At 72.6% G+C, this 56,956-nt stretch carries 50 protein-coding genes and 1 tRNA gene (1 of these 51 cut by a window edge); 22 read left to right on the top strand and 29 right to left on the bottom strand.

All coding sequences use genetic code 11. From position 1 onward, the window contains the following. From AB0D32_RS25070 to argS, 3 genes are all read right to left on the bottom strand, one after another. Positions 1-350, bottom strand: partial view of a homoserine dehydrogenase gene (locus AB0D32_RS25070; protein ID WP_357095051.1) — the beginning only. The gene continues 964 nt to the left of window position 1, outside the view; only the first 350 of its 1,314 coding nucleotides appear in the window; the start codon lies at positions 348-350; its stop codon lies beyond the left edge, outside the window. Between the two features lie 8 nt (positions 351-358). After that, positions 359-1,771: a diaminopimelate decarboxylase gene (lysA, locus tag AB0D32_RS25065; RefSeq protein WP_357094942.1), complete on the bottom strand. Its 1,413-nt coding sequence runs from the start codon at positions 1,769-1,771 to the stop codon at positions 359-361. Between the two features lie 63 nt (positions 1,772-1,834). Beyond that, positions 1,835-3,499, bottom strand: coding sequence for an arginine--tRNA ligase (gene argS / locus AB0D32_RS25060; protein WP_357094939.1), 1,665 nt, complete (start codon positions 3,497-3,499; stop codon positions 1,835-1,837). 100 nt (positions 3,500-3,599) lie between these two features. Here argS and AB0D32_RS25055 point away from each other — a divergent pair, with 100 nt between their 5' ends. Beyond that, entirely contained in the window at positions 3,600-4,424 is an 825-nt protein-coding gene (locus AB0D32_RS25055; RefSeq protein WP_357094937.1) for a DUF3105 domain-containing protein, read from the top strand. Position 4,425: 1 nt separating this feature from the next. Further along, complete coding sequence (locus tag AB0D32_RS25050; protein WP_357094934.1) at positions 4,426-5,079, top strand: DUF305 domain-containing protein; 654 nt, start codon at positions 4,426-4,428, stop codon at positions 5,077-5,079. Positions 5,080-5,171: 92 nt separating this feature from the next. Here AB0D32_RS25050 and AB0D32_RS25045 read toward each other — a convergent pair whose 3' ends face one another. The 5 genes from AB0D32_RS25045 to AB0D32_RS25025 form a co-directional block, all read right to left on the bottom strand. Next, positions 5,172-5,702 (bottom strand): MauE/DoxX family redox-associated membrane protein, encoded by a 531-nt coding sequence (locus AB0D32_RS25045; RefSeq protein ID WP_357094930.1) that lies wholly within the window; start codon positions 5,700-5,702, stop codon positions 5,172-5,174. Beyond that, a complete protein-coding gene (locus AB0D32_RS25040) occupies positions 5,699-6,094 on the bottom strand; it encodes a S26 family signal peptidase (RefSeq protein WP_357095048.1) in 396 nt (131 codons plus the stop codon). Before AB0D32_RS25040 ends, AB0D32_RS25045 begins: the two co-directional genes overlap by 4 nt. Before the next feature lie 98 nt (positions 6,095-6,192). Next, positions 6,193-8,004: an ABC transporter ATP-binding protein gene (locus AB0D32_RS25035; protein WP_357094929.1), complete on the bottom strand. Its 1,812-nt coding sequence runs from the start codon at positions 8,002-8,004 to the stop codon at positions 6,193-6,195. A gap of 41 nt (positions 8,005-8,045) precedes the next feature. Further along, positions 8,046-8,582: a hypothetical protein gene (locus AB0D32_RS25030; RefSeq protein WP_357094925.1), complete on the bottom strand. Its 537-nt coding sequence runs from the start codon at positions 8,580-8,582 to the stop codon at positions 8,046-8,048. A gap of 85 nt (positions 8,583-8,667) precedes the next feature. Further along, a complete protein-coding gene (locus tag AB0D32_RS25025) occupies positions 8,668-8,874 on the bottom strand; it encodes a hypothetical protein (protein ID WP_357094923.1) in 207 nt (68 codons plus the stop codon). 1,093 nt (positions 8,875-9,967) lie between these two features. Here AB0D32_RS25025 and AB0D32_RS25020 point away from each other — a divergent pair. Further along, positions 9,968-10,660 (top strand): winged helix-turn-helix domain-containing protein, encoded by a 693-nt coding sequence (locus tag AB0D32_RS25020; protein WP_357094920.1) that lies wholly within the window; start codon positions 9,968-9,970, stop codon positions 10,658-10,660. A 767-nt stretch (positions 10,661-11,427) separates the two neighbouring features. After that, positions 11,428-11,502, top strand: a tRNA-Arg gene (locus AB0D32_RS25015). A 287-nt stretch (positions 11,503-11,789) separates the two neighbouring features. Here the strand turns inward: AB0D32_RS25015 and AB0D32_RS25010 are convergent. The 3 genes from AB0D32_RS25010 to AB0D32_RS25000 form a co-directional block, all read right to left on the bottom strand. Beyond that, on the bottom strand, positions 11,790-14,015 hold the full coding sequence (locus AB0D32_RS25010; protein ID WP_357094917.1) for a PQQ-binding-like beta-propeller repeat protein: 2,226 nt from the start codon (positions 14,013-14,015) through the stop codon (positions 11,790-11,792). Between the two features lie 421 nt (positions 14,016-14,436). Further along, positions 14,437-15,396 carry a non-homologous end-joining DNA ligase gene (gene ligD / locus AB0D32_RS25005; RefSeq protein WP_357094914.1) on the bottom strand — a complete coding sequence of 320 codons (960 nt, stop codon included), beginning with the start codon at positions 15,394-15,396 and terminating at the stop codon, positions 14,437-14,439. A 102-nt stretch (positions 15,397-15,498) separates the two neighbouring features. After that, on the bottom strand, positions 15,499-16,974 hold the full coding sequence (locus AB0D32_RS25000; RefSeq protein ID WP_357094911.1) for an MFS transporter: 1,476 nt from the start codon (positions 16,972-16,974) through the stop codon (positions 15,499-15,501). Positions 16,975-17,052: 78 nt separating this feature from the next. Here AB0D32_RS25000 and AB0D32_RS24995 point away from each other — a divergent pair, with 78 nt between their 5' ends. The 3 genes from AB0D32_RS24995 (at position 17,053) to AB0D32_RS24985 (ending at position 20,430) form a co-directional block, all read left to right on the top strand. Continuing rightward, entirely contained in the window at positions 17,053-17,487 is a 435-nt protein-coding gene (locus AB0D32_RS24995) for a helix-turn-helix domain-containing protein (protein WP_357094908.1), read from the top strand. Between the two features lie 127 nt (positions 17,488-17,614). Continuing rightward, complete coding sequence (locus AB0D32_RS24990; RefSeq protein ID WP_357094905.1) at positions 17,615-18,160, top strand: helix-turn-helix domain-containing protein; 546 nt, start codon at positions 17,615-17,617, stop codon at positions 18,158-18,160. Between the two features lie 38 nt (positions 18,161-18,198). Then, positions 18,199-20,430, top strand: a complete 2,232-nt coding sequence (locus tag AB0D32_RS24985; RefSeq protein WP_357094901.1) for an MMPL family transporter — start codon at positions 18,199-18,201, stop codon at positions 20,428-20,430. 108 nt (positions 20,431-20,538) lie between these two features. On the opposite strand, the gene AB0D32_RS24980 is transcribed toward AB0D32_RS24985, so the two are convergent. Next, entirely contained in the window at positions 20,539-21,795 is a 1,257-nt protein-coding gene (locus tag AB0D32_RS24980) for an erythromycin esterase family protein (RefSeq protein ID WP_357094898.1), read from the bottom strand. Between the two features lie 167 nt (positions 21,796-21,962). On the opposite strand from AB0D32_RS24980, the gene AB0D32_RS24975 reads away from it, so the two are divergent. Continuing rightward, positions 21,963-22,154, top strand: coding sequence for a DUF2795 domain-containing protein (locus AB0D32_RS24975; protein ID WP_357094895.1), 192 nt, complete (start codon positions 21,963-21,965; stop codon positions 22,152-22,154). 3 nt (positions 22,155-22,157) lie between these two features. On the opposite strand, the gene erm is transcribed toward AB0D32_RS24975, so the two are convergent. Both erm and AB0D32_RS24965 read right to left on the bottom strand, forming a co-directional pair. Beyond that, complete coding sequence (gene erm / locus AB0D32_RS24970; protein ID WP_357094892.1) at positions 22,158-22,955, bottom strand: ErmE/ErmH/ErmO/ErmR family 23S rRNA (adenine(2058)-N(6))-methyltransferase; 798 nt, start codon at positions 22,953-22,955, stop codon at positions 22,158-22,160. Between the two features lie 650 nt (positions 22,956-23,605). Further along, positions 23,606-24,511, bottom strand: a complete 906-nt coding sequence (locus AB0D32_RS24965) for a Gfo/Idh/MocA family oxidoreductase (protein WP_357095045.1) — start codon at positions 24,509-24,511, stop codon at positions 23,606-23,608. Positions 24,512-24,780: 269 nt separating this feature from the next. Between AB0D32_RS24965 and AB0D32_RS24960 the strand changes: the two genes are divergently transcribed. Further along, positions 24,781-25,176: a hypothetical protein gene (locus AB0D32_RS24960; RefSeq protein ID WP_357094889.1), complete on the top strand. Its 396-nt coding sequence runs from the start codon at positions 24,781-24,783 to the stop codon at positions 25,174-25,176. Further along, positions 25,169-25,588 (top strand): hypothetical protein, encoded by a 420-nt coding sequence (locus tag AB0D32_RS24955; RefSeq protein ID WP_357094887.1) that lies wholly within the window; start codon positions 25,169-25,171, stop codon positions 25,586-25,588. Before AB0D32_RS24960 ends, AB0D32_RS24955 begins: the two co-directional genes overlap by 8 nt. Positions 25,589-25,792: 204 nt before the next feature. On the opposite strand, the gene fabG is transcribed toward AB0D32_RS24955, so the two are convergent. Both fabG and AB0D32_RS24945 read right to left on the bottom strand, forming a co-directional pair. Beyond that, the gene (fabG, locus tag AB0D32_RS24950) at positions 25,793-26,551 is read right to left on the bottom strand and encodes a 3-oxoacyl-ACP reductase FabG (RefSeq protein WP_357094884.1); all 759 of its coding nucleotides are present in this window, start codon (positions 26,549-26,551) and stop codon (positions 25,793-25,795) included. Between the two features lie 152 nt (positions 26,552-26,703). Then, the gene (locus AB0D32_RS24945; protein WP_357094881.1) at positions 26,704-29,673 is read right to left on the bottom strand and encodes a S8 family serine peptidase; all 2,970 of its coding nucleotides are present in this window, start codon (positions 29,671-29,673) and stop codon (positions 26,704-26,706) included. 177 nt (positions 29,674-29,850) lie between these two features. On the opposite strand from AB0D32_RS24945, the gene AB0D32_RS24940 reads away from it, so the two are divergent. Continuing rightward, positions 29,851-30,846 carry a hypothetical protein gene (locus AB0D32_RS24940; protein ID WP_357094879.1) on the top strand — a complete coding sequence of 332 codons (996 nt, stop codon included), beginning with the start codon at positions 29,851-29,853 and terminating at the stop codon, positions 30,844-30,846. A gap of 106 nt (positions 30,847-30,952) precedes the next feature. On the opposite strand, the gene AB0D32_RS24935 is transcribed toward AB0D32_RS24940, so the two are convergent. The 5 genes from AB0D32_RS24935 to AB0D32_RS24915 form a co-directional block, all read right to left on the bottom strand. Beyond that, on the bottom strand, positions 30,953-32,605 hold the full coding sequence (locus AB0D32_RS24935; protein WP_357094876.1) for an alpha-amylase family protein: 1,653 nt from the start codon (positions 32,603-32,605) through the stop codon (positions 30,953-30,955). A 118-nt stretch (positions 32,606-32,723) separates the two neighbouring features. Next, positions 32,724-34,064 (bottom strand): M23 family metallopeptidase, encoded by a 1,341-nt coding sequence (locus AB0D32_RS24930; RefSeq protein ID WP_357094873.1) that lies wholly within the window; start codon positions 34,062-34,064, stop codon positions 32,724-32,726. A 68-nt stretch (positions 34,065-34,132) separates the two neighbouring features. Beyond that, positions 34,133-34,267, bottom strand: coding sequence for a hypothetical protein (locus AB0D32_RS24925; protein WP_357094870.1), 135 nt, complete (start codon positions 34,265-34,267; stop codon positions 34,133-34,135). Positions 34,268-34,303: 36 nt separating this feature from the next. Further along, positions 34,304-34,912, bottom strand: a complete 609-nt coding sequence (locus AB0D32_RS24920) for a LysE family translocator (RefSeq protein WP_357094867.1) — start codon at positions 34,910-34,912, stop codon at positions 34,304-34,306. 39 nt (positions 34,913-34,951) lie between these two features. Continuing rightward, on the bottom strand, positions 34,952-35,695 hold the full coding sequence (locus tag AB0D32_RS24915; protein ID WP_357094864.1) for a HEAT repeat domain-containing protein: 744 nt from the start codon (positions 35,693-35,695) through the stop codon (positions 34,952-34,954). Positions 35,696-35,855: 160 nt separating this feature from the next. On the opposite strand from AB0D32_RS24915, the gene AB0D32_RS24910 reads away from it, so the two are divergent. From AB0D32_RS24910 to AB0D32_RS24900, 3 genes are all read left to right on the top strand, one after another. Beyond that, complete coding sequence (locus AB0D32_RS24910) at positions 35,856-36,569, top strand: hypothetical protein (RefSeq protein ID WP_357094861.1); 714 nt, start codon at positions 35,856-35,858, stop codon at positions 36,567-36,569. Positions 36,570-36,696: 127 nt separating this feature from the next. After that, positions 36,697-37,299, top strand: coding sequence for a DUF1349 domain-containing protein (locus tag AB0D32_RS24905; protein WP_357094858.1), 603 nt, complete (start codon positions 36,697-36,699; stop codon positions 37,297-37,299). Between the two features lie 85 nt (positions 37,300-37,384). Beyond that, a complete protein-coding gene (locus AB0D32_RS24900; RefSeq protein ID WP_357094855.1) occupies positions 37,385-38,035 on the top strand; it encodes a DedA family protein in 651 nt (216 codons plus the stop codon). Between the two features lie 53 nt (positions 38,036-38,088). Here AB0D32_RS24900 and AB0D32_RS24895 read toward each other — a convergent pair whose 3' ends face one another. The 3 genes from AB0D32_RS24895 to AB0D32_RS24885 all read right to left on the bottom strand — a co-directional run bounded on the left by AB0D32_RS24895 (position 38,089) and on the right by AB0D32_RS24885 (position 40,706). Then, entirely contained in the window at positions 38,089-39,492 is a 1,404-nt protein-coding gene (locus AB0D32_RS24895) for a cellulose binding domain-containing protein (protein ID WP_357094852.1), read from the bottom strand. Positions 39,493-39,554: 62 nt separating this feature from the next. After that, positions 39,555-40,319: a membrane protein insertase YidC gene (yidC, locus tag AB0D32_RS24890; protein WP_357094848.1), complete on the bottom strand. Its 765-nt coding sequence runs from the start codon at positions 40,317-40,319 to the stop codon at positions 39,555-39,557. Positions 40,320-40,415: 96 nt separating this feature from the next. Then, positions 40,416-40,706, bottom strand: coding sequence for a DUF6412 domain-containing protein (locus AB0D32_RS24885; protein ID WP_357094846.1), 291 nt, complete (start codon positions 40,704-40,706; stop codon positions 40,416-40,418). A gap of 190 nt (positions 40,707-40,896) precedes the next feature. Between AB0D32_RS24885 and AB0D32_RS24880 the strand changes: the two genes are divergently transcribed. The 4 genes from AB0D32_RS24880 (at position 40,897) to AB0D32_RS24865 (ending at position 46,076) form a co-directional block, all read left to right on the top strand. Beyond that, positions 40,897-42,042, top strand: coding sequence for a glutamate--cysteine ligase (locus AB0D32_RS24880; protein ID WP_357094843.1), 1,146 nt, complete (start codon positions 40,897-40,899; stop codon positions 42,040-42,042). Positions 42,043-42,055: 13 nt separating this feature from the next. Further along, positions 42,056-43,435, top strand: coding sequence for an FAD-dependent oxidoreductase (locus AB0D32_RS24875; RefSeq protein WP_357094840.1), 1,380 nt, complete (start codon positions 42,056-42,058; stop codon positions 43,433-43,435). Between the two features lie 185 nt (positions 43,436-43,620). Next, positions 43,621-45,039 (top strand): WGR domain-containing protein, encoded by a 1,419-nt coding sequence (locus AB0D32_RS24870; RefSeq protein WP_357094837.1) that lies wholly within the window; start codon positions 43,621-43,623, stop codon positions 45,037-45,039. A gap of 158 nt (positions 45,040-45,197) precedes the next feature. After that, complete coding sequence (locus tag AB0D32_RS24865; protein ID WP_357094835.1) at positions 45,198-46,076, top strand: aminoglycoside phosphotransferase family protein; 879 nt, start codon at positions 45,198-45,200, stop codon at positions 46,074-46,076. Positions 46,077-46,451: 375 nt separating this feature from the next. Here the strand turns inward: AB0D32_RS24865 and AB0D32_RS24860 are convergent, their stop codons facing one another. Continuing rightward, the gene (locus tag AB0D32_RS24860) at positions 46,452-47,261 is read right to left on the bottom strand and encodes a DNA-formamidopyrimidine glycosylase family protein (RefSeq protein ID WP_357094832.1); all 810 of its coding nucleotides are present in this window, start codon (positions 47,259-47,261) and stop codon (positions 46,452-46,454) included. Positions 47,262-47,428: 167 nt separating this feature from the next. Here AB0D32_RS24860 and AB0D32_RS24855 point away from each other — a divergent pair, with 167 nt between their 5' ends. The 3 genes from AB0D32_RS24855 (at position 47,429) to rocD (ending at position 50,648) form a co-directional block, all read left to right on the top strand. After that, entirely contained in the window at positions 47,429-48,259 is an 831-nt protein-coding gene (locus AB0D32_RS24855; RefSeq protein WP_357094829.1) for a UbiA family prenyltransferase, read from the top strand. A 362-nt stretch (positions 48,260-48,621) separates the two neighbouring features. After that, positions 48,622-49,437 (top strand): dimethylargininase, encoded by an 816-nt coding sequence (gene ddaH, locus AB0D32_RS24850; protein ID WP_357095042.1) that lies wholly within the window; start codon positions 48,622-48,624, stop codon positions 49,435-49,437. Further along, positions 49,434-50,648, top strand: coding sequence for an ornithine--oxo-acid transaminase (rocD, locus tag AB0D32_RS24845; RefSeq protein WP_357094826.1), 1,215 nt, complete (start codon positions 49,434-49,436; stop codon positions 50,646-50,648). Before ddaH ends, rocD begins: the two co-directional genes overlap by 4 nt. A 65-nt stretch (positions 50,649-50,713) precedes the next feature. On the opposite strand, the gene AB0D32_RS24840 is transcribed toward rocD, so the two are convergent. Next, positions 50,714-51,865, bottom strand: a complete 1,152-nt coding sequence (locus tag AB0D32_RS24840) for an FHA domain-containing protein (protein WP_357094823.1) — start codon at positions 51,863-51,865, stop codon at positions 50,714-50,716. Then, the gene (locus tag AB0D32_RS24835) at positions 51,862-51,996 is read right to left on the bottom strand and encodes a hypothetical protein (protein ID WP_357094820.1); all 135 of its coding nucleotides are present in this window, start codon (positions 51,994-51,996) and stop codon (positions 51,862-51,864) included. Before AB0D32_RS24835 ends, AB0D32_RS24840 begins: the two co-directional genes overlap by 4 nt. A gap of 234 nt (positions 51,997-52,230) precedes the next feature. On the opposite strand from AB0D32_RS24835, the gene AB0D32_RS24830 reads away from it, so the two are divergent. After that, a complete protein-coding gene (locus tag AB0D32_RS24830) occupies positions 52,231-53,004 on the top strand; it encodes a hypothetical protein (RefSeq protein ID WP_357094817.1) in 774 nt (257 codons plus the stop codon). A 59-nt stretch (positions 53,005-53,063) separates the two neighbouring features. Here AB0D32_RS24830 and AB0D32_RS24825 read toward each other — a convergent pair whose 3' ends face one another. Both AB0D32_RS24825 and AB0D32_RS24820 read right to left on the bottom strand, forming a co-directional pair. Beyond that, the gene (locus AB0D32_RS24825; protein WP_357094814.1) at positions 53,064-54,113 is read right to left on the bottom strand and encodes an acyl-CoA desaturase; all 1,050 of its coding nucleotides are present in this window, start codon (positions 54,111-54,113) and stop codon (positions 53,064-53,066) included. A 148-nt stretch (positions 54,114-54,261) separates the two neighbouring features. After that, the gene (locus tag AB0D32_RS24820) at positions 54,262-56,862 is read right to left on the bottom strand and encodes a hypothetical protein (protein ID WP_357094810.1); all 2,601 of its coding nucleotides are present in this window, start codon (positions 56,860-56,862) and stop codon (positions 54,262-54,264) included. Positions 56,863-56,956: the final 94 nt, after the last annotated feature.

Genomic DNA, 56,956 nt, shown 5'->3' with positions numbered 1-56,956 from the left:
GCCGCGTCGTGCAGGGCCGCGCCGTCCTCCGCGAGCAGCGCCTTGTTGGCCGTGACCACGCTCTTGCCGGCCCGCAGCGCCTCCACCAGCCAACTGCGCGCCGGCTCGATGCCGCCGACCACCTCGATGACCACGTCCACGTCGTCGCGCTTGACCAGGCCGAGCACGTCGGTGGTGAACAGGGCCTCATCGACGGGCAGGTCGCCCCGGTCGCGGCCGAGACGGCGTACGGCGATGCCGGCGATCTCCAGCGGGGCGCCGATCCGGGCGGCGAGGTCGGCGGCCTGCTCGTGCAGCAGCCGGACCACCTCGCTACCAACCGTGCCGCAGCCGAGCAGTGCCAGGCGCACAGGTGTTGTCATCCCACGTCCAATGCCAGCAGGTCCTCTTCGGTCTCCCGCCGGACGATCAGGCGCGCCCGGCCGTCCCGCACCGCGACCACCGGGGGGCGGGGCACATGGTTGTAGTTGCTGGCCATGCTCCGGCAGTAGGCGCCGGTGCCCGGCACCGCGACAAGATCTCCGGGCCGCACGTCGGCGGGCAGGAATTCATCCTTCACCACGATGTCCCCGGACTCACAGTGCTTTCCCACCACGCGGGCGAGCAGCGGCCCGGCGGCCGACGCGCGGGACGCCAGCGTCGCCGAGTAGGACGCGTCGTAGAGGGCGGTGCGGATGTTGTCGCTCATCCCCCCGTCGACGCTCACGTAGGCACGCCGCCCGTCGGCCGAGTCACCGCCGGCGCCCACCGGCACGGACTTCACCGTGCCCACCTCGTAGAGGGTGAACACGGCCGGTCCCACGATCGCCCGGCCCGGCTCGATCGACAGGTGCGGCACCGCCAGCCGCTCCACGGCGCACTCGGACTCGACGATCCGGCGCAGCCGCTTCGCCAGGTCCTGGGGGGCGGCCGGGTCGTCCTGGGTGGTGTACGCGATGCCGAAGCCGCCGCCGAGGTCCAGCTCGGGCAGCTCCACCCCGCGCGCGTCGCGGATCTGCGCCTGGAGGCCGAGCACCCGGCGGGCGGAGACCTCGAAGCCGCTGGCGTCGAAGATCTGCGAGCCGATGTGCGAGTGCAGCCCGCGCAGCTCCAGCACGCCCTCGTCGAGCACCCGGAAGGCCGCCTCGGCCGCCGCCCCGCCCGCGAGGGAGAAGCCGAACTTCTGGTCCTCGTGGGCGGTGGCGATGAACTCGTGGGTGTGCGCCTCGACGCCGACCGTGACCCGGATCATCACCCGGGGGCGTACGCCCCGCTCGCGGGCGAGCGCGGTGAGCCGGTCGATCTCGTCGAACGAGTCGAGGATGATCCGGCCGACCCCGGCGTCCAACGCCCGGGTCAGCTCGGCCACCGACTTGTTGTTGCCGTGGAAGCCGATCCGCTCGGGCGGCATCCCGGCCGACAACGCGGTGGCCAGTTCGCCCCCGGTGCACACGTCGAGGTGCAGGCCCTCCTCGGCGATCATCCGGACCACCGCGCGGCAGAGGAACGCCTTGCCCGCGTAGTAGACGTCGACGCCGTCGAAGGCGGTGCGGAAGTCGCGGCAACGCGAGCGCAGGTCGTCCTCGTCGAGGACGTACACCGGGGTGCCGAACTCGGCCGCGATGTCGCGGACGCCGAGCCCGGCCACGGCGAGCACGCCGTCACCGCCGCGCGTCACGTTGCGCGGCCACAGCTGCGGCACCAGGGCGTTGACGTCGGCCGGGGTACGCAGCCACGCCGGCCCCCGGCTGCCGATGTCACCGTGCAGCGCACCGGCCTCGTGAGCGCGCATTACCGCTCTTCCCTTCGCGCCTGCGGGGCTCGCAAGCTCACTCCTCGCGCTCGCATGAGCGAGCTACATCCTTTCCGGGGCCGAGACGCCGAGCAGGCGCAGGCCGTTGGCGATCACCGTACGGGTGGCGTCGTTGAGCCAGAGCCGGGCGCGGTGCAGGTCGGTGATCTCCTCGTCGCCGCGCGGCAGGATCCGGCACTCGTCGTAGAACCGGTGGTAGGCCCCGGCCAGCTCCTCCAGGTAGCGCGCCACCCGGTGCGGGCCGCGCAGCTCGGCCGCCGCCGCGACCACGGCGGGGAACTCGGCGAGCGCCTTGAGCAGCTCGTTCTCCTTCTCGTGGCCGAGCAGCTCGGGGCGGAACGCCTCGGCGTCGCCCCGGGTCAGCCCCACCTCGGCGGCGTTGCGGCCCACGCTGGCCGTCCGGGCGGCCACGTACTGCACGTAGTAGACCGGGTTGTCGCGGGTGGCCCGGGTCCACAGCTCGACGTCGATGTCGATCGGGGAGTCGCTGGAGTAGCGGGCCAGCGCGTACCGGGAGGCGTCCACGCCGATCGCGTCGACCATGTCCTCCAGGGTCACCACGGTGCCGGCCCGCTTGCTCATCCGGACCGGGGCGCCGTCGCGGACCAGGTTGACCATCTGGCCGATCAGGATCTCCAGGCTGCGCTCCGGGTCGTCGCCGAAGCAGGCGGCCATCGCCTTCATCCGGCCGATGTAGCCGTGGTGGTCGGCCCCGAGCATGATCACGACCCGGTCGAAGCCGCGCTCCCGCTTGTCGAGGTAGTAGGCGCAGTCGGCGGCGAAGTACGTCCACTCGCCGTTGGACTTGCGCAGCACCCGGTCCTTGTCGTCGGCGAAGTCGGTGGTGCGCAGCCAGGTCGCGCCGTCGGACTCGAACACCCGGCCCTGCTCGCGCAGCCGCTGGAGGGCGAGATCCAGCTCGCCCCGGTCGTGCAGGTCCTTCTCGTTGAAGTAGGTGTCGAACTCCACCCCGAAACCGCGCAGCGAGGACTTGATCTCGGCGAACATGAGCTGCACGCCCTCGACCCGGAAGACCTCCTGGGCGGCGGCCTCGTCCAGCTCCAGCACGTCCGGACGGATGCCCCGGACGGCGTCGGCGATCTCGGTGATGTACGCCCCGGCGTACCCGTCCTCCGGGGCCGGCTCGCCCTTGGCGGCGGCGAGCAGCGAGCGGGCGAACCGGTCGATCTGCGAGCCGGCGTCGTTGAAATAGTATTCCGTGCCGACGTCGGCGCCGGTGGCGCGCAGGAGCCGGCTGAGCGCGTCGCCGACGGCCGCCCACCGGACGCCGCCGATGTGCACCGGGCCGGTCGGGTTCGCCGAGACGAACTCCAGGTTCATCCGCTGGCCGGCGAGCCGGTCGCTGCGGCCGTACGCCTCGCCGGCCTCGACGATCGTCCGGGCGAGCTGGCCGGCGGAGGCCGCGTCGAGCCGGATGTTGAGGAAGCCCGGCCCGGCGATCTCCACCGACTTGACCCCCGGGGCCCGACCGAGCTGCTCGGCGAGGGCCGTGGCCAGCTCGCGCGGCGCGACGCCCACCTTCTTGCTGAGCTGAAGCGCCAGCGTGGAGGCGTAGTCGCCGTGCTCGGGGTTGCGGGGTCGCTCGACCGCCGTCCGCTCCGGCAGAGCGGAACGGTCCAGGCCCCGCTCGGTGAAGACGGCGTGGGCTGCGGAGAGGACGACCTCGGCGAGTTCTGCGGGAGTCACCTATCCATGTTATCGGGGGTAGACTCGGCACCCGCGGCGGCGACCCAGTGTGTGAGACCGGCCCGCCGGATCCCCCGACCGACCGACCTGACGAGGCACCATGAGCATCAGCACACCGGGTGGCGGCCCCGAGCGCCGTCCGTCCGTGGTCAGCACCGGCAAGAAGCCGGCGGCGGGCCGGCCGGCAGCCGGCGGCAAGCCCGGGTCCGGCAGCGCCAAGACCGGGTCCGGCAAGCCGACCGGTCCCCGCCCCGGCGCCGGTGGCAAGGGTCGCAAGCCCATCGCCCCGGTGAAGGTGAGCCAGGGCCGCTCCTGGGGCCCGATCGCGCTCTTCGTCGCCGTGGGCCTGCTCGCCGTGTCGATCATCGGCTACGGCGCCTGGGCGTCGTTCAACGGTGCCAAGCCCTGGGAGGACCGGGCGGCCGACATCGAGGGCATCGTGAATTACCGCGATAAGGACCCTGAGAGTCTCAAGTACGAGTCGCACCAGGCGGGGAAGGTGTCGTACAAGTACACCCCTCCGGCTGGTGGCGGACATAACAACACGTGGCAGCGTTGCCTGGGCGACGTGTACGAGGCACCGATCGCCAGCGAGCACGCCGTGCACAGCCTGGAGCACGGAGCGGTGTGGCTCACCTACCGCCCCGACCTGCCGAAGGAGGACGTGGAGAAGCTGGCTGGCGTGATCCGGGGCAACGACTTCATGCTCATGAGCCCGTTCGAGGGACTCGACAAGCCGATCTCGCTCCAGGCGTGGGGCTACCAGCTCAAGGTCGACAGTGCGAACGACCCGCGGATCAAGGAGTTTGCCACCACGCTCGCGCAGAACGCCTCGATCGAGCCGGGTGTGCCCTGCTCATCCGGCAACTACACCACCGGCACCGGCACCGAGCCACGCGAGTTGGCGCCCCCCACGGGAGGCTGAGATGCCGAACGCGCTGCAGGAGGTCCCGGTCGTGGAGGAAGATCCGGTGACGAAACACCAACCCTCGCGGGTGCTGCGGTACCTGACCCTCGCCGTTGCCGCCCTGCTACTACTCGGGCTGGGCTGGACAGCAGCCATCCTGACCACCGGGCGCACACCGAGCGACACCTCGGTTGAAGCGGGCTTCGCTCGGGACATGTCCCGACACCACGCTCAGGCGGTGGAAATGGCTATGGTCGCGTACGCAAAAGGGGCGGATCCCGCTGTACGGCAGGTCGGCTACGACATGGCCCTGACCCAGCAGGCCCAGATCGGGCAGATGCAGCGCTGGCTGCAGGAATGGGAGTTGCTACCGACCGGCTCACGTCCGGCCATGGCCTGGATGTCGGACGGGGCCCAGGTAGGTCCAGATGGTTTGATGCCCGGAATGGCCACCCGCGAGCAGATCATCGAGCTGCATGAGGCGCGTGGATCCGACGTGGACCGGATCTTCCTGGAGTTGATGATCATGCACCACCTCGGCGGTATCCACATGGCCGACGCAGCCCTGGCCGCGTCCGATCGCCCAGAGGTGATCAAGATGGCCGAGGCGATGAAGCGGTTGCAGCAACAGGAAGTCACCGAGATGCGCCAACTGCAGCAGGCAACGCAATAACCGGCTGGCGAGACGGCAGAGTATCGGCCCGCAGAGTCGTCTGCGGGCCGATACTTTTCTGCTGTCTGCACAGGGTGCGGCGATCGTGATCGTCAGCGGCGCTCGAAGTCCCAGCCGGTCAGGTAGATCAAGTCGTCGAGGCGAACCACGATCGCCGCGAGCACCAGCGCGGCGGCTACAGCGATCGCGATCCCCTGCGTCGCCACGGCGCCAACAGCGAACGACAGGACGAGAGCAGCCAAGGCGACTACCGCCAGGACCACGTTGCGGACCACGTGAAGCGCCGACAGTTCGACGCCGCTCGCGCCGCCGAAGCAGTTGCATCTGACGCGCCTGGCACCACGCACGATGTGGTAGACCCCTGCGGCAAGAACACCGAACAGCGCCGCCGCCATCGCCGACCCGAGGATCACGGTCGACGGGACGAGGAGAAGCGGCGCGGTCACGATCTCGGCGGCCACCAGCGCGACCGCGACCGGGGCACGCAACGGCGCCGGGACGTCCATGGCCGTAAACATCTGCCGGTAGTCCGCGCGCGACGCCCGGCTGTGTAGCTTGCCGACCACGGCCGCCGCCAGCACGAAGACGAGTGTCAGTCGGAGAGCCAGTGCCACCACGGTCATCGCACCCTCACCTGTCCAGTGCCGGTAGCAGCGCTCCGGGGGTCCGGGCCGCTCATCCGCCGCACCACGACCCCGACGACCGCGTCGAGCGGGACGAACCCGTACTGCCGTGAGTCGCCACTGGCCTCAGGGTTGTCACCAAGCAGCACCATCCGATTCGGTGGTACCACGGTGGTCGCAGTGTCGATTGCCGCAGGTACAGGCTCACCGGCCATGGCCACCACGCGTTTGATCACCCTCCGTTGCAGCAACGCCTCGGCCGGGTCGACGCCGGTCGGTACGGGTCGCAACCGTTCCGGCAGGTCCACTACGACAACCTGTCCGGCGCGCACTCGACCTGGGCGCGACCGACGCACCAGCACCCGATCTCCGTGCATGTAGGTTGGAGCCATACTCAGGCCACGCACGGTCACCACGAGATGCTGGCGACGCAACCACGTCGCACCACCTGTCAGCGCGGCGGCCACAGCGCAGGCGAGCAATAACCAGCTCACGGCCGGCCCGCCGCTCCGACGTAGCCGTCAGCCTGCAAATGGAACAGCCGGGCATAGCTGCCGCCGGCGCGGATCAGCCGGTCGTGGTCGCCGCGCTCGGCAATCACTCCCTCGGAGAGGACGGCGATGTCGTCGGCGTCGCGAAGCGTACCCAGGCGGTGAGAGATCAGTAGGCTGGTGCGGCCGCGGCGGTGCTCCCGAAGCTGCCGGTGCATCGCCACCTCCGCCTCGGCGTCGAGCCCGGAACTGGGTTCGTCGAGGATCAACAGGTCGCGGTCACCGCGGAACAGCGCGCGAGCGAACGCGACCCGCTGCCCCTGACCGCCGGAGAGCAGCACCCCGGTATCACTGTCCGAGGAATCGATCCCCTCGATGTACATCCGGGTCAGCAACGTGTCGTAGCCCTTCGGCAGCCTGGTCAGCACGTCGTGCATACCGGCGCGGCGGGCAGCTTCCTCGATGCCAGCTCGGTCGTCGAGACGGGTCAGGTCACCCAAGCCGATGTTCTCGGCGGCGGACAGTTCATACTCCATGTAATCCTGGAACACGGTGCCGATCCGCTCCCGCAGCTCGGCCGGGTCGAACTCCCGCAAGTCGACGCCGTCCCAGCGGATCGACCCCCGGACCGGATCGTAGAGCCGGCAGAGCAGCTTCACAACGGTGCTCTTGCCCGCGCCGTTCAACCCGACCAGCGCCGTCGCGCGGCCGGCCGCAATCAGAAGGTCGACCCCGCGTAGAACCCACGGCTGATCCGGGCCGTACCGGAACCAGACGTCCTGAAAGGTGATCCCCTCCCTGAGCGGTGGCACCGCCCGAGGCCGCTCCGGCACCGGCAGGTCGGTCGGGACAGTGGTCGCGGCGTGGTAGTGATCGAGCATCAGCAGCGCCTCGTGCACGGCGGCGAACCGCGACACGGTGGTCGCCATCGCGCCCTGGACCGCAGCGACAGCGGTCGCGAACACGGTCACGTCACCGATACTCAGCCGGCCCGCGCGAGCCGCCATGATCGCCCACACCAGCCCGCCACCGGCGATCACCGCACCGAGAACGCCCAGGACAGCCTGCACGCCAAGCTCCCGGCGGTCCAGCCGGCGGTTCTCGGCGTTGGCTGACAGCAGTTCAGTGACCATCCGCTGCTGGAAGAACCCGCCCAGCCCGAACAGCCGCACCTCCTTGGCCTCTCGGGGCTCGCTCAGCAGGCTGGCGTAGAAATACTGACGGCGCGCGGCGTAGCCGATGCGCCACATCGCCCCTGCCCGCAGCCGACTCAGGCGCAACTCGGCCCGAAGGGTGGGGATCGCGCTGACCGCGACCGCGATCACCAACCAGGGATTGATCAGGGCGAGGGTGACCGAGAAGCCGGTGAGTGTCACGGCGCTCGTCGCGATCCCGATCACGCCGCTGACGAGATCGCTGGGGCCGGTGCTGCCGGCCTGCTGCGCCAGCCGCAGCCGGGTGTGGAAGGCCGAATCCTCCAGCTTCGCCAAACCGATCAGTCGCTCGCGCATGGCGGTGAACAGTCGCGAGACGGCGGCCACCCGTACCCGGCGGCCAAACTCCGACTCCGTGTAGCGGGTCAGAGCGGGCAGTGCGACGGCAGCGACGCCGGCGGCAGCGAGGATCGCCGCAAGCCCGACCAACCGGTGCGGAGACAGTCCACCAACCAGCCCGTCGAGGGTGAGCTTGGTGAGCCAAGCAACGACCACTGGCGCGCCGCCGGCCACCATGGCCAGCACCAGCATCGCCAGGACATAGCGCGGCGCGGCACGCCAGGCGAGACCGCCGGCCGTCAGGGCGTGCCGCGCCATTGTCCGCGCCGGGAGCGATTCACTCCCGCCGGCATACCTGTTCACGTCACCGCCGGGACGGCGAGGGCCGCCGGCGGCTCGTTGCTCACGAGGGTCCCGTCCGTACCGAACCGACCAACTGAAGGGTATCCCTTGACCTGGAAGCTCGTGACCAACGGCCCGCCCGCCCGCTCGACGACCACCATTGCCACCTCACGCAGTTCGGCAACCAGGTCCGCCCCCTCGGCCGATGTCTCGGCGACCACCACTGCCAGAACCTCACCGCGGCCGCCCGGCAGCGCGGCGGCGGCGTCGACGAACCGGGGTAGCCACTCGGCGCACGCGGGGCAGGTCGGGGAAAAGAATCCGACAAGACCGCCGGAGGCGAACACCGCCTCGGTCACATGCTCACCGTTGACGGTACGGGCAGAGAACGGGTCGGGTCGCGAGCCGACGGCGATCATCGACTCCGGCATGGGCGTGTTACTCATCAAGTGCGCCAACTGCTTGGACTGATCGCGGAGCCGCTTGGTGACCCCGAGCAGCAGGAACAGGTTGAACGCCGTGATCAGGACGCAGACCACTATGACGACGTACATGCTACTGGCTCTCCCTGTCTCTTTTACCTAGTGCGTACGCGAGGCGGTTGCCGCCACCGCGTACGCGGTGGCGGCAACCGGTTGATCACTGCTCCACGCAGGCGTAGCACTGGATGTACGAGGCACTGTCCTTGCAAAGGCACTTCTTCGTGCCGGTCATGCCACAGGGCAGGTAGTAGTAGCACGGCCCGGTGTACGGGTAGGACCCACACGGGCAACTCGCGGATGCCGTCGTGGCGGGCACGAACCTGTTGAGCACCTTTTCGCTGAGCTCTTCCAGCTTCTTGAACATGCTTTTCCCTTCTGTCGGGTGGTACTTGTTCCGGGACTGTACAACACGACAGATTTTCGCGCTGCCCTTAAAGAACATAGACGTGGATTTATTAGTTATCAGTTCGAGTGCGCCACAACCGAACGCCCGCGCGCAAGGCATCGCCAATCCATCTCGGCGGCTTGAGCAGCGCGTATGAAACTCGAGGCAAGGCGGCCCTCCGCACAGAGAAGGGGTCAGTGCCCCCTTCAACTTCAGCCGCCAGAGCCTCGGGAAAACAACCTGGATGGCAGGGGCGAGCACGGCGGCCAGCAGCAGCACAGCCTGACCGGAATCTCGTATACCTCAGGTCGGCGATGGAGCGTCCGGCACAAACGCTGTGCGAGGCCAGCGCTGCACTTCCGCACACCCAACCCAATCTCGTGCCTGAATCTGCTGGAACCCTTCGCGGCATCCGCAATTCGCCATGAGACCGCCCCAGGCAACCAATTCAAGCCACAACGACGCCACACCCGCGGTAGCCGACACCGCTCAAGCCTGAGAAGGCCCAGCGTTCGCCGCTCACTCCCACTCGAAGCGACGGCAAGCCGAGATTCGCAAGGATTTGCGTATACAAGAAACCGCCTTTCCCATCCCCTGCAGGAGCGCAGCCGGCAAGCTGGCCTCGTGGCGCAATACGCGCACAGACGCTTACGCAAGGGAGGGCGGAAATTTGGGCAGCGCACGCACCCTGCCGCCAAACATCCACAGCCCCCGTGACTGTGCATCCCGCCGCCTCTGCAGCGCGACGCCGCAACTATATCGACCACCGACGAGACCACGTCAAGCAAATCATCCCTGCGGAATAGGGCTTGACTGTGCGTGACTTTGCTCGGCAGCGGTTGCGGCGCTGCCGCTGAACACTTCTTCGCACGCCAGGATGCTGCGGCACCAAGCTGCGGCGAACCGAGACCGCGCCCCGCGACACAAAGAGTGACCGAGCCCCCACCGCATGACCCCCCGGGCCCGGGCTCATCGCGGGCCCCGGGTCACCCTCACTCGCACCACATGCCCAGCTAAGGGGGCATTTGGTGGTATTGAGTCACTTGATAGGAAGTGCATCGTTACCCGGAATGTGGGGGTTGCACTGAGAGACGCACGGCGTTCGGTCACCAGCTGGTGCCGGCGCCACACCATCGGCGGTGACGGGGCGGTGGCAGCCGTCCGTCGCGGACAGCGGCAGGGCGAGCCGGGAACGCTCAGCCGCGAACAGGAACTCGAACTCATCGACGTCCTGCGGGGCGTCTACCCCGACGAGCTGGCCCTGGACGAGGAGCTGTGGACGCGGCAGAGCCTGCACACCCTCATCCAACGCCGCTTCGAGCTGCCGATGGACGCCGGGGCGGTCGGGGCGTACCTGCGGGCCTGGGGGTTGGGTCCGCGGGAGCCCCGGGAACGGGCCTGCGGGCTCTGCGTCGGCGCGGTGGAGCGCTGGGTACGCAACGAGTACCCCGCCATCACCCGGGCCGCGCAGGAGCACCTCGCCGAGGTCTACTGGATCGGCCGGGTACGCCTGCGTGGCACGATGCCGGCGGCGGACGTCATCTCCGCCGTCTCCTCCCGTGGCCGGGTACGCTTCATGATCACCACGCCGTCGGTCGACCCGCCCCTCCCCCGCGACTTCGTGCTGCGGCTCAGCGGCGAGGAACAGCGGACCGTGCACCTGATCGTCGACGGCTCCTGGCCCCGCAACGAGTGGCCCCGACGCCTGCCCCGCCGCATCGTGCTGCACCCGCTGCCCAGTTGCGGTCGCGCCGTCGCCGCCTGACCGGCCCACACTCCGCCCGACCACTCCGCTGCCGGCAACCACCCGCGCCGCCCGAAGCCCGGCGCGGAGGCCGAGCAACCACCCGGCGCCGCCCGAAGCCGGGCGTGGGAGGCCAAGGCAGCCACCCCGCGCCGCCCGGGAGCCCGATGTGGGAGCCCGATGTGGGAGCCCGAGTGTGGGAAGCCGAGCGTGGGAGCCCGGCATCGGACGCCGACGTGGGAGCCAAGCATGGGAGCCCGGCATGGGAGGCCGAGCTTGGAGCCTGATGCCTGAAAGCCGATCGTGACAGCCGGAGCCAGTGGGCGCCCCGGTCACGCCGGCGGGCGCGTCGACGAGTGGAACACCAGGGCTGTATCCCATGCCGGGACACAACCCTGATGTTCCACTCGTCTGGTCGCCGCAGTGTTGCAGCTGATCGCCGGCAGCCCCGCGCCGCAGCTATCTCGGGCAGGTCGGCCGGGCCGGGGCGTGCACCCACGTCCTCACTCCCGCCCCGACAGGCGTCAGGCGCAAGGCGGAACAAGACACGGCGACAAGGTCTCGACGGCACGAGGCACAGGACGCGGCGGCAAAGGGCACGACGGCACGGGGCACAAGGCACGACGAACAGGAGCCACGGCGGCACGGGAAACAGGGCTGGCGGCACACGGCACGGCGGGACCGGGCACAGGGCACCAGCAGCACCGGGCATGGGCGACATGAGGGCAGGCACCGGATACCGATTCGGCGTTCCGGGGAGCCGTTTGCTAGTCTTCTCCAGTCGCTGAGCCCCCGTAGCTCAGGGGATAGAGCACCGCCCTCCGGAGGCGGGGGCGCAGGTTCGAATCCTGCCGGGGGCACCACCGATAAGCAACAGAAAGGCCGCTGACCGGGCAATCCGGTTCAGCGGCCTTTCTCGTATCTCCGGCCAGCACCGGTAGCCACCCACCACCGCCGGCCCATCAGCACCCTCACAGATCAGCACCCCCCGGCACCCCGGCCGTCCGGCACGGGCGCACCGTCGGGCACGGGCGCACCGTCCGGCACGAGCGCACCGTCCGGCACGAGCGCACCGTCCGGCACGAGCGCACCGTCCGGCACGGGCTCGACGGACACCCGTGCCGGACAGGCTGGCGGCACCACCGGGTCGTCAGTCCACGGCGATGCCGTGCAGGAAGCCGTCCTGGTCGCCGACCATGAGCATGTCGCCGATGACCACCGGCGGGCTGTAGCAGTAGGCGCTGGTAGTCAGCTGCAACCGGGTCCGGACCGATCCGGTGGCGAGGTCGAGTGCGACCAGCAGGCCGGTGGTGGTGGGGGTCCACGCGACGCCGTCGTGGATCGCCGCGCCGGTGCTGACCGGGCGGGCGCCGAGGCCGGCGGTCCACCGGGCCTGGCCGGTGGCCGGGTCCACCCGGGAGGCGGTACGGCCGCCGTCGTCGAACATCAGCACGTCGCCGTTGTCGAGCAGGAGCTTCGGGGCGTAGATGTAGGAGCCGGCCATCGACCAGCGCAGCTCGCCGGTGGCGGGGTCCAGCGCGAACGCGCTGGTCACGGTGGACACCAGGACCAGGCCGTTGGGCAGCACCTCCAGGTTGTCCGCCCAGGGGCCGTAGATGAGGCGGCTGTAGACGGTCGTGCGGGTGGTCGTGGAGAACGACCACAGCATGGCGCCGGTACGGGCGTCGTGGGCGTAGACGTTTCCGTCGCCGGCGCCGGCGTAGACGCGGGTGCCGTCGCTGGCCGCGCGACCGGCGAACATGCCCTTTCCGGCCACGTTCCACACCGTGTCGCCGGTCCGCGCGTCGATGGCCTGCCGGGTCTGGCCGGCGGAGAGCACGACCACGGTACGACCGTCGACCGTCGTCACCAGTGGGCTGCCGAGCACCGGGGCACCGGCGTCGTGGGTGAACCGGCGCCGGCCGGTGGCCGGGTCAAGGGCGTAGAGGCGGTGGTCGTCGGAGGGGACGTAGACGGTCCTTCCGTCGGGGGCGAACGCCGGCCGGCCGTGCACCGGGCCGATCCGCTCCCGCCAGCGCCGGGACAGTCCCCGGCGGGTGGGCCGGGCGCCGATGACGGTCCCGCCGGTGGTCGCGACGACCAGCAGATCGTCCCGGACGGCCAGGCCGGCCTGCACGGGCGCCCCGAGCTGCTCGCTCCAACGCACGCGGCGGGCGGTGCCGGGGAGGTCGAAGGTGCGGGTCTGCTCGTACCAGGCGCCGTCGGCGTCGGTGACGCGTACCGTCATCCGGTGCTCGCCCGGCGGCAGCGAGGTGATGTCCAGGCCGCCGGTGTAGCGGCGGCCGGCGCCGTCGGAGGTCAGGTTCCGCCACTGGCCGGCGTCCTTGAGCCCGTACGTGTGCTGCGGGTAGAGCTGGGCCTTCACGTTGGCGGCGCGGGCGTGCGGAGCGAGCCGTACCGACACGGCCAGCGCGGCGCCGGCCGGGTCGAGCGAGACCGCCTGGGGCCGCTGCTCGACGGCGGTACGTGGGCCGGAAACCGGAATGTCCAGCACCGGGCGGGACTCGGCGCTGCCGTCGGCGGCCCGCTGCACGGCCGTCACCTTGAGCACCTGGCCGTCGGGGCCGGCCGTGCGCTGCACCCAGTAGTAGATCGCCGAGCCGCGGGTGTCGTCGACCGCCAGCTGGGTCACCCCGTTGAACCGCTGCACCTGCTCGGCGTGCACGTGACCGGCGAACACGGCCCGCACGTTGTAGCGGTCGAGCAGCTCCAGCAGCCGCTCCTGATCGGAGACGTAGTAGTTGTCGCCGCCGAACGGGAAGTGGCACAGCAGGATGATCGGCACCCCGGGGGCGACCCTGTCCAGGTCCCGGGTCAGCCAACGGATGCCGGACTCGCCGAACCCGCCGGGTTCCTGGAGCAGGTGGCTGGGGTCCAGCGCGACGAAGTGCAGGCCGTCGAAGTCGAACGAGTACCGGCTCGGCCCGAACAGCGAGCCGTAGCGCTCGCCGGCCGTGCTGTCCCACCGCCAGTCGTGGTTGCCCGGCACGTGCCGGATGCGGGGCCGCAACGCCGTGGGGATGGTGTCGAAGTAGGTGTCGTACTCGTCCACCGAGCCGTGCTCGACGATGTCGCCGACGTGGCAGACGATCGACGGGTTCCGGGCGGCGATCTGCTCGTACGCCCAGCGCACCCCCTCGGTCCGCTCCGGAAGGTCCACGTCGATCTGGGTGTCCCCCAGCAGCGCGAACCCCGCGGACCAGGGCCCACCGTGCGCGGGCGGGCCGGCCACCGCGGGCGAACCACCTGCCACCGCGCCGGTGGCCGCCGCGGCGACCGCACCGACACCCAGGCCGAGCAGCCGGCGGCGGTCCATCGGAAGACGAGCAGGTTCGGGGGCGGGCAGCGATGGCATCATCTGTTCCTTCCGGCGACCGTCAGAATGCCGGGGAGTTTGGCACGGCCCCACCGCCGAACCAACGGTTCTCCTGCACATCTCCGAAAATTCCTCAGGAGATCGTCAATATGGGCCTAGTAATGGTCGGTTCCTTGCATGATTCGACACCGCGCCCGCAGGCCCGTCAGGTTCGCGGCGCAGTGGCACGTGACCAGCGCAGCAGGGCGACGAGCGCCAGCACGGCGGTCATCGCCCCGCCCACCAGCCGCACCCGGTGCCCTGCGACGAACTCGGCGGCCGACCTGGCGCCAGGTCGGCCGCCGCGCACGTCTGTCGGCGGCCCGACGACGCGAACGCGAGGTCGCCTCTGGACGTACGGCGGTGTGGATCGGTCGCCGCCCGACGTCGCCCGCACCGGTTGACGGGCGGCCCGCGTACGTCAGCCGGTGGCGCGGCGGGCGCGGGCCCGGCGCTTGCCCTCGTGCATGGCCTGCACCCGGGCGACCGGGATGGTGTGCCCCTGCGCGACCAGGTCGGCCGGGAGTCGCTGCGGCGCGGGCAGCCGCTCGGCCCACGGGTCGCGCTCGGCGACCAACGCCGGGACGCTGCGGATCGTGAAGTCCGCCGGGACGACGTCGCCCAGGTCGGCCCAGTCGACCGGGAAGGAGACCGGCACGCCCGGCCGCAGCCGGGGACTGTAGGCGGCCACCACGGTCGCCCCGCCGGCCCGGGTCGAGTCGACGAACACTTTGCCGCCCCGGTCCTCGCGGATGAAGGCGGTGGTGGCCAGCGCCGGGTCCAACTGCTCGGCGCGGGCCGCCACTGCCCGGGTCGCGGCGGCCATGTCCTCCACCGTGGCGCCTTCCGCCACCGGTACGAAGACGTGCACACCCTTGGCCCCGCTGGTCTTGACCGCACCGGAGAGTCCCGCGTCGGCGAGTGCCTGCCGGACCAGCCGCGCGGCGGCGACCGCCAGGCCGAAGGAGTCCCCCTCCGGCGGGTCGAGGTCGAGCACCAGGTGGGTGGGGCGGTGCAGGTCGTCGACCGTGGCCAGGGTGGGGTGGTATTCCACCGCGCGCTGGTTGGCGAACCAGAGCAGGGTGCGCCGGTCGTCGCAGAGCGCGTACGAGATCTCGCGGTGCGACGCCTCGGCCCAGACCGGCGTACGGGGTACCCAGTCCGGGGTGTACTTCGGCAGGTTCTTCTGCATGAACGGCGGCTGCCCCGGCCGTACCCGGATCACCGACAGCGGCCGGCCGCGCAACGGCGGCAGGATCCGCTCGCGCACCGCGTCGAGGTAGTCGACCAGGTCCCGCTTGGTCGCGCCGGCCCCGTCGAACAGCGGCTGGTCGAGGTTGGTCAGCGACACCCCGTCGCGGGTCTCGTCAGCACCACTCATCCGACCACCTTCGCGGCCCGTGGGCCGACGGTCAACCGGACACGGCGGGACGTTCCGCGCCGTACGGACCGCCGCCGGCCCGTACGGCGTCGAGGTCGTCGGTCATCCGCCGATTCCCGGCCGGCCGGGGCTCGTCTCCAAGCTCCGATCCCCTGCCGCTGGACTGGGCCGCCCTGCCGGTCGGCGGCGCAGGGTGGCCAGGGCGACGAGCAGGGCGGCCGTGACGAGGGCGGCGGCCACGAGGAACGCGGTCCGGTATCCGGCGGCGAGCGCGTCGGCCTCCATCCAGCCGGCGCCCCGCAGGTCCTCGGCCCGGCTGGCGGCCAGGGTGGCGAGCGCGGCCAGCCCGAGCGCGCCGCCGACCTGCTGGGTGGTGTTGACCAGCCCGGAGGCGAGCCCCGCGTCCGCCGGATCGGCGCCGGCCATCGCGAGGGTGGTCACCGCCGGCAGGGAGAGCCCACCGGCGACCCCGAAGACGAGCATCGCGGGAAGCACGTCGGCCAGGTAGCCGCCGTCGGCCGGGAGCCGGGCGAGCAGCAGGAACCCGAGCACGGCCAGCGTGAGCCCGGTGAGCAGCACCGGCCGGGCGCCGTACCGGGCGGTCAGCCGGCCGGCGAGGCCGAGCGAGACCACCGCGATCGCCACCGGCGTGGGCAGGAAGGCCAGCCCGGTGGCCGCCGCGTCGAGGCCCTGCACCAGCTGGAGTTCCAGCGCGAGCAGGAACTGGAAGCCGAAGAACGCGGCGACCATCAGGAACTGCACGACGTTGGCGGCGACCAGGTCGGGGGTACGCAGCACCCGTGGCGGCAGCAACGGGGTCGCCACCGCGCGCTGCCGCAGCGCGAACGCCGCGAGCAGGGCCGCCGCGAGCCCGGCGGCACCGAGCGTCCGGGCCGAGGCCCAGCCGTGCTCGGCGGTGCCCACGATCGCCAGGACGGCGAGCATCAGACCGGCGGTGACCAGCCCCGCGCCGAGCAGGTCGAGCCCGGCCCGCAGCCCGATGCCACGGTCGGCTTCGAGCAGGCGTACGGCGCCCAGCAGGATCCCCAGCCCGATCGGCAGGTTGATCCCGAAGATGGCGGGCCAACCGGCGAGGTCGGTGAGCACGCCCCCGGCCAGCATGCCGATCGACGAGCCGGCGGCACCGGTGAAGCTGAAGACGGCGATGGCCCGCGCCCGCTCGGCCGGGGCGGGGAAGAGCCGGACGATCATGCCGAGGCTGACCGCCATGGTGAGCGCCCCGCCCACGCCCTGGAGGAAGCGGGCCGCGACGAGCACCGCCGGACCGGTCGCGACCGCGCAGAGCAGCGAGGCCAGGGTGAACAGCGCGACACCGGCCAGGAAGACGGTACGGCGGCCGAGCAGGTCGCCGAGGCGCCCGGCGAGCAGCAGCAGCCCGCCGAACGCGACGAGGTAGGCGTTGACCACCCAGGCCAGGCCGGTGGCGGTGAAGCCGAGGTCCCGCTGGATGGCCGGCAGCGCCACGGCGACGATGCTGCCGTCCAGGATGATCATCAAGCTGCCGGCGCAGAGCAGGAGCAGCGCCGGCCAGCGGGACTCGACGGTACGGGTGGACATCGGAAGCCTCCTAGGTGCATGGTTTGTTACCGAGGTCATCCTCTGTGACCATGCGGCGGAGCGTAAGGAGGCACTTTCATGTCCCAGGGGAACAGCGATGTGACCATCGGCCGGGCACCGCAGGCGTGCGGGGCGGTCGACGAGCCCTTCACCCCCGGTCAGGCCAAGGCGTGCACGGTCCGCGAGGTGCTCGACCGGGTGGGCGGCAAGTGGAGCATCGGCATCCTCGTGGCCGCCTCCCAGGGGCCGGTCCGCTTCACGGAGCTGGAGCGCTGCGTGGAGGGGATCAGCCGCCGGATGCTCACCCTGACCCTGCGCAACCTGGAACGCGACGGGCTGCTGCACCGGACGGTCTACCCGACCGTCCCGCCGAAGGTCGAGTACACGGCCACGCCGATCGCGCTGGAGCTCTACGAGTCGCTGGTCGCCCTGACCAGCTGGGCGGAACGGCACCGGAGCGCGATCGCCGACGCCCGGGCCACGTACGACCGGGCGCACGGCACGGCCGACTGACGCGCCGACGGCCCCGGGCATCTCACCGGCGCGCTGGTAGCCGGCGTGTGGGGAACGCCACTGATCTGACCGATCGGTCAGTGTCTGACCGATCGGTCAGGCATCCTGGTCGGGGAGGTGGACCGGCATGGCGCGGATGGTTCCGGAGACGCACGACGAGATTCTCGCCGCGGCGACGCGACGCTTCGCGACGACCGGCTACCGGGGCACCTCTCTGCAGGACATCGCCCGCGAGGTGGGCTGCTCCAAGGCGACGGTGCTCTACCATTTCGCCAACAAGGAGGCCATCCTCACCAAGCTGATGGCCCCGGCGATCGGCGTCCTCCAGTCCCTCGACGAGAGGATCCGCGCGCACCGCGGCGCAGCCGCCCAGCGGGTCGCCGCCGAGGGCTTCGTCGACCTCGCGGTCCGGTTCCGGCGCGAGATCGCCCTGCTCCGGGGCGAGTTCCCGGAGCTGCTCCAGCAACCCGCCTTCGCGCACATCCAGCGGATCTCCGAGCGGCTGGTCGACGCGCTCGCCGGGCACCCGGACCGCCCCTCCGCCCGGATCACGGCGCTGGTGCTGCTCGCCGGCATCTCCGAGACCTGCGGGGAGTTCGTCGACGTACCCGACGAGGAGCTGCGCGCCGCCCTGCTGGCGCTGACCAGGCGGGCGCTGGAGCCCGTCGACTGACCCGTTTCCCACCATCCACGACCGAGGACAAGGAACTCATGGCCACCCTGCTCTACCGGCTCGGCCGGGGCTCGATGCGCCGGCGGCGACTCGTCGCGGCGCTCTGGCTCGTCGTACTCGTCGGTCTCGGCCTCGGTGCCGCGACCCTGCGCGGCCCGATAGCCGACAACTTCACCATGCCCGGCACGGAGTCGCAGCGCGCCCTGGACCTGCTCGCCGAGCAGTTCCCGGCGGCCAGCGGCGCGACCGGCACGATCGCGGTCAAGGCACCGGCCGACGGCGCGCTCGGCAGCCCGCAGGGGCAGGCCGTGGTGAAGGAACTCGCCCAGGAGGCCGCGACGCTGCCCGGCGTCGTCGGTGCCGTCGACCCGTTCCAGGTGGGGGCGGTCTCCCCCGACGGCCGGTACGCGCTGGTCCAGGTCCAGTTCGCCACCGGCGCCGACGAGGTGACCGACGCCCAGCGCGACGCGTACGAGAGGGTCGGCGAGCGGGCCGAGGCCCAGGGCTGGCAGGTCTCGCCCGGCGGCGAGGTGCTCAACAGCGTGCCGGAGGTGGGCTCCACCGAGGCGATCGGTGTCGCGGTCGCCGCGATCGTCCTGGTGGTCACGTTCGGCTCGCTGGTGGCGGCCGGGATGACCATGCTCAACGCGCTGATCGGCGTGGGCGTCGGCATGGCGGGCCTCTTCGCGATCAGCAGCGTGGTCGACCTGAGCAGCACCGCGCCGATCCTCGCCCTGATGCTCGGCCTCGCGGTCGGCATCGACTACTCGCTCTTCATCACCTCCCGCTACCGGCAGAACCTGATCGAGGGGTTGCCGCCGGACGAGGCGGTGGGCCGCGCCGTGGGCACCGCCGGGTCGGCCGTGGTCTTCGCCGGCGCCACCGTGGTCATCGCGCTGGCCGGACTGGCCGTGGTGAACATCCCGTTCCTGACCGTGATGGGTCTGGCCGCCGCCGCCACGGTCACCATCGCGGTACTGGTCGCGATCACGCTCCAGCCGGCCCTGCTCGGCTTCGCCGGCCGCCGGGTGCTCCCCCGCAAGCTGCGCTCGGCGCTGCCGGCCACGGACGGGGCGGACGGCACCGCCGACGCGAGCCGGGCGGACACCCCCGCCGGGCCCACCGTGGCGGCCGCCGAGGACCGGTCCGGCTTCGGGTTCCGCTGGGCGCACGCCGTCACCCGGTTCCGGGTGCCGGTGATCCTGGTCGGGCTGCTCGGGCTGGGCCTGCTCGCGCTGCCCGCGCCCGACATGCGGCTGGCGCTGCCCGACGCGAGCACCGCGCCGGCCGGTTCGCCGGCCCGGGAGTCGAACGACCTGATCACCGCGGGCTTCGGGCCGGGGTTCACCGGCCGCCTCGCGGTGGTGGTGGCCGGGGACACCCCGCAGGAGACCTCCGCCGCCGTCCCGCAGGTCACCGCGCTGATCCAGGGCACCGAGAACGTCCTCGCGGTGGCCCCGCCGCAGCTCAGCCCCGACGGCCGTACCGCGCTGCTCGGAGTGGTGCCGAAGACCGGCCCGACCGACGAGGCCACGGAGACGCTGGTCAACGACGTCCGGGCGGCGGTGGGCGAGTTCCGCGACGTCGACGTGCTGCTGACCGGGGCGACCGCCATCGGCATCGACGTCTCCGAGAAGCTCTCCGACGCCCTGCCGGTCTACCTGCTGCTGGTGGTCGGGCTCTCGGTGCTGCTGCTGATGCTCGTCTTCCGCTCGCTGCTGGTGCCGGTCAAGGCCGCACTGGGCTTCCTGCTCACCGTCGCCGCCACCTTCGGCATCACCGTGGCGGTGTTCCAGCAGGGTCACCTCGCCGACCTGGTCGGCCTGGACACGCCCGGCCCGCTGGTCAGCTTCCTGCCGATCCTGCTGATCGGCATCCTGTTCGGCCTGGCGATGGACTACGAGGTCTTCCTGGTCTCCCGGATGCGGGAGGACTTCGTGCACGGCGACACCGCGCAGCAGGCGACCATCAACGGGATGGGGCACGGCGCCCGGGTGGTGACCGCCGCCGCGCTGATCATGATCTCGGTGTTCGGCGGCTTCGTCTTCCTCGACGACCCGGTCATCAAGTCGATGGGCTTCGCGCTCGCCATCGGCGTCGCCATCGACGCGTTCGTGGTACGCATGACCATCGTGCCGGCGGTGATGTCGCTGCTCGGCCGCAGCGCCTGGTGGATCCCGCGCTGGTTGGACAAGATCCTGCCCAACGTCGACATCGAGGGCGAGGGCCTGCGCGCCCACCTGGACGACAAGGCGCCGGCCCGCACCTGACCCGACCGCACCTCGGCCGATCAACCAGTTGTGGTGCCCGCCCCACCGGCGAACCCGGCGGGAACGGGCACCACAACTGCGATCGACAGGCCTGCGGCGGCAGCGCGGTCAGACCCCGGCGGGGTAGGTCTCCATCTCGCCGGGGGTGGCCAGGGCTGGCAGCGGGTGCAGGGCGGTGGTCTCGTCGCACCACACGAAGGCGTCGTAGCGTTCCCCCAGCCGGGTCGGCACGTAGTTGCCCCACGACTCGAAGGACGGGTCGTAGACCACCCCGATCGCCCGGTGGTCGGCGGTCCCGGTGACCCAGCCGGGCTGGTCGTCGCCGCCGAAGACCAGCACGGCCCGCTCGGGCATCAACTCGTGCAGCCGGTGTTCGACCGAGCCGGGGCGGGCCGGCGGCACCAGCATCGCCTCGGCCGGCGAGCCCCAGCGGGGCGCGGCGATCACCGTGCCCCGGTAGCCGCCGAAGCCGACCAGGACCACCTCGTCGGCGCCGTGCCGTTCGCGGGCCAGCTGGCCGATGTTGACCATCCCGTCGGCGGCCATGTCGGTGGACCGGGCGTCGCCGACGTGCGTGTTGTGCGCCCAGACGATGCCCCGCGCACCCGGGCCGTAGCGCTCCAGCAGCCGGTCCAGGGTGTCCGTCATGTGGGTGTCCCGGATGTTCCACGACTCCGGCCCGCCGTGCACCATCGCCCGGTAGTAGCGCTCCGCGCCGGCCACCACCTCCGCGTTCTGCCAGGCCGAGAAGCTGTCCGGGCCGTCTGCGGCGGCCTGTTCCCGGGTACGCGCCAGCAGCCGCACGACCTCCTCCTCGCAGCGGGCGGAGACGAACCGGCTGGCCGCGCCGTACTCCTCGATCCGCTTGCCGTACGGCTCGAAGCAGCGGTACGCGTCCTGCGCCGCCTCCAGCGACGTCGGATCCTCCTCGCCGAGGTAGTCGAAGATCGCCTGCATGGACTCCCAGAGGCTGTAGACGTCCAGGCCGTGGAAGCCGGCCCGGGCGTCCTCCGGCCGTTCGACGTTCCACGCCCGCAGCCAGGCACAGAACCGGGCCACCTCGGCGTTCGCCCACATCCACGTCGGCCAGCGCTCGAAGCTCTCCAGCGCGGTACGCGGGTCGGCGGCCCCGCCCGGGGCGGCGGTCACCGAGCGGTGCACCCGGTCGCAGTCGGGCCAGTCCCCCTCCACCGCCACGAAGGAGAAGCCGCACTCGGCGATCAGCCGGCGGGTGAGCTGTTCACGCAGCCGGTAGTAGTCGTAGTTGCCGTGCGTCGCCTCGCCGATCATCACGATCCGGGCGTCCCGTACGCGCTCCAGCAACGGGTCGAAGTCGCTCGGCGCGCCGAGCCGCTGAACCAGCATGCGGGCGGCTACCCGGCGCGCCGCCGGGCAAACCGCCGACCGACGCCGGGCAAACGCCGAGCGTCGATCGGCGGGGCACGCCGGACGGCCCCGCTCCGCCGCGGGACGGTGTGCCGACGGACCGCGCGGGGCGGTGTGCCGGCGGGCTGAGCGGGTAGCCCGCCGGCATGACGGTCACGGGCGCGCAGTTGCAGGAGTACCTGGCCGGGCTCGACTACCCGGTCTCCCGGGAGGACCTCGTCCGCTGGGGGCAGGAGAACGGGGTCGGCACGGAGACGCTCCAGACGTTCCGGGCCCTGCCGGTGGAGGAGTTCGACTCCCCCGCCGAGCTGAACGAGGCCCTGAACACGTCCGACTGACCGTCAGCGGGCGTGCAGCAGCCGGAACAACACCAGCCACTGCTCGGGCCAGACGTGCCCGACCGGGGTGGCCGGGTCGAGCCGGGTCGCCCGCAGCACCGCCGACAGCCGCCCCCGCGGGTGGTGCCGGGCCAGCGAGGCCGCGAGCGAGCCGCCGACCCCGTCGAAGCCGATCTCCACCATCCGGCGGTACGCGGGCAGCGCCGACGCGGGCAGCAGCGGCTCCGGCCGGCGGTGGACCCGCAGGATGCCGGCGTCCACCCTCGGCACGGGGCGGAACGCGGTGCGGGGCACCCGCCCGGCGAGCCGCCAGCCGAACTCCGGCCAGGTCAGCACGGTCAGCCGGGTCCACCGGCCGTAGTCTCCGCTGCGCCGGCGGGCGTACTCCAACTGGGTGAGCAGGGTGGCCGTGCGCAGCGCGGGCGCGGCCAGGCACCAGCGCACCACGGCCGAGGTCAGCGACCAGGGGATGTTGCCGACCACGTCGAACTCCTCGCGCGGCGGCGCGACGGTCAGGAAGTCGGCCTGCCGGTGCGTCACGTTCGGCAGGGCCGCGCAGATCCTGGCCAGCTCGACGCCGGCGGCCGGGTCCACCTCGTACGCCGTCAGGTGCCGGCAGCGGGCGGCGAGCGCCCGGGTGAGCTGGCCCCGGCCGGCGCCCACCTCCAACAGGAGCCGGTCGGGACCGGGACGGGCGGCGTCGACCAGCCGGGCGATCGCGGCCGGATCGGCGAGGAAGTTCTGGGAGAGTACGCGACGGGACCGGTCGCGTTCGGTTGCTCGGTTACGGCGGGGCGCCACGTGTCGTCGTCCTGTCTGTCGCCGTGCGGCGACGGAGCGGACAGGCAGCCGCGAGCGGGGCCTGTCCGAGGGTGGTTCGGGGACTCGGACGGCCCTGTGCGTGACGCGGAACGCGGGATGGTCGGCGCACGGCGACCCGCCACGGCAGGGCGGACGACCGGGGTGGCGCCGGCGGGCGGCACTCAGCCCCGGGATGGCACCCGGATTCGTGGCGGGGGCGGCGCCGCGCCCGGGGATGCCGGTGCGGTGGCGCCGCGTGTGCGGTGCAGGGTCAGTCGCGGGTCGCGCCGGCCAGGGCCGGACGCCGGACTCGCGGGCGGGCCACCAGGAGCGGCCCGAGGGCGGCCGGCGTACCGACCTCCTCGATCACAGCGTGCGCGAACATGCGCCGACCCTAGCCACGCCCACCCCCGGAAGGCGACCGCTTTTCCGCCTCGACGGCGGCGCTGCACCCCGGACCGGCGCTCCACCTCGGCGGCAGCAGGTTCGCCGGGGCCTGGCCCTCGGTGCGGGCCCAGTGCGCGGATCGGTACGGGGCCCGATGCCGGGCCGGTGCGAGGCCCGGTGCGGGGGCTCGGTGCGAGGCTCGGTGCGAGGCTCGGTGCGAGGCCCGGTGCGGTGCGGGCCCGCCGTCCGGCGGGCCCTCCGACTCAGGACGGCAGGTCGACGGTGCGTCCCTCGACGCGGGCGGTCTCGGCGGCGGCGAGCACGGCGACCACCTCACGGCCGAAGCGCACGTCGCAGCGGTGGTCCCGGGTGCCCGACCCGATCTCCTCCAGCAACTGGTCGATCGCCACCCCGAACGCGGTCGCCGAGTCGCCCTCGCCCGCCGGTACGGTTTCGACGCCGTTCTCGCCGTAGAAGACGAACTCCCGGCTCACCGCCTCCGGCGGAGCGTCCAGGGTCAGCGAGACCGTGCTGGTCGCGCCCCCGTCGTGAGTGAGGAGCAGGTGGACGAGCCCGCGCGGCCCGTCCATCGCGGCGACACGGGCGACCCGGCCGAGCACCGGCAGGATGAGCGACAGGGCGTGCGGGCCGATGTCCCACAGCCCGCCGTGCTCCCGGCGCCACGGCGAGGCCCCGTACGGGCTGCCGGGCTGAAAGATGGACCCGAACCGGATCGCCTTGGCGGTGTGCCAACCGCCGGCGGCAGCCGTCGAGGCGAGGAAAGCGGCGACGTCCGGCTGGTAGCGGCCGGTGAAGAAGACCACCGAGGCGACGCCCGCGGCCTGCGCTGCGTCGACCACCCGATCGGCGTCGGCGACGGTCAACGCGAGCGGCTTGTCCAGCAGCAGGTGCCGACCGGCGGTGGCCGCACGGACCGCGATGTCGGCCTGGACGTCCGGCGGAAGGGCCACGGCGACCGCGTCGCAGGCCTCGACGAGCGCGTCGACGTCGTCGAACGCCGGCACCCCGTAGCGCTCGGCCAGGGCGGCAGCCTTGCGCGGGTCCCGGCCCCACACGCCGGCGAACGCGACCTCCGGGTGCGCGTGCAGCGCCGCCCCGTGCGTCTCCGCCGCCCAGTGACCGGTGCCGAACAACCCGAACCGCACCACGAGGAACCCCCCACCGTCGTCGACACGCCACGGCACCCGCGGCCCCGGTCCACGCTAGTCGCCCGCTACCGTGCCCGCCCGGACGACCCGTTGGACGCCGGCCGCACAGACGGCCGGGAGCCGACCGTCGGGGCGGCGGGTGGGGGCCGGGAGCCGACTGCGGGGGCGGCGGGTGGCCGGGAGCCGACTGGCGGGGCGGCGGGTGGCGGGGTGTACTACGCGGGTTAGTAGGCTGTGCCGGTGACCGAACCGCGCCCCGGGTGGCCCCGATGACCAGCGCAGCCACGGCGGGTTCGCCGGTGGACGGGCTCCTCGCGACCGCCTCGATCGTGTTGTCGCTCCTCGTCGCCGTCTGGGCGCTGGTCGCCACGCTGCGGCACCGCGCGCCGGACCGGGTGCAGTTCGCCGGCCTGGCCGCACTGGAGGTGGCGCTGCTCGCGTTGACGGTGGTGGCGTTGGTCGCCCTCGGCGGGGGCGAGCGTCCGGGCGAGCCGGGGGCCTTCTTCGGATACCTGGCGACGCTGGTCTGTCTGCCGCCGCTGGCCTGGGTGCTGGCCCGGATGGAGCCGACGCGCTGGGGCTCGGCGATCGTCTGCGCGGTCTGTCTGGTCACGCCGGTGGTCGTCGTACGGCTCCAGCAGACCTGGGAGGTGCTGGGTGGCTGACGTACGCGCCCCCGAACGGAAGCGGACCAACGCCGGCCCGGGGCGACTGCTGATCGCGGTGTACCTGCTCTTCGCGATCGCCGCGACGAGCCGCGCCGGCCTCCAGATCGCCACGAAGTTCGACGAGGCGCCCGTGGCGTACCTCCTCTCGGCGCTCGCCGCCGTCATCTACATCGTCGCGGCGGTGGGGCTGGCCCGCGCGGGCGCCGCCGGTCGGCGCGTCGCCCTGGCGTGCTGCGCCGTGGAGCTGGGCGGCGTGCTCGGCGTCGGGGTCCTCAGCCTCGTCGACCCGGAACTCTTCCCGGACGAGACGGTCTGGTCGCAGTTCGGCAGCGGGTACGGCTACATCCCGCTGGTCCTGCCGGTACTCGGCCTGCTCTGGCTCTGGCGCACCCGCCCACCCCGAACCTGACCCACCCCACCCCCACCCTCACGCCCCATCCTCCCCCGCCCCCGCGCTCCCCTCCCCCACCGCCCCAGCCTCGTCGATCTTGCAGTTTCGTACCCCGCGAAGCCGACAAAACCGGCAAAGATGGGGCCATAACTGCAAGATCGACGAGGCTGGGGCGGGGAGGGCGGGCAGCGGCGGGCGGGGCGGGGAGGGTGGGGGCGGGGGTCAGGACCTGGGGCCGCCGGCTACGTAGATGACCTGGCCGGAGACGAAGGAGGCGCCCTCGCTGGCCAGGAACGAGACGGTGTGCGCGATGTCCTCGGGCCGGCCGACCCGGCGTACCGCGGTCTCCGACTCGGCGTGCTTCTGGAGCGCCTCGAAGTCGACCTTCATGCGGGCGGCGGTGGCGGCGGTCATGTCGGTGACGATGAAGCCGGGCGCGACCGCGTTGACGGTCACCCCGAACGGGCCCAGCTCGATGGCGAGGGTCTTGGTGAAGCCCTGGAGGCCGGCCTTCGCCGCCGAGTAGTTCGCCTGGCCCCGGTTGCCCAACGCCGAGGTGCTGGAGAGGTTGACGATCCGACCCCACTTCTGCTCGACCATGTGCTTCTGGGCGGCCTGGCTGAACAGGAACGCGCCGCGCAGGTGCACGCCCATGACCGTGTCCCAGTCGGCGTCGGTCATCTTGAACAGCAGGTTGTCGCGGAGCACGCCGGCGTTGTTGACCAGCACCGTCGGGGCACCCAGTTCGGCGGCGACCCGTTGGACGGCCGCCTCGACCTGGGCCCGGTCGGACACGTCGGCGCCGACGCCGAGCGCCCGGCCGCCGGCTGCGACGATGGCGTCCGCGGTCTCCTTGGTCGCCGACTCCTCGATGTCGACCACGGCGACCGCAAGGCCGTCGGCCGCGAGCCGGCGGGCGGTGGCCGCCCCGATCCCCCGCGCCGCCCCCGTGACGATGGCGACCCGCTGCTCCTCCGACATGCCTACCTCCCGGTAACTTGCGCTCGATCGAAGGAGCTTAACCCAGTCGTACGCCGTGCCGGCCGGACGCGGGCGGCCGGAACCGGTCGGTGACGACATGGCGGCGGGGCCGGACATCCCTTGTCCGGCCCCGCCATCCGTACGGTGTCAGGTCAGTTGACGCTCACGACGGTGCCGGCACCGTTCGGGTACTCGATGTAGCCCGTGTGCAGCCCGGCGGGCACTCCCGACCAGGTGGCCGTGAGCGTCAGCGGGGTGCCCGGGGTGACCTTGGGCTTCCCGGGGGTCACGGCCAGCTCGCCGACGCCACCGTTGCCGGTGACCAGGTTCGCCTTCACCTTGAAGGACGTTTCCGTGTCCGACAGGGTGACGATCGTCATCTGGTACAGGCCGGGTTCCGGCCTCGCAAAGGTGAGGCGCACGTCGTTGGCCAACACGGTCCAGTCGTGGAAGACCAGACTGCCGTTCACCACCCGGAAGACGATCATGCCGATCTCCGCCTGAGGGTTGTCCGCGCGTGCGGTGAACTCGACGGCCTTGGTGTCCTTGGGCACCGTGACCGGGAAGTCCTTGCCCCAGATGTCGCTGACGCTCGCCGTGCCGGACGTCGACGGCCCCGACACCATGCCGTAGGTCTTGATCGGGAACTTCTTGAGCGCCGGGGTCACCTCGAAGGACGCCGAGCCGGCCGTACCGGCGCCCCGGACCTCAGTCGGTGCGAGCACGCTCTGCGGGGTCACCACGATCGGGCTGCGTACGGCGGTGCCGCCACCCGTCCAGGTCAGGGAACCGATGGTCGGTACGCCGGCAGGAGCCGTCCTGAGCTCCATGGTGACGGTGAACTCCCTGGTCTCCCCCGCCTTCTTGAAGTTCAGGGTGGAGGGGCTCACCTTGACCTTCAACCCGGGCAGGTCGACCTTGGCGTGGTACACGCCGGGGGTGACGGCGGTGACCTTGCGGGTGACCGTCCGGGTGCCGAAGAGCTTGCCGACGCCGATGGACGGGTAGTTCAGGTCGCTGCCCTGGATCAGCTTGACCCCGGAACCGGTCCGGACGCCCAGCCCTTCCAGGTAGCCCAGCCAGTCCTGCTCCGACGCGTCGTAGACCAGGCCGGGGTTGAGCATCCGGGCCGGGTCGACGTGGCCCGCGCCCTGGGCGAAGACGTCGCTGCTCGGCGTTCCGGTGGCGGTCTTGGTGTCGAACGTGGTGGTCATCATCGCGGACTTGACCCGCGCCGGCGACCAGTCCGGGTACTTGGCGAGGTAGAGCGCGGCCAGACCGGCGATGTGCGGCGCGGCCATCGAGGTGCCGGAGTAGAAGTCGAAGTTCTTCCCCTCCGCACCCGGCGGGGCCACCGCCGCGAGGATCGCGACGCCGGGAGCCGCGATGTCCGGCTTCAGGAGGTCCGAGTGGCGCTCCGAGGGACCACGCGAGGAGAACGCCGCCACCTGTGGGTACGGCATGCTCGGGCCGGTCGGCAGCAGGGTCACCTGCGCCCCCGCGGTCGCCGCGTAGTCCAGCACGGCCTGCGTGTCGGGCGAGTTGATGTGCACGGTCGGCACGCTGTGCAGGTCCCCGCTGAGGTCCTGGTCGGTCGGGTTGGCCAGCACCATCCCGACGCCGCCGGCCCGCGCGACCTCCGCGGACTTGATCGGCCGCGCGATGACGCCACGGAGGCAGACGACGACCTTGCCGGCGACCTTGGACGGGTCGAGGCTTCCGGCCATGCAGTTGTCGGCGTCGGTGTCGGTGACGTTGGCGGCCTTCGCCGCCTGGGAGGCGATCAGCGGCTTGGGTCCGAACGCCGCCGCGACCGTCGTGCTGGTGCCGTTGAAGCGGGCGCCGTTGCCCAGTTCCACGCTGGCCGGGTACGGAGCGACCGTGCTGGCGCCGACCGTCACGTTCCACGGCGCGGTGTTGTCCATCGTCGACGCGTCCGGACCGGAGTTGCCGGCGGACGCGGAGACGAAGATGCCCGCCGCCGCCGCGTTGAGGAAGGCGAGCTGGGTCGGGTCGTTGGGCCACGATTCGCGCCCGCTGCCCACCGAGTAGTTGATGACATCGACGCCGTCGGCGACGGCCTGGTCGATGGCGGCGATGATGTCCGACGTGTGCCCGCCGGTCGTCTGGTCGGTGGTCCCCTGCCAGAGCGCCTTGTAGACCGCGATTGCCGCACCCGGCGCGACTCCGGAGATCTCCCCGAAGCTGACACCTCGCTCGGTGACCGGGACCCCGGTGTTCCCGGCCGCCGTGCCTGCGGTGTGCGTCCCGTGCCCCTGCGCGTCCCGGGGAGAGACGTAGTCCTTGCGCTTCTCCGCGGGGACGGACCTCATCCAGGAGTCCCCGAAGTACCGGGCGCTGATGACCTTCTCGTTGCAGAGGGTCGCGGCGAACTGCTCGCCGGTCTGGCAGGTGCCGGTGAACGTGCCACCGTCGGCCTTGTGCATGACGGTGGTCGCGCCCTGCCGGTACGGCCGGTACGGGTCGGCCGCCGTGGGCGCGGTCGCGCCGAGCGCCGGCGCGGTGAACGACGCGCTCTCCGGCCAGACCCCGGTGTCGATCACACCGACGACGACGCCCTTGCCGGCGTTGGCCGTGCCGCCGAGCGTGGACCATACGCCCTTGCGGCCGGAGAGGCCGAGGTAGTCCACGGAGTTGCGGTCGTCGGTGGTCTTGTGCAGCCGGTCCGGCACCACGGAGACCACGCCACCGGTGATCAGCAGCTTCATCGCCTGTGCCCGGGTCAGTTCCGCGACGAAGCTGTTCGAGGCCACGGAGTTGCTCTTGAGCGCCTCGGCGCCCACGCTGCGCGCCACCTTGTCGTGCTTGCCCTTCAGGTGGCTGCGGTAGCGCTGGGCGTTGGCGGCGCCCACGTCCACCTTCCTGCCCTTGGCGGGCTTGGTGCCGGCGATCCCGGCGACCCCGCCCTCGTAGGTCGCCAGCGGCTTGTCGGCCAGGGTGACGATGTAGGTGCCGCTGCCGCCGGCGTCGGCGGGCAGGGCGCTCGGCGACGCCGGAGGCGTCGGCTGGGCGGATGCCTGGACCGGGCTGATCGTGATCGCCAGGGCCGCGGCGGCGATCGCCGCACCATAGCGGGAGGTTTGTCGGATCCTACGGGCCATTGCTCCTCTTTGGGGGCTGGAGACGGAGAGAGCCTGTCCACGCCGGCAGATCGCCAGGTGGGATGGTGAGTAGTGAACGTCCTCAGCCCGAAAGAAGTCGAGATATCTTCATGACGTCTTCGGCCACGTGGCGAATCGCGCCACGTGCCGGCGACATGGTCACGGGGCAGGTGGGATGTGCGCAACGAACCGGTGCTGGGTGCGCTCGGTATCAGCGACTTCGATGAACAGGTCTACCGTCTCCTGCTGGTCCGGCCCGACCAACCACTGTCGGAGAGCGCCGTTGCCCTGGGCGTCACCACCGCCCGGGTACGCAACGCTGTCGCCAGACTGAGCACGCTCGGCCTGCTGAGACGGACAGCGCCCGGCAGATTCGAGGCCACGGGGCCGCAGGCGGCACTCACGGCGCTCGTCGCCCGGCGGCGGCTGGAGACGGAAGCGGCGCTGGACGGCGTACAGACCGCCGTCGCGGACTTCACCCAACTGTTCCAGACAGCCCGACTCCGCGATCCGGGTCGTTGGGTCGAGGTGCTGTCGGGCTGGGAGACGGTCGACCGCCGGATGGACGAACTCACCATGTCCGTACGCACCCACCTGTGGGTGCTCGACCGCCCGCCCTACATGAAGCACGTGCACGGCACCCCGGACACCAACGAGGTGGAGATCGCGGAAACCGAGGACCTGATCGCCAGGGGGGTGGACATCCGCACCGTCTACTGTCCTGAGTCCATGGGGCGCCCCGGCCGCTTCGAGGTGTTGAGCAGGCTCGTCGAGGCGGGCGAGCAGGCCCGGATGCTCCCCAGCCTGCCGTTCAAACTACGGATCATGGACCTGCGGGTGGCCGCGATCTCGCTCACCGGTGGGGGCTACGACAACCTCGCGCTGATCCACCCCTCGGGGCTGCTCGACGCGCTGATCGAGTTGTTCCAGGCCTACTGGGGTCGGGCCACGCCGCTCGGTGGCACCCGCCCGCCGGCCGACGACAAGCCGAGCGACGAGGACCTGCTGCTGCTCCAGATGCTCAGGGCCGGGCTCAAGGACGAGGTCATCGCCCGCCAGTTGGGGGTCAGCGCCCGCACCGCCACCCGCCGGATCGCCGCCGTCATCGAGCGGCTGGGCGCCACCACCCGGTTCCAGGCCGGCGTCGAGGCGTCCGCGCGCGGCTGGCTCTGACCGCCCGTGGCCCGGCGTCCGCAGGGCCCCTGCGGACGGCGACGAGCCGTCCCGCAGCCGAGTGACCTCGGGCGGGCGGCACGACGACCGGCGGACGGAACCTCCGCTACAGGCCGCGACCGCGGCAGAGGCGGATCCACCGGTAGCCGTAGCCGGCCACCTTGACGCGGTCCAGCTTGCCGACCTCGCCGTAGTTGCGGTCGACCAGCACGTCGACGGGGAGGTCCGCCTCGGGCTCCAGCATGCTGAGGTCCACCTCGGCGTCGTCGGTGCCGAGGTTGTGCACGAAGACCATCGTGCCGCTGCGGCCGTCGGCCCGGTGCGCCAGCACCCCCGGCGGCATCGCCACGTCGATGTGGGTGGTCGAGCCCGAGCCCACCTCGGGGGCCTCACGGAGCGTACGGATCATCCGCTCGAACCAGGCGAGCAGCGACTTCGCGTCGCCGCGCTGGGCGGTCACGTTTACCTTCTCGTACGAGAAGTCACCCTTGTCGATCACCGGGCGGACCAGTTTCTCCGGGTCGGCAGTGGAGAAGCCGGCGTTCGGCTGGTACGACCACTGCATCGGGGTGCGGATCGCCTCCCGCCCGGCCAGCGACAGGTCCTCCCCCATGCCGATCTCCTCGCCGTAGCGCAGCACCGGCGTGCCGCGCAGCGAGAACTGCAACGCGTACGCCAGCTCGATGCGACGACGGTCGTTGCCGAGCATCGGGGCGAGCCGGCGGCGGATGCCCCGGTCGTAGATGCGCATGTTCTCGTCGGGGCCGAACTCCGCGTACACCTGGTTGCGTTGTTCGGCGGTGAGCCGGGAGAGGTCGATCTCGTCGTGGTTACGCAGGAAGGTGGCCCACTGCCCGCCCTCGGGCAGCGCCGGGGTGTCCCGCAGCGCCTCGATGATCGGCTCCGGGTCCTGCCGGGCCAGGGCCAGCATCAGCCGCCCGTTGAGCATGAAGTCGAAGAGCATGTGCAGCCGGTTGCCCGAGCCGCCGCTGTCGCCGAAGAAGGTCGGCAGTTGGTCGGGCTCGACGTTGGCCTCGGCGAGCAGGACGGCGTCGCCCCGGCGCCACTGCACGTGCTGGCGCAGCTCGGTGAGGAACTCGAAGTCCTTCGGCGAGTTCGGGTTGCCCGGCTCGGTCAGCTCGATGATGAACGGCACCGCGTCCATCCGGAACCCGGAGACGCCGAGCTGGAGCCAGAACGAGACGATCTTCTTGATCTCCTCGCGGACCTCGGGGTTCGTGAAGTTCAGGTCCGGCTGGAACTTGTAGAAGCGGTGGTAGTACCAGGCCTTGGCGGTGCGGTCGTAGGTCCACGTCTCGTGCTGCTCGCCGGGGAAGACCATGCCCTGGTGCCGGTCGCTGGGCTCGTGGTCGGCCCAGACGTACCAGTCGCGGTACGGCGAGTCCGGCGAGGAGCGGGCGGACTGGAACCACGGGTGCTCGTTCGAGGTGTGGTTCACGACCAGGTCGATGATCACCCGGATGCCGCGGTTCTGCGCCTGGTGCAGCAGTTCCGCGAAGTCGCCGAGGGTGCCGAAGCGCGGGTCGATGTTGTAGAAGTCGGTCGCGTCGTAGCCGTCGTCGCGGTTGGGCGACGGGTGGATGGGATGCAGCCAGAGGCAGGTCACGCCCAGCCGGGCGAGGTAGTCCAGCCGGCCGATCAGCCCCCGGATGTCACCGACCCCGTCGCCGTCGGAGTCCGCGTACGTGTCGATGTCGAGGCAGTAGACGACCGCCTCCGAGTACCACCTGTCAGCCATGCCGGGCTTATGTCTCCGCTCCCGGCTCCCGGCAAACACGGCGTTGGCTGTGCTCGACGTCCGACCGGGCGGTGCGGGCGAGGCGTGCCCGCGCCGCCCGGTCGGACGGTGCGGCCCGTCAGGTGGTGACGTCGATGTCGCTGACCTGCCCGCCCCCGGCCATCGTCAGCCACCCGGCGTACGGGCCCTGCTTGGCGAGGAAGTTGCCGCCGCCGACGAACGCGAACCAGTCGTGCCCGCTGACCGCGATGTCGCTGACCTGCCCGCCGCCGGCCATGGTCAGCCACCCGCCGTAGATGCCGTCCTTGGCGTAGAAGTTGCCGCCCTGTGCCCAGCCGATCCAGTTGCCGCTGAGCGCCACCTTCGACGCCCCACCGGAGTTGACCGCCTGCCACGACGAGTACGCCCCGTCCTTCGCGTACAACACACCCGCCGAGTTCACGAACGCGAACCGGCTGCCACTCACCGCGATGTCCCGCACCTGCCCACCCCCCGCCAGGGTCAGCCACTCGCCGTAGATGCCGTCCTTGGCATAGAAGTTCCCACCCTGTGCCCAACCGATCCAGTTGCCGCTGAGCGCCACCTTCGACGCCCCACCGGAGTTGACCGCCCGCCACGACGAGTACGCCCCGTCCTTCGCGTACAACACACCCGCCGAGTTCACGAACGCGAACCGGTTACCGCTCACCGCGATGTCCCGCACCTGCCCACCCCCCGCCAGGGTCAGCCACTCGCCGTAGATGCCGTCCTTGGCATAGAAGTTCCCACCCTGCACCCAACCGATCCAGTTACCGCTCAACGCCACCTTCGACGCCCCACCGGAGTTCACCGCCCGCCACGACGAGTACGCCCCGTCCTTCGCGTACAACACACCCGCCGAATTCACGAACGCGAACCGGTCGAGGACCGGGTCGGCCGGTGATGCCAGGTCCGGGAACGCCAGGTTGATGGCCGCGCCCTTGGTGACCGTGCCGCCGCAGGAGTAGGCCGGGGTGAGGTCGTACACCGCGCCGTTGCGCCGGATCTCGAAGTGCAGGTGCGGGCCGGTGGAGTTGCCGGTGCTGCCGACGTACCCGAGCACCTGCCCCTGCCCGACCTGCTGCCCGACGGTGACCGCCGGCTGCTGCACCATGTGCAGGTATCTGGTCTGGTAGCCGCTGGCGTGGTTGACCGTCACCATGTTGCCCCCGCCAGCGGACCAGCCGGCGAAGACGACGGTGCCGGGGTAGGCGGCGCCGATCGCCATCCCGTTGTTCCCCGCGATGTCCACCCCGTAGTGGTCGCTGTCGATGCTGCCGCACCTGCTCGCGAGCACTCCGGTGACCCGTCCGCCCACCGGCTGGATCATCGCCCCGCTCTGCGGGTACGCCGGCTGTGCCGGCACGAGCGCCAGTCCGCACAGGACGACCGCGGCGACCGCGAGCGCCCGCAGCCGCCTTCCCGCTGTCTCCTTGGCCACGCCACACCCCTCGATCTCATCTACGTCGATACATCCGCGGAGACAAGATAGACGAGCCCGACTCCCCCTCAGTCGATCGTGTCCGAGTAGACCTCGACGTCGTAGAGCAGCCGTACGGGGTAGCCGTTCGTGACACCGACGAAGACCGGCTCGGCGGCGGGGGTGCGACCGCGGCGCCAGACCTCCTCCCGCGCACGGGCCACCCGGGGCACCGCCCTTTGCGGCTCGGGCGGGCGCTGTCAGGTGCGCTCGGTGGCGAGACGCACCGCGAAGGTGATCAGGACGACGCCGGTGACGCGGTCGAGAGCACGCCGTACCCTGCGGCGCTCGAACAGCGCACGTGCCCGGTTGAGCAGGTACGCGTACCCGCTGAGCCAGCCGAGGGTCAGGACGGCGTGGATCAGCACCAGAGTCCCCAACCCCCAGGCACCGAGTGACGGCGGCGCGAGGGTGGGCAGCAGCGCCGTGTAGAAGACCGCGATCTTCGGGTTCAACATGTTGGTGGCGAGGCCCGTCAGGAACGGCCTGCCCCTCGTGGGAGCGGTGCTGGCCACGGGGCTGTCGCCCCCACCGCCACGCAGGGCCTGGAAGCCCAGGAAGGCCAGGTAGCCGACGCCCACCACCTTCACCACGAGGTACGCCCCCGGCGAGGCGGTGAGCAGCGCGGTGAGGCCGAGCACCGCCAGGCATCCCCACACCAGGAGCCCGCAGACCACGCCCGCCCCGGCGCGCAGGGCATCGCCCTGACCGCCCACCAGAGCGCGGCGTGTCACCACCGCCATGTCCGGCCCCGGAACGATGGTCAGCAGCCCGAGCACCCCGGCAGCGGCCAGCAGATGAAGCACCATGACGCCAGTGTGCGGCAGGCGCCCGAGTCATCGGCAGGGCTATCCGATGCCCAGCGGAGCGCTGAGCCGCAACCGCTCGCGTAGCCGCCGCGCTTCGCGGCCACGGTACGCCCGCAGGACGCTCTCCAGAGTCTCGCGTACGTACGGATCGGGATGCTCGGCCAGGTATGCCAACTCCTCGGCGCCGCCGCGTCGGGCTCGGCCCAACTCGTAGAGCACGTCGATGATCTCGTCGGCACTGCTCGCTGTCCGCAACCGTGTCATCAGCTCGGTCTTCGGTTTCGGTGGCTCGTCGCGGGAAAATCGGCGGCGCACCTTTGCCGCCTTGTACTCCCCGCGCGGCAGACAGGACGGACACGGACAGGGCCGCCCGCCGTGGGCTGCCGGCAGATAGCGCCAACCGACTCCCTGCGGGACGTCGCGAATCCGTCGTACCTCGGTGCTGGTGATCGCGCGGGGCACGAACACCTCCTGGCCACGCGGATCGTCAAGTTCGCGCACCGCCGCGACCGCCTCCGCCGCGGTGGCATGGCGCGGTCGGGCACCGTAGCGCCCGACCGTCACCGGCTCGTCGTCGGGCAGCCGCAGGTGCACCGCGACCAGCACGCCTGCGTGCCAACGCCGCAGCTCACGAACCCACTGGTAGGTGAGAGTGAACGACGGCAGCACCGGCACGCAGTACACGCCCCGCCCGCCGGCCCGCCCGTGGCTGCGCGCAGCGACGCCTGAACGCACGATGCGTCGAGCCCATCGGGCCTCGGTGATGTGCACGAACTCCGCCATCGCCGGGATGGTAGCCCCGGCCGGTGGTGGTGACCACGGGTTTCCGTCGCTCTACGCATATCAGCGTCGATGGGATCGCCGGCCGCCCCCTTCGACACACGATCAGGTCCGACGACTAGCATTGCCGCAGTCCGGGACGGCTCTGCTGAAACGAGGCGAAATGCGTTGGCTTCAGCGGTTGCTGGGCAGCGGGCGGGTCGAGCTCGATCCGGGGCGACAGCAGGCACTGTTGCAGGACCTCCAGTACCGGTACGGCGCGCACGCGCGGATCCGGTTTCCCGAGCAGGTCGAGGCGGTCGCAGCGATGCTGAACGGTGACGACGGTCTGGTGGCGGCGGCCCGGATCGTGAGCCAGGTCGCCGACGAGGCCCACGCGGACCTGCAGTCCCAGGCCCACGAGATCCACCGACGCACGGGCCGGCGGCTCCTCGTGCACCGCCGGAACTACCGGCCGCTGTGGATGGAGGCCGGCCAGGCCCTGCGCTGGCCGCTGGCCGCGTTGCCGTGCGGCTTCCACCCGTACGCGCAGCTGGCCGCCGCCGTCGCGGTGGTCGGCGGCCAGGCGCCCCGGCTCGACCGGGTGACCGACCCGAACCCGCTCGTGACCCACGTGTTCGAGGTGCTCGACCTCACCACCGCCGGCTGGGAGTACGGCCGGGTGCGGATCGACACCGACGCCGCCGCCTTGGCCGACCGGCTGATCTCGACCGCCGGGCAGATCCTCGCAGCCATGGACGACCCGCCCCGGCTGCCACCTGCGGTCCGGGCGCTCATGCGCCGCAACAACACCCTCGACGTGCACGATCCGGCCAGTTCCCGGGTGGTCGGTGCGATCAATCCGGGCGCGACGATGCGCGAACGGCTGCTGGCCTGAGGACACCGCGGCGATCACCCAGCCGGGCAGCACCCCCGCTACGTCGAGAAGAACGCCCGCCCGCACACGCGACGACCCGCGTTCCTCCGCCGCACACCGACCCGGGTCACGGCGGTACCGTCGCCGCATGGGTGACGCGGCGGGAGCGGTCGACTGGGCCGACGGTGAGTGGTGCAACGAGCCGGTACGGGTCGAGCGCGGGTCGGCGGGCGAGTTGCTGGTGCAGCCGGCCGGGGGCAGCGACCTGTGGCGGCACACCTCGTACGGCTTCGTGCACGACGACGCCCCGGCGCTGCTCGCGCCGTTTCCCGTCGGCGCGGCGATGGAGGTGGCCTTCGACCTGGACTACGGCGAGCAGTTCGACCAGGCCGGCGTGCTGGTGCGGGTCGACGAGCGGAACTGGGTAAAGGCCGGGGTGGAGGTCAGCGACGGCCAACCGCAGGTCGGTGCCGTGGTCACCCGGGAGGTGTCCGACTGGTCGGTCGCACCGGTGCCGCTGTGGGCCGGGCGGGAGGTGACCGTCCGGGTCAGCCGGGGCCGCGACGCGCTCACCGTCCGGGCCCGGTCCGACGACGAGCCGTGGCGGCTGGTCCGGCTCGCCCCGCTCGCGCCGGAGGCCGTGGCGACGGCCGGGCCGTACTGCTGCTCCCCCACCCGGGCGGGCCTGCGGGTCCGGTTCACCGGCTGGCGGCGGGGGCCGGCCGACACGGCGCTGCACCCGCAGGGCTGAACGGGGTGGGCCGGCTCACGGGCAGGTGTGACGCCCGGGCCGCAGGGTAGAAGAACCTGATCCGGACCCGGCCGAAAGGATCGCGATGGCACTCGCCGAGAACGTCGACCCGACCCGACTCGGCGGCCTGACCGGCTGGGTGGCGGGGGTCATCGACGCGGCCGGCGCCATCGGGGTGGCCCTGCTGGTCGCCCTGGAGAGCATCATCCCGCCGATCCCGAGCGAGATCGTCCTGGCGATGGCCGGTTACCTGGCCAGCGAGGGGCGGTTCAACGTCGTCCTGGTGTGGGCCGCCGCCACCGTCGGTTCCCTGGCCGGGGCGCTCGTCCTGTACTGGCTGGGCGCTGCCGCCGGCGAGGACCGGCTCAAGCGCTGGCTCGACCGGTTGCCCCTGGTCGACCTCGACGACCTGGAGAAGGCCGACCGCTGGTTCGAGCGGCACGGCCGGTGGGCGGTGCTCTTCGGCCGGATGATGCCGGTGGTACGCAGCCTGATCTCCGTCCCCGCCGGGGCCAACCGGATGCCGCTGCCGGAGTTCGTCGCGTTCACCACGCTGGGCAGCGGCGTCTGGAACGCGCTCTTCGTCGGCCTGGGATACGCCCTCGGCTCCCGCTGGCAACAGATCGAGCAGTACAGCAAGTGGTTCGACTACGGCATCATCGCCGCCTTCGTCGTCGCGATCGCCTGGTGGGCGATCAAGAAGACCCGTCGCCGCCGCGCCCACGCCGCCCCCTGACCCACCCTGCCACGTGCCCGGCCCAGGCCCCGGAGGGCCTGGGCCGGGGTGGGTCAGGGGAGGGTGTCGAGGTGGGGGGCGACGGTGCGGGCGAAGTTGTTGCCGTTGGACACGTCCCAGTTGACCGACCAGGTCATCGCGCCACGGAGGCCCGGGTAGGTGCGCGGCGGGCGGAAGCTGCCGCAGTTGGTGCCCCGGGACAGGCAGTCGAGGGCGGCGTTGACCACGCTGGGCGCGACGATGCCGCCACCGGCCGCGCCGGGACCGGCCGGCAGGCCGAGCCCGACCTGGTCCGGGCGCAGCCCGGCCTCCAGTTGGATGCAGGCCAGCGCGACGATGAAGTTCACCGTCCCCTGGGAGTACGCGGCGTTACGGTCGCAGCCGAGCATCGCGCCAGAGTTGTAGAACTGGGTGTTCACGACGGTGAGGATGTCCTTGATGTCGAGCGCCAGCTTGAAGTAGCTGCTGCCCGGGGACTGCATGTCGATGGTCTGCGGGGCCATCGCGATGATGAGTCCGGCACCCACCTTGGCCCGCAGTGAGCGCAGCGCCTGAGCCATGTAGGTCGGGTTCAGCCCGTTCTCCAGGTCGATGTCGACCCCGTCGAAGCCGTACCGCTGGATCAGCGCGTGGACGCTGTCGCTGAACGCGACGGCGGAGGCGGCGTCGTTGACAGCCACCCGGCCCGTCTCACCGCCCACCGAGATGATCACCTTCTTGCCCCTGGACTGGAGGGTGCGCACGTCGGCGGAGAAGTCGGCGTCGGTGTAGCCGCCGAGCGAAGTGGAGAGGCCGGGGTCGACGGCGAAGGTGACGGCGCCAGGGGTCGCGGTGGCCTCGGCGAAGGCGACCGCGACGACGTCGTACTCGGCCGGCACGTCACGCAGCCGCAGCTCGACCGCGGGGTTGTCGAAGTTGTGCCAGTACCCGGTGAGGATGTGCTGCGGCAGGCCGGTGTTCGGCGGCGGGCTCGTCGGGGGCGGCGTGGTCGGCGGCGGCGTGGTCGGAGGCGGGGTCGTCGGCGGTGCGCTGGTGGGTGGCGCCGTGGTGGGGGTGGGACCACCGCCGCACGGCGCGCCGTTGAACTGGCAGTTGGTGGGCGCGCCCGGCCCGTTGCCGAGGAAGCCGAACGAGACCGAGGCGCCCGGGGCGATACGGCCGTTCCAGGACCGGTTGGTGAACGTGTGCCGCTGGCCCGACGAGGTCAGCAACGCGTCCCAGTAGCTGCCGACGGTGGTGCCGGCCGGCAGGTCGAAGACGACGCTCCAGCCGTCGACCGTGGACGCGCCCCCGTTCGTGATCGTGTACTTCCCCTCCCAGCCCGATCCCCAGTCGGCCGTCTTGACGAAGCTGGCGGTCGCCCCGGCGGCGAATGCGGGCATCGCCACCCACACCGCGCCGAGCGCCGCCACCACGGCTGCGACCAGTGAGAACACCAGAGACCTGGATCTTTTCACGACACCCTCCACACCCCGACTACATCCACTGGCATCAACATTGACGCTCATTATTAGGAGTGTTAACTGTTTCTGTCCAGGGGCCGGGCGGGCTCGGCGGTCCGGGCGGGCCGTGGGCGGCGCAGCACCACCTGCTCCAGCGCCGACCAGGCGGTGGTGGTGACCAGGTAGATCACCGCGGCCAGCGGCAGCACCAGCGCCACCAGCACCGTCGTGTACGGCAGCAACGGCAGCAACCGGCCGAGCGCGGCGGCACCCGGCCCCTGGGTCGGCGTACCGGCCGCCGTCCCCGTCGCCGCCGCACGCCGCATCCGCCGCGACGTCCACCAGGCCAACGCGAGCAGGGCCGCCAGCAGGGCGCCGAACAGCGGCAGCGCGCCACCAACCGATCCGTCGCCGAGGTGGTGGCCAAGCGGCACCCCGGCCAGCCGCTCGTCGAGCAGCCCGGTGCCGCCCTCGGTGGTGGTGAAGAGCCGGTACATCACCAGCAGGACCGGAGCCTGGAGCAGCAGCGGCAGGCAGCCGGACACCGGGCTGGCGCCGTTGGCCCGGTAGAGCGCGAACAACTCGCCCTGCAACCGCGCGGGATCGTCCGCGTACCGCCGCTGGAGCTCGCGGACCTGGGGGGCGAGCGCCGCGCGACGCCGCTCCCCACGGACCTGCACGAGGGTCAGCGGAGAGATCAGCAACCGGACGACGACCGTGAGGACGACGATGGCGGCGGCCGTGGCCGCGTCGCCGGCCAGCGGTTCGAGCAGGGTGGTGAACCAGGTGAGCGCGCGGCCGGCGGCGCCGACCGCGTCGGGCAAGGGTGCGAAGGCGAGCATGGATGACCCCTCGGTCCGATTCCGGGTGCCGGTCCGGCAGGAAGAAAGAGGTTCGCCGGACGGGCGGATGGCGGCGGAATCGGCCGCGCGACGGTGCTACGCGGCCGAGGGGTACGCCCCGGGCGCGCGGGGACGGGGCCGCCCGGCGGCGTCCGGATCGACCTGGCGGGGCACCCGGCGACGGGCCAGGGCGCGCAGGGCGGCGGCGTGGCCGGCCCGGGGCGCGTCGACGGCGCCGGCCGCGTGCACGGCGAGCACGACGACGAGCAGCGCGACGGCGGCGAGCGCGGCCCCGGCGAGCAGCCCGGCCGGGCGGTCGGTGAGCAGGGTCAGGTGGGCGAAGGCGTACGCCCACGTCCCCCACACGATCCCCAGCGGCCCCGGCACGCCGACCAGCCTAGGACCCGCTGTCACCCCGCCCGGCCCAGCTGCGCGACACTCCCGGCAGCGGCTCCGGCGAGCCGGGGCGCGACGGGCGACACGCCGGGATCGCGTTTTCCCGCCTGCGCACCGTGGGTAACCACTGACCGACCCGGTACGGACGGACCGCTACCGGTGTGAACGGACGGTGGTGGCGATGACCGGCCAGGTGGCGGAGGCTCCGAGCGTGACGGGCGAGGGGACCGACCTGCTCACGGTGGGTGTCGAGGAGGAGTTCCTGCTCGTCGACCCGCACACCGGGGCCGCGGTGCCGGCCGTCGACCTCGTCATGGAGCAGGTGCCGCCCGAGCTGCGCGGCCAGGTGGAGCGGGAGTTCCAGACCAGCCAGATCGAGATCGGCAGCCCGCCCGGCCTGGAGCTCTCCTCGATCCGGCACTCCCTCGGCGTGCTGCGGGCCGCGCTCTCCGACGCGGCCGAGCGGGCCGGCGTACGGCTGCTCGCCATCGGCACCGGGCCGGTCGACGGGCCGGTGCCCCCGGTGGTCGACAAGCCCCGCTTCGACCGGATGATCGAGCGGTTCCGCCTGCTGGTTCCCGGCCCCGGCAACAACGGCATGCACGTGCACGTCGGGGTGCCGGACCCGGAGACCGGGGTGCAGGTGCTCAACCACGTCCGGCCCTGGCTGCCGGTGCTGCACGCGGTGACCGTCAACTCGCCCTTCGCCAGGGGCGAGGACACCGGGTACGCGAGCTGGCGGTCGGTGGAGTGGGAGCGCTGGCCGTCGGTGGCGCCCACCCCGTTCCTGGAGTCGCACGAGCACTACGAACGGCTGATCCGGCAGCTCATCGCCAGCGGCGTGATGCTCGACGAGGGAATGCTGTACTGGTACGCCCGGCTGTCGGCCAAGTACCCGACGGTGGAGATCCGGATCGGCGACGTCTGCCCGTCGGTGGACGACGCGGTGCTCGTGGCCGCCCTGGTCCGGGCCATGGTGGCGACCGCGATGGACGACATGGCCGCCGGCCGGCACGCTCTGCGTACCGATCACCACCTGCTGGTCGCCGCGCACTGGCGGGCCGCCCACGACGGGCTGGAGGGTGACGGCGTCGACCTGACCGACGGCGAGCTGCGACCGGCCTGGGAGCTGTTCGACCAGCTCGTCGAGCGGCTGCGCCCGGCACTGGAACGGCACGGCGACCTCGACGAGGTGACCGATCTCGTCGCCGGGCTGCGTCGGCACGGCAGCGGGGCGGCCCGGCAGCGCGCCGTCTTCGCGCGTACCGGCAAGCTCGTGGACGTGGTGGAGGACGTCGCGCGACAGACCCGCGGCGTGCGCCCGTGACAGGATGGTTCCCGTGACGCAACGGTTGATCGTCATCGGTGGGGACGCGGCAGGAATGGCGGCGGCGTCCCAGGCGCGACGCCGCCGCGACCGCGGCGACCTGGAGATCGTCGCCTTCGAGCGGGGACACTTCACGTCGTACTCGGCGTGCGGAATCCCGTACTGGATCAGCGGGCTGGTGCCCGAGCGGGACCAGTTGATCGCCCGTGACCCGGCGACGTTCCGGGAGAAGTTCCACATCGACGTACGGCTGCGGCACGAGGTGACCGCGATCGACCTCGACCGGCGCGAGGTGGTCGCGCGGGACCTCGACGGCGGCGGGGACGTCCGCGAACGCTTCGACACCCTGATGTACGCCACCGGCGCGGTGCCCAAGAAGCCGGACTGGGCGGATACCGACGCCGGCGGGGTCTTCGGGATGCAGACCCTCGACGACGGCGCCGCGCTGCGCGCCTGGCTGGACTCCGAGCCCCGGCCGCGCCGGGCGGTGGTGGTCGGCGGCGGCTACATCGGCGTGGAGATGGCCGAGGCGCTGATCCAGCGCGGGCTCGCCGTCACCCTGGTCGAGCAGGCCGAACAGCCGATGGCCACCGTCGACCCGGACATGGCCGAACTGGTCACGGACGCGATGCGGGGCATCGGCGTCACCATCCGCACCGGCCTCGGGGTGACCGGCCTGGAGGAGAGCGACGGCCGGGTGTCCGCGGTGGTCACCGACGAGGGGCCCATCGCCGCCGACGTGGTCGTCCTCGGTCTGGGCGTACGCCCCAACACCGCGCTCGCGGAGGCCGCCGGCCTGCCGCTGGGCACCACCGGCGGGATCCGGGTGGACCGCCGGATGCGGGTGCAGGGGATGCCGGACGTCTGGGCCGCCGGCGACTGTGTGGAGACCACGCACCGGGTCACCGGGCTGCCGGTGCACGTGCCGCTGGGCACCCACGCCAACAAACAGGGCCGGGTCGCCGGCATCAACATCGGCGGCGGGTACGCCACCTTCGCAGGGGTGATCGGCACCGCCGTCACCAAGGTCTGCGAGTTGGAGGTCGGGCGCACCGGGCTGCGCGAGAAGGACGCCGCGGCGGCGGGGTTCGAGTTCGTCACGGTGATCGCCGAGTCCACCAACCGCGCCGGCTACTACCCGGGCGCCCGGCCGATGACGGTGAAGCTGATCGCGGAGAAGCCCAGCGGGCGGCTGCTCGGGGCGCAGATCGTCGGCTGGTCCGAAGCGGCGAAGCGGATCGACACCCTCGCGGTGGCGCTGTGGAACGGCATGACGGTGGACGACATGACCGCGCTCGACCTGGGCTACGCCCCGCCGTACGCCCCGGTCTGGGACCCGGTGCTGATCGCCGCCCGCAAGGCCGTCGACGCCCTGGCCGCCACCAACCGCTGAGCACCAGGCCCCAACCCTCGATCGCCAACCCTTGAGCGGTAAGGAAGGGCACCTTGTTGACGCCTGAGGTATAGGAAGGGCCCTTCCTATACCGGAGGCGGGCTTGTCGGGGGTGGCGGTTAACGTGTGCCCGCTGTCGCCGCGCCGGCCATGTCGGGCCGGTCGCTGACCCCTCGGAGGGCCCCATGTCGCAGGAGACGACCTACCTCGAACTGTCCGAAGTGGACGGTGCGCACAAGTTCTACGAGGTCGTCGTCGACGACGCCGCGCTGACCGTCCGCTACGGACGGATCGGCGACCAGGGCCAGGTCAAGACCACTGCCTACGCCGACAACGCCAAGGCCCGCGCGGCGGCGGCGAAGAAGATCGGCGAGAAGGTCCGCAAGGGGTACGCCCCGGCCGTCCCCGGCGTACGGCAGAAGCGCGCCGTCTCCCGGCGGCAGATCGTCAGCACCCGGTCCACCGCCCGCACCGCCCCGGTGCTCTGGCGCTACGACTCCGGTGCCCCGGCCTTCGGCATCTTCGTCGACGGGCAGAGCTGCATGGTCGGCAACGAGCGCGGGGTCATCACCACGCTCGGCCACGACGCCCGGGTGCTCGACCAGGTCCGCCTGCCCGACGGGGTGAAGTGCATCGTCGCCGACGACGCCTGGGTCTACGCGGGCTGCGACGACGGCAACGTCTACGACCTCTCCGGCAAGGTGCCCCGGGTGGCGTACGAGATCGCGCCGGAGATCGACATCTACTGGCTGGACATCCACGACGGCGTGCTGGGCGTCTCCGACGCGGGCGGCGGCATCGTCGCCGTCGACCACGAGGACGAGTTCCTCTGGCGCCGGCAGGGTCGCGGCCGGTCGGCGTGGATGGTGCGCTGCGACGCCGACGCGGTCTACCACGGCCACTCGCAGGGCGTGACCGGCTACGACTGGCGCACGGGCCGCGAGCTGTGGCACACCCGCACCGGCTCGGTGCTCTTCGGCTGGCAGGAGCCCGGCGCGGTGTTCGCGGGCACCGCCACCCGCGAGGTGGTTCGCTTGGCGAAGGACGGCCGCGCCGAGCGCACCTACCGGTGCGACGCCCCGGTCTTCTCCTGCGCCACCGCCGAGGGCGGCCGGTACGTCTTCGCCGGCGACAGCCAGTCCTCGATCTACTGCTTCGACCAGGCCGGCAACCGGCTCTGGAAGCTCGGCACCGGCTGCGGCTCGGCCTACTCCATGCAATACCACGACGAGCGGCTCTACGTCGTCACCACCAGCGGCCACCTGGCCTGCGTGGACGCCAGCGAGCCCGCGATCCGGGCGGCGGAGGCCGGCAGCGTGCCGGAGGTGGTCGACGTCAAGGCCCCGTCCCGGATGCCGGAGCCGGCGGCGTGGACGACGGTCGAGGTGACCAGCGACGTCGGCGGCGGCGTGATCGTGCAGTGTGTCGAGGACCGCGGCCGGCTGCGCGTGCACGTGGTCTCCCCCGGCTACCACCGGGACTGGTCGGTGCAGTTCCCCAAGGGCATCCGCGAGCCGGGTGCCCGCTACCTGGTCACCCAGGTCCGCGAGTCCGGCCGGGGCGGCTTCTACCGAACCCACGGCGACATCCGCCGCCTCCGCTGACCCCCCTCCTCCCTCCCCTCCCTCACCCCCTCCCCCACCTCGCGATCTTGCACTTTGTGCCCTGACATAACAGGGCAAAGCAGGCAATCCGAGGACGCAAAGTGCAAGATCGCGGGGGTAGAGGAGCGGGGAGGGGGGTGTCGGTTCAGGATGGGCGGGTGGATTCCGAGCTCCTGATTCCGGACGGGCTGGGCTGGGTGCGGGGCACGCCGGCCGGGCGGGAGTGGCTGGCGGCGCTGCCGGGCCGGCTGGCCGACTGCGCCGCGCGCTGGTCGCTGCGGGTGGGGCAGCCCTTCGCGTACGCCTTCGCGTCGCTGGCCCTGCCCGCCGAACTGCCCGACGGCACGCCGGCGGTGCTGAAGCTCCAGTACCCGGACCCCGACAGCATCCACGAGGCGACGGCGTTGGAGCACTGGGCCGGAGTGGGGGCGGCCCGGCTGCTCGCGCACGACCCGGAGCGCCGGGCGCTGCTGGTCGAGCGGTGCGTGCCCGGCACGCCGCTGCACGCGCTGAGGACCGACGAGGCGCTGGACGTGGCGGTTGGGCTGCTGCCCCGGCTCTGGCAGCCGGCCGGCGCGCCGTTCACCCCGCTCGCCGAGGAGGCCGCCGGCTGGATGGAGCGGCTGCCGGAAGACTGGGAACGGGCCGGCCGGCCGTACGAGCGGCGGCTGCTCGACGCGGCACTCGGGCTGCTGGCCGACCTCGTCGGCAGCCAGGGCGAGCAGGTGCTGGTCAACCAGGACCTGCACGCCGGCAACGTGCTGCGGGCGACCCGGGAACCGTGGCTGGTGATCGACCCGAAGCCGTTGACCGGCGACCGGGAGTTCGGGGTGGTGGCGCTGGTGCGGGGCGCGGAGCTGGGGCACTCGCCCGACGCCGTCCGGCACCGGTTGGACCGGCTCAGCGGGGAGCTCGGGCTCGACCGGGAGCGGGTACGCGGCTGGACTGTCGGGCAGACGCTGGCCTGGAGCATCGGCGAGGGGCACGTGTTCCCACATCAGCTGGATGTGGTCCGCTGGCTGCTCGGCGCGGGGTGAGAGGCAGCCGCTCCGCCGGTCCGGACGCGGACGTGTTCGAGCCGTGGCGTTACCGCGCGTCTGGCGCGGCCACCGCCATACGTGCGCTGTCGAGCTGCCCGCGCAGGTGGGGCAGCCGAACGGTGCAGCCATGCGCCAACCACGACCACCGAATCGGTACGTGCGCTGTCGAGCTGCCCACGCAGGTGGGGCGGCCGGACGGTGCAGCCATGCGCCAACCACGACCACCGAATCTGCCCGCGCGCTGTCGAGCTGCCCGCGCAGGTGGGGCAGCCGAACGGTGCAGCCATGCGCCAACCACGACCACCGAATCTGCCCGCACGGACGGGGCAGCTCGACAGTGGGTGCCGAAGGGATGGCCCGCAGGGGCGGCGGTCATCCTGGCTGGCAGGTGGGGCACCAGTAGAGGTTGCGGCCGGCCAGCTCGCCCCGGCTGACCGGGCCGCCGCAGACGTGGCAGGGGTCGCCGGGGCGGCGGTAGACGTACACCTCGCCGCCGTGCCGGTCGACGCGGGCAGCGCGGCCCATCGCCTCGGGCAGGTGCGCGTCGCGGACGGTGTCGATCCGGCCGCGCGTGACGGCGAGTCGCATCAACGCCACCAGATCGGCCCAGAGCGCGTCCCAGCCGGCACGGGTCAGCCGCCGGCCGGGCAGCGTCGGCGGCAGCCCGGCCCGGAACAGCGCCTCGGTGACGAAGATCAGCCCGGTGCCGGCCACCACCGACTGGTCGAGCAGCAGCGCGGCCAGCGGCGTGGGGCTGCGGGAGATCCGGGCGTACGCCCGATCGGGGTCCGCGTCGGCGCGCAGCGGGTCGGGGCCGAGCCGGCCGCGTAGCGCCGCCACCTCGGGCGGGGTGAGCAGCTCGCAGGCGGTGGGGCCGCGCAGGTCGAGCCAGTGCCGGTCACTGGTCAACCGCAGCCGCACCTGGCCGACCGGGTCGGGCGGTTCCCCGGGGCCGTCGGCGAACTTTCCGTAGAGCCCGAGGTGCACGTGCAGGGTCAGCTCGCCGGCGTGGTGGTGCAGCAGGTGCTTGCCGTACGCCTCGGTGGCCTCCAGGACGGTGCCCGAGAGCCGGGCCGCGCCCTCGGCGAAGCGGCCCTGCGGGCTGGCGGCGTGCAGCTTGTCGCCGGCGAACAACTCGGCGTGCCGCGCCGCCAGGCGGTGGATGGTGTGTCCCTCTGGCACGGGTGCCAAGGATAGCCAGCGCGCCCGTGACGGTGCAGTTGAACGACGGCGGAAGCCTGTTACCCGCGTACCTCGTGTCGGAGAACGGCCGTCTGGGTATTCGGGACGCGTACCGCGTGGGCGGCATCGTTCCAATCGGCCACCACGCATTCTTCAGGAGGTGTGTTGTGGTCAAGATTCCTCTGCTGTCGCGCCGGTCGGAACCGGCGCCGACGGACGAGAACCTCGACGGGCGCGACGTTCCGACCGACACCGGCCGGGACGGCACCGGGTCCCGTGGGGACGGACCGAACGGCACCGGCACCCATGTGGACAGCCGGAACGTCGTCGCCGAGCGGCGGGCGGCCGAACGGGCGGCCGTCGCACGGGCCGCCACGGGCCGGCCGACCGACGACGACTCCCGGCGCATCCCCCGGGTCACCGACACCGATCCGACCCCCGAACGCACCACCGACGGGCGGCCGGTCGACGGGCGGACAATCGACGGGCGGACGATCGACGGGCGGACGATCGACGGGGAGCGGGACGCGGCGACGCGGGTCGCCCGGACGGACCGCGACCGGGCCGTGGCCGGGGACCGCGCCCTGGCCGGGGACCGTGTGGTCGACCGCCCCGTCGACCGGGACGGCGACGGGGTGCCCGACCGCGTGGAGCCGCCGGTTGCGGTCGGCCCGAAGCCCCGGGCCAGCATGCTCGCCACGCTCGGCCTGATCGGCGGCGTGGCCGGGGCGCTCTTCGTGCTCACCGGCGCCCTCACCGGGTACGGCATCGGGCTCGGCGCGGTCGGCGCGGTGCTCGCGGTGCTCGGCCTGATGGCCACCCGCCGCCGGCACATCGCCGGCAAGACCGACGCGCTGCTCGGCATCGTGCTGGGCCTCGGCGCGGTGGTGCTCGGCGTGCTGGCCATGACCGGCCAGTTCGACTGGCCGACCACCGACGGCGACTGGGTGCAGCGATTCCGGGAGTGGCTTGACTCACAGTTTGTGGACCGCTTCTAGGGGGCACTGATCGGCTCGCCGGCGACGCCCGGCAGTGCCGGTGGTTCACCGGCGACGCCCGACCAGCCTGGTGGTTCACCAGCCGGGCAACCCTTTTTCGGGGGCGGCGGTTCGCCGCCCCCGAAGCGTTTCCCAGGGTCGGCGCGACCGCGACGCCGCCCGGGACCGTACGGCTGCCACCCATCAGCTCCGACGCAACGGATCGCTCTTGACCTGCCCCGGATACGCAACGATCAGCCATCCGACGCAAGCCTCACCGGTGGATACCGTCGCCAGGGCCGCATACCGTTGAGCAACGGCGCCAGCTCCGTGGGCCGAAGGTGGCCGGGGCGCGCCCGACCCTGGGAGCAGGACAGATGACGATGGACGCCACCAGCCAGCGCTTCCTGATGTGCCGGCCGACGTACTTCGCCGTGGACTATGCGATCAACCCGTGGATGGACCCGACCGCGCCGGTCGACACCGAGCTCGCCGTACGGCAGTGGGAGCAGCTGCGGCAGACCTACCGGGACCTGGGCCACACCGTCGAGGAGATCGCTCCCGTGCCCGGCCTGCCCGACATGGTGTTCGCCGCCAACGGCGGCACGGTGATCGACGGTAAGGCGATGGCCGTACAGTTCCGCGACCCGCAGCGCGCCGACGAGGCCCCCGCCTACCACGCCTGGTTCGAGGCCGCCGGCTTCGAGATGTACGACCCGAAGCACGTCAACGAGGGCGAGGGCGACATCCTGCTGGCCGGCGACTTCCTGCTCGCCGGCACCGGCTTCCGCACCGCGCACGCCTCGCACGCGCAGCTCCAGGAGGTCTTCGGCTACCCGGTGGTCACCATGCAGCTGGTCGACCCGCGCTTCTACCACCTGGACACCGCGCTCACCGTGCTCGACGAGCGGACGGTGGCGTACCTGCCGGAGGCGTTCTCGCCCGGCAGCCGGTCGGTGCTGCGCAGGCTCTTCCCCGACGCGGTGCACGCCAGCCTGGTCGACGCCGAGGTCTTCGGGCTGAACGCGGTCAGCGACGGTCGGCACGTCGTGCTGCCGGCGCAGGCCACCGGCCTCGCCGCGAAACTGCGCGACCGGGGCTACGAGACGATCGGTGTCGACCTGTCCGAGCTGCGCAAGGCCGGCGGCGGACCGAAGTGCTGCACGTTGCGACTCCGTCAGGGAAAGGCGAGCAAGTGATCGACGACATGCTGCGGACGCCGGAGGCGATCCGCGACGCGGAGCGGTGGACCGCGCACAACTACCACCCGCTGCCGGTGGTCATCTCCTCCGCCGAGGGTTCCTGGCTGACCGACGTGGACGGCCGCCGCTACCTCGACTGCCTGGCCGGTTACTCGGCGCTGAACTTCGGCCACCGGTACCCGACGCTGATCGCTGCCGCGCACGCCCAGCTCGACCGGCTGACCCTCACCAGCCGGGCGTTCATCCACGACCAGTTCGCCGACTTCTGCCGGGAGCTGGCCGAGCTGTGCGGCAAGGATCTCGTGCTGCCGATGAACACCGGCGCCGAGGCGGTGGAGACCGGCATCAAGGTCGCCCGAAAGTGGGGCTACCAGGTCAAGGGCGTCACGCCGGGGCAGGCCAACATCGTGGTGGCCGAGGGGAACTTCCACGGCCGGACGACCACCATCGTCAGCTTCTCCACCGACGAGGACGCGCGGGCCGACTTCGGGCCGTACACCCCGGGCTTCACGATCGTCCCCTACGGCGACCTGGCCGCGCTGACCGCCGCGATCGACGAGAACACCGTCGCGGTCCTGATCGAGCCGATCCAGGGCGAGCAGGGCGTCGTCGTGCCGCCGGAGGGCTACCTGCCGGGCGTCCGCCGGGTCTGCACGCAGCAGAACGTGCTCTTCATCGCCGACGAGATCCAGTCCGGCCTGGGCCGCACCGGGGACACCTTCGCCTGCGACCACGAGGGCGTCACGCCCGACATGTACCTGCTCGGCAAGGCGCTCGGCGGCGGCATCGTGCCCGTCTCCGCGGTGGCCGCGAACACCGACGTGCTCGGCGTGCTCAGGCCCGGCCAGCACGGCTCCACGTTCGGCGGCAACCCGCTGGCCTGCGCCGTCGCGACCGAGGTGGTCCGGCTGCTGGCCACCGGCGAGTTCCAGCGCCGCTCGGTCGAGCTGGGCGCGCGGCTGCACGCCGGTCTCCGGGCGCTGGTCGGCAGGGGCCTCGTCGCGGTGCGGGGCCGGGGCCTGTGGGCCGGGCTCGACATCGACCCGGCGCTGATGAGCGGCCGGGAGGCGTGCGAGCGGCTCGCCGGGCGCGGGGTGCTCGCCAAGGACACCCACGGTGCCACCATCCGGCTCGCCCCGCCGCTGGTGATCACCGAAGAGGAGATCGACCACGCGGTCGACCAGCTCGCCGCCGTGCTGGCCGGCTGAGCCCCGTACGACAGAGGCGGGCGTCGGGACCACGATCCCGGCGCCCGCCGTCGTCTCCCCGCGGATCAGCGGGGCAGGCGCATCGCCATCGTGGGGGCCTCGGCCATGACCGAGGTCGGCGTGTGGGAGGCACCGGCGGGTAGTTCGCCGGGCCGACCGATCTGCACCCCGGGGTAGAGCTCCAGCATGTCGCCCTCGGACAGCAGCCGGGACTGCTGCGGCGCCAGCGGTACGCGGTCGGCCTCCGCCATCGAGCCGCCCGGCCGGATGCCCGAGCCGTTCGTGCTCACGTCGGTCACGATCACCTCGCCGACCCGCAGCTCGAAGCGGACATGGCTGCGGCTGATCCAGCGGCGCGCCTCGTCGTTGAGCCAGTGCCCGAGGACGATCCCGCCGGCCTGGTCGGGCGCCCGGCCCACCACCACCGGCTGTTCCTCGGTGAGCACGAAGCGGCGCCGGACCAGCCCGCCCACCCGGACGGCGAGGACGGCGCTGCGCGGTCGCGGGCCGGCGTCGCCGAGCCTGATGCCGTGCCGGGGGCAGGTGGGCACGCCGCCACGCAGCGTGGGCGGCGGCTGGACGGCGGGGCTGCGCTCCACCACCCGGGCCAGGTCGGCGAAGGCTCCGCCGCCTCCGCCACCACCGAAGAGCGCGCAGCCGGGCTCCGCGCAGCGCCACTGCCGGGAGAGCAGCTTCACGCCGGCCGGTGACCGGTCGCCGGCGACCGGGGTGTGCCCGCCACCGAAGTGGGCGGCGAAGGCCGGGCCGCCCGGGCCGGGCACCGGGGCGAGCACCCGGCCGGGCTGCTCGACCAGCCACGGGTAGCGCCCACGCAGGCCGTCGGCCCGTACCCGGGTGAGCACGGGCAGGCCGAGCAGGTCCGCCACCTCCAGCATCCGGTCGCCCGGGTTGTCGAGCACCTCGACCAGCCCGTCGTCGGCCCACCGGCGGACCACCATGCGCTCGTTGGAGGTGAGGTCGGCGTCGGAGAGCATGGCCCGGTGGACGACCGCGTAGACCGGGACGCTGTCCTCCTCCAACTCCCGGGCGAGGGCGTCGATCACCATGCCGAGGCGGAGCAGGCTGGCCGGCCGGCCGCCGTCGAGGTCCTGGTAGCGGATCACCTCGGCCAGGTCCACGACGGCCCGGGCCAGCGACGGGTCGGTGTTGACCCGGCCCTCGATGGCGTCCAGCACCTTGCTGATCTCGAATCTCATCGGACGCTCCCCACGATCTCGTCGATCCGCCGCGCCAGTTCCAGGTCACGCCCGGTGACGGGGTCCTTCGACCATCCCGCCAGCCCACCCAGCTCGTCTCGCACCGCCTCGGCGGTGAGCACGTCTGCCATGGGGAGACCCTACCGGGACGGGCCGAGACGACGCCGAACCAGCGGCGGGAGGTGTGGCCGACCAGGCTGCGCGCGAGCCGATCCGTCACCGCCTCGCGTCGTACGCGAGCCCCGGCGGCCCGCCGGGACATAGACGCGCGGCTGTGGCCGGGCGGGGTTAGGCTGACCGGTGGCCCGGCCGGGGCCGCGACCCCACGTCGCCCCCGGCTCACCCTGCGTGAGGAGACTTCCACGATGAACACTCGACGGCTGACGACCACGGGGGTCGCGCTCGTCGCCGCGCTCACCCTCGGTCTCACCGGGTGCGCCACGGAGAGGGACACGGACACTCCGGCCGGCAACGGTGGCGCCACCGGCGCGGCCCCGGCCAGCAGCGCCCCCGCCGAAGCGCGCGCCGAGCTGACCGCCGCCGCGCAGAAGCTGAGCCAGCAGAGCGTGAAGATGCAGCTCAAGTCGTCGGTCGTCAACGGCAGCGGCGTGATGGACCCGGCCACCAAGAGCGGCGACATGACGATGAAGATGGGCCCCGAGGGCACCTTCCGGATCCTGATGATCGGCAACGACGCCTACCTGAAGATCACCGGGATGGAGGGGATGCCGAAGAAGTGGATGCACATGGACGCCACCAAGCTCGGCAAGAGCGGCCAGCTCAACCTGATGCCCGAGGGCGATCCGGGTGGCGCCAAGCAGATGATCGACAGCGTGGTGGACGTCGAGAAGACCGCCCCGGGCCACTACTCCGGCATCCTCGACTACACCCGTACGAAGGCCGAGGACAAGTCCATCCAGGCCCTCGGCGACAAGGCCAAGGCCGTCCCGTTCACCGCCAGGGTCGACGACCAGGGCCGGCTCGTCGAGTTCGCCATCGACACCCAGGTGCTGCACGAGTCGCTCGGCACGATGATCACCACCTACTCGGACTTCGGCGCCCCGGTCACCGTGCAGAAGCCGCCCGCGAGCGACACGCAGGCGGCCCCGCAGGAGCTGATCGAGTCCCTGGGCTCCTGAGCCCGACCGCACGCGCGAACGGGGGCGACGCCGGTCGGCGTCGCCCCCGTTCGCGCGTGTCAGCCGCGCAGCGGCCGGCCCACCTCGTGCAGGTGCGCCAGCGCCTGGCGGTACGACTCGACCAGCCCCGTCTCGGCGTACGGGATGCCCTGCTCGGCGCAGTAGGCGCGGACGATCGGCCGGGCCCGGCGCAGGTTGGCCCGGGGCATGTTCGGGAACAGGTGGTGCTCGATCTGGTAGTTGAGCCCGCCCAGCGCGACGTCGACGAACCGGCCGCCGCGCACGTTGCGGGAGGTGAGCACCTGCTTACGCAGGAAGTCCAGGTCGTCGTCGGCGGTGGGCATCGGCATGCCCTTGTGGTTCGGGGCGAACGAGCAGCCCATGTAGAGGCCCCACAGTCCCTGGTGGACGGCGACGAAGGCCAGCGCCTTCACCGGCGACATCACCAGCAGCAGCGCGCCGAGGAAGCCCACGGCGTGCAGGACCAGCAGCAGCGCCTCGACCCGGCGGTGCCGCATCGGGGTGCGGAACCCGCCGTCGGAGTCCCGCGCCACGATCGCCCGTACGCTCGCCACGTGCAGGGCGAGCCCCTCCAGCAGCAGCATCGGGAAGAACAGCCACGCCTGCCGGCGGGCCAGCCGGCGGCCGAAGCCACGCGTCGCGGCGGCCTGCTCGTACGTCCAGACCAGCGCGCCCGCCCCGACGTCGGGGTCCTCGTCCTCGTGGTTGGGGTTGGCGTGGTGCCGGTTGTGCTTGTCGACCCACCAGCCGTAGCTGAGCCCCACCGCCAGGTTGCCGGTGAGCAGGCCGATCGCCTCGCTCGGCCCGCGCCGCCGGAACATCTGCCGATGGCCGGCGTCGTGGCCGAGGAACGCGACCTGGGTGGTGGCGACGGCCAGGAGGACGGCCACCAGGAGCTGTGCCCACGAGTCGCCGACCAGCCCGACGGCGGCCCAGCCCGCCGCGAAGACGCCCAGCGTGAGCACGATCCGGGTCACGTACCGGCCCGGGCGCCGCTCCAGCAGGCCCGCCCCACTGATCCGCCGGGACAACTGCGCGTAGTCACTGCCCCGCCGTACCGGCGGGTCCGCCACCGCTCCGAGCACCATTGCGGCTCCCGTTCCTCGATCCGGAACCGCGCCGGCCGGCACGCCCCTGCCGTCCAGTCTCCGGCGAGCGGTTGCGCTGAGTAACCCTGCCCGCCCCCCGGTCGGGGGTAGGGCAGGCCCTACCCTGCCGCCCGTGAACGGTGCCCGGTCAGCCCATCCGGCCGACGGCGGCCCGGAGTCGCGCCAGGTCCCGGCGACGCCGCTCGTAGGTGGTGGCGAGGCCGATCAGCGCGAGCCCGCCGGCGGCCAGGAAGATCCACCGGGGCAGCAGGTCCCAGCCGCGGACCAGCTCGTGCAGCGCGAGCAGCGCCAGGGTCACCCCGCCCAGCAGCACCGGTGCCTGCCAGCGGCGGGTCGCCCCGGCGAGCACCGCGCCGAGCGCGGCGACGCCCAGCAGCAGCCGCCGCCACGGCTGATGGTCCGGGGCCACCAGCACCGACACCAGGCTCGGCAGCAGCGCGGCCACGAGCCCGGGACCGAGCGCCAGCCAGCTGGTCAGCCCGGGCCGGGTGCGCAGCGCCACCACGCCCGCCACGAGGGCCAGCGCCGCCACCGGCACCGTGTACGCCTCCAGCACGGCCACGTCCCCCGCCGCCAGCAGCAGCCAGCCGCCGAGCAGTTCACTGCCGCCGGCGATGCCCGCGAAGACCCACCGCCCGCCCACCGACTCGCCCCGGCGCAGCACCCGCAGCGCGACGGCGGCGCCCCACAGCACGCAGACCGCCGCCGCGTGGCGCAGCGAGCCCACCGCGAGCAGCAGCGCGACCAGCGCCACCGCCTGGGCCGCCGCGTCCAGCGCCACCGCCGGGACCCGTCCCGGGCGGGAAGCGGCGGCCACCGCGGCGGCCAGGGTGAGCACCGCGACGGCGAGCACGCTGAACGCCGCCGTCCGCAGCGACAGCCCGCCGGCCGGCGGCGCGACGACCGCCAGGCAGGTCGCGGCGGCCACCGCGACCAGGGCGCCACCGAGCCGGGCCCCCGCCCGGCGGGCGGCCACGCCGACCACCGCGGCCGCGACCACCAGCACGCCGAGGCCGGCGATCGTGCCCGCCCGGGTGGCGAGCAGCCCGAGCAGGCCCGACGTCGCCAGCACCAATCCCACCGGCGCCCCGACCGGGGCGAGCAGCGGGCGCGGGGCGGTCAGCGCGGCGACCAGCACCACGGCCGCCCCGCCGAGCAGCGTGACGACCGGCAGCACCGGCCACGGCACGCCGGCGGCCACCAGCAGCACGGGCAGCGCGGTCGCGGCGAACGGCAACGCGACCAGCGCGGCCCGCCACCAGCCGGCGCCCACCGGCACTACGCCATCTCCGGCGGGGCCGGATCGCGCGACGCCCCGGCCGGACAGGCCGGCCAGTATCCCGGCCACCGCCAGGGCGGCCAGCGCCAGGCCCGCCGGGAGTGCCCCCGGTTCGGCAGCGACCGTGGGCGCCCCGGACCACGGCGACACCGCGCCGTACGGGGCGACGAGCGCCGTCAACGCCACCGGCGCGGCGGTGGCGACCGAGACGACGAGCAGCCCGACGCCGGCCACCCGCAGGGCGATGTCGGAGCGCGCCGCACCGCCCAGTGTCGCCAGCAGCACCGCCACGGCGGCGTAGAGGGTCACCGGTTCGTCGGCCGGTACGACCAGCGGCGCCAACCCGACCGCCGCCACCGCCACGGCCACCCCGACGGAGGCGTACGCCCGCAGGTCGGGCCAGTGTCGGCGGACCGCGAGCAGCCCGACGGGCAGCAGCGCGACGGCGGCGAGCGCCGCCCGCGCCTGCCACCAGGCCGGCACACCGGCGATGAGCGCGACGACCACGCCGGCCGGCACCGCGGGCGGCACGACGGCCAGCGCCACCCCGGCCACCCCGCGTTGCACGGCCGTGCCGCGCCGGCCGGACACCGCCACGGCGACCCCGGCCACCAGGACCACCGCGAGCGCCGCGCCCGCCCCGGCGGGCGCGGCGAGCCCCACGAGCAGGCCGTGCCCGAGCAGGACGGTGCCGGCCACCGTCGAGGTCAGGACCGTCCAGGACCGGATGCCCGGGCGTCCCACCGCGACGGCCAGCAGGCCCACGGCCGCCACCAGGTCCAGGGCCACCACCGCCGGCCAGGGCGACGGCCAGCCGGCGGGCACCGCCAGCACGACGGCCGCCACGCCGATCGCGGCCAGCGCCGGCCGGGCGGCCCTCGGCAGCAGGAGCCCCAGGGCGGCCACGGTCAGCGCGATCACCACCGGCAGCTGCCATCCCTGGTCGAGGTCGGGCCCGGCGACGGCCCCCCGCCACGGCGGCAACGACCGGCCCGCGGTGGCGCCCGCGAGCGCGACGGCCAGCAGCACGGCGAACTGGGCCGTCCCGCCGGCCACCGCCAGCGCGCCGGCCCGGGGACCGGTGCGCCAGCCGGCGGGCAGCAGCCGCACCGCGCCGGCCAGCGCCACCATGACCAGCGCCGTGAGCAGCGGCGCCAGCCCCAGTTCCGCGATCGGGCGGAGCACCGCTGCGGCCAGCGCCGGCACCACCAGCGCGGCGGCAACGGCGCGGAACACCGCCCCGCCGGTGAGCAGCGCGGTGCCGAGCAGCGTCAGCACCACCAGCAGCAGCGGTGCCCCGGCCAGCACCGGGAGGCCGGCGGCCCGGCCGACGGTCAGCGGCACCACCGCGCAGCACGCGGCCACGAGCAGCGCGCCGGCGTGCCCGACCCAGGCGAGGACGCGCCCGGCGAGCACCGCCGGACGCTCACCGGCCGGCGCGGACGCCACACCCGTCGCCCCACCGGCCGCCGGGACGCCATGCGGGCCCTGTTCGCTGTACGGCCGACGCCGGCCTCATGGGCGGTGCCGGAGTGTCGCCGAG

It is taken from the genome of Micromonospora sp. NPDC048170, assembly GCF_040652795.1.
Classification (GTDB): Bacteria; Actinomycetota; Actinomycetes; order Mycobacteriales; family Micromonosporaceae; genus Micromonospora.
Note: the sequence above shows the minus strand (reverse complement) of the source record. Positions and strands in the feature narration are given on the sequence as shown.

What these genes read in the sequence shown, in the direction of transcription:
- lysA (WP_357094942.1), bottom strand. Translation starts at nt 1,771, where the DNA reads ATGCGCGCTCACGAGGCCGGTGCGCTGCACGGTGACATCGGCAGCCGG.
- AB0D32_RS25055 (WP_357094937.1), top strand. Translation starts at nt 3,600, where the DNA reads ATGAGCATCAGCACACCGGGTGGCGGCCCCGAGCGCCGTCCGTCCGTG.
- AB0D32_RS25050 (WP_357094934.1), top strand. Translation starts at nt 4,426, where the DNA reads ATGCCGAACGCGCTGCAGGAGGTCCCGGTCGTGGAGGAAGATCCGGTG.
- AB0D32_RS25045 (WP_357094930.1), bottom strand. Translation starts at nt 5,702, where the DNA reads ATGACCGTGGTGGCACTGGCTCTCCGACTGACACTCGTCTTCGTGCTG.
- AB0D32_RS25040 (WP_357095048.1), bottom strand. Translation starts at nt 6,094, where the DNA reads ATGGCTCCAACCTACATGCACGGAGATCGGGTGCTGGTGCGTCGGTCG.
- AB0D32_RS25035 (WP_357094929.1), bottom strand. Translation starts at nt 8,004, where the DNA reads ATGGCGCGGCACGCCCTGACGGCCGGCGGTCTCGCCTGGCGTGCCGCG.
- AB0D32_RS25030 (WP_357094925.1), bottom strand. Translation starts at nt 8,582, where the DNA reads ATGTACGTCGTCATAGTGGTCTGCGTCCTGATCACGGCGTTCAACCTG.
- AB0D32_RS25025 (WP_357094923.1), bottom strand. Translation starts at nt 8,874, where the DNA reads ATGTTCAAGAAGCTGGAAGAGCTCAGCGAAAAGGTGCTCAACAGGTTC.
- AB0D32_RS25010 (WP_357094917.1), bottom strand. Translation starts at nt 14,015, where the DNA reads ATGCCATCGCTGCCCGCCCCCGAACCTGCTCGTCTTCCGATGGACCGC.
- ligD (WP_357094914.1), bottom strand. Translation starts at nt 15,396, where the DNA reads ATGAGTGGTGCTGACGAGACCCGCGACGGGGTGTCGCTGACCAACCTC.
- AB0D32_RS25000 (WP_357094911.1), bottom strand. Translation starts at nt 16,974, where the DNA reads ATGTCCACCCGTACCGTCGAGTCCCGCTGGCCGGCGCTGCTCCTGCTC.
- AB0D32_RS24995 (WP_357094908.1), top strand. Translation starts at nt 17,053, where the DNA reads ATGTCCCAGGGGAACAGCGATGTGACCATCGGCCGGGCACCGCAGGCG.
- AB0D32_RS24990 (WP_357094905.1), top strand. Translation starts at nt 17,615, where the DNA reads ATGGCGCGGATGGTTCCGGAGACGCACGACGAGATTCTCGCCGCGGCG.
- AB0D32_RS24985 (WP_357094901.1), top strand. Translation starts at nt 18,199, where the DNA reads ATGGCCACCCTGCTCTACCGGCTCGGCCGGGGCTCGATGCGCCGGCGG.
- AB0D32_RS24980 (WP_357094898.1), bottom strand. Translation starts at nt 21,795, where the DNA reads ATGCTGGTTCAGCGGCTCGGCGCGCCGAGCGACTTCGACCCGTTGCTG.
- AB0D32_RS24975 (WP_357094895.1), top strand. Translation starts at nt 21,963, where the DNA reads ATGACGGTCACGGGCGCGCAGTTGCAGGAGTACCTGGCCGGGCTCGAC.
- AB0D32_RS24960 (WP_357094889.1), top strand. Translation starts at nt 24,781, where the DNA reads ATGACCAGCGCAGCCACGGCGGGTTCGCCGGTGGACGGGCTCCTCGCG.
- fabG (WP_357094884.1), bottom strand. Translation starts at nt 26,551, where the DNA reads ATGTCGGAGGAGCAGCGGGTCGCCATCGTCACGGGGGCGGCGCGGGGG.
- AB0D32_RS24945 (WP_357094881.1), bottom strand. Translation starts at nt 29,673, where the DNA reads ATGGCCCGTAGGATCCGACAAACCTCCCGCTATGGTGCGGCGATCGCC.
- AB0D32_RS24935 (WP_357094876.1), bottom strand. Translation starts at nt 32,605, where the DNA reads ATGGCTGACAGGTGGTACTCGGAGGCGGTCGTCTACTGCCTCGACATC.
- AB0D32_RS24920 (WP_357094867.1), bottom strand. Translation starts at nt 34,912, where the DNA reads ATGGTGCTTCATCTGCTGGCCGCTGCCGGGGTGCTCGGGCTGCTGACC.
- AB0D32_RS24915 (WP_357094864.1), bottom strand. Translation starts at nt 35,695, where the DNA reads ATGGCGGAGTTCGTGCACATCACCGAGGCCCGATGGGCTCGACGCATC.
- AB0D32_RS24910 (WP_357094861.1), top strand. Translation starts at nt 35,856, where the DNA reads ATGCGTTGGCTTCAGCGGTTGCTGGGCAGCGGGCGGGTCGAGCTCGAT.
- AB0D32_RS24905 (WP_357094858.1), top strand. Translation starts at nt 36,697, where the DNA reads ATGGGTGACGCGGCGGGAGCGGTCGACTGGGCCGACGGTGAGTGGTGC.
- AB0D32_RS24900 (WP_357094855.1), top strand. Translation starts at nt 37,385, where the DNA reads ATGGCACTCGCCGAGAACGTCGACCCGACCCGACTCGGCGGCCTGACC.
- yidC (WP_357094848.1), bottom strand. Translation starts at nt 40,319, where the DNA reads ATGCTCGCCTTCGCACCCTTGCCCGACGCGGTCGGCGCCGCCGGCCGC.
- AB0D32_RS24880 (WP_357094843.1), top strand. Translation starts at nt 40,897, where the DNA reads ATGACCGGCCAGGTGGCGGAGGCTCCGAGCGTGACGGGCGAGGGGACC.
- AB0D32_RS24870 (WP_357094837.1), top strand. Translation starts at nt 43,621, where the DNA reads ATGTCGCAGGAGACGACCTACCTCGAACTGTCCGAAGTGGACGGTGCG.
- ddaH (WP_357095042.1), top strand. Translation starts at nt 48,622, where the DNA reads ATGGACGCCACCAGCCAGCGCTTCCTGATGTGCCGGCCGACGTACTTC.
- AB0D32_RS24840 (WP_357094823.1), bottom strand. Translation starts at nt 51,865, where the DNA reads ATGAGATTCGAGATCAGCAAGGTGCTGGACGCCATCGAGGGCCGGGTC.
- AB0D32_RS24835 (WP_357094820.1), bottom strand. Translation starts at nt 51,996, where the DNA reads ATGGCAGACGTGCTCACCGCCGAGGCGGTGCGAGACGAGCTGGGTGGG.
- AB0D32_RS24830 (WP_357094817.1), top strand. Translation starts at nt 52,231, where the DNA reads ATGAACACTCGACGGCTGACGACCACGGGGGTCGCGCTCGTCGCCGCG.
- AB0D32_RS24825 (WP_357094814.1), bottom strand. Translation starts at nt 54,113, where the DNA reads ATGGTGCTCGGAGCGGTGGCGGACCCGCCGGTACGGCGGGGCAGTGAC.